This window comes from Kitasatospora sp. NPDC057223 (assembly GCF_042669755.1).
In the GTDB taxonomy this organism is placed as follows: Bacteria; Actinomycetota; Actinomycetes; order Streptomycetales; family Streptomycetaceae; genus Kitasatospora.
Window position 1 is genome coordinate 1 of record NZ_JBHUWW010000067.1, and the last position, 45,985, is coordinate 45,985.

At 74.0% G+C, this 45,985-nt stretch carries 33 protein-coding genes and 1 rRNA gene; 24 read left to right on the plus strand and 10 right to left on the minus strand.

Going from position 1 to position 45,985, the window contains the following annotated elements; translation table 11 throughout:
- Positions 1–87, plus strand: a 5S ribosomal RNA gene (gene rrf / locus ACFUK0_RS22940); the annotation flags it as partial.
- 152 nt (positions 88–239) lie between these two features.
- Positions 240–815 carry a transposase gene (locus tag ACFUK0_RS22945; RefSeq protein ID WP_380253071.1) on the plus strand — a complete coding sequence of 192 codons (576 nt, stop codon included), beginning with the start codon at positions 240–242 and terminating at the stop codon, positions 813–815.
- A gap of 54 nt (positions 816–869) precedes the next feature.
- Here ACFUK0_RS22945 and ACFUK0_RS22950 read toward each other — a convergent pair whose 3' ends face one another.
- The 5 genes from ACFUK0_RS22950 to ACFUK0_RS22970 form a co-directional block, all read right to left on the minus strand.
- Entirely contained in the window at positions 870–2,180 is a 1,311-nt protein-coding gene (locus ACFUK0_RS22950; protein ID WP_380253073.1) for a DUF58 domain-containing protein, read from the minus strand.
- Positions 2,181–2,238: 58 nt separating this feature from the next.
- A complete protein-coding gene (locus ACFUK0_RS22955) occupies positions 2,239–3,159 on the minus strand; it encodes an AAA family ATPase (protein ID WP_380253133.1) in 921 nt (306 codons plus the stop codon).
- A 74-nt stretch (positions 3,160–3,233) separates the two neighbouring features.
- Positions 3,234–4,520: a DUF4350 domain-containing protein gene (locus tag ACFUK0_RS22960; protein ID WP_380253075.1), complete on the minus strand. Its 1,287-nt coding sequence runs from the start codon at positions 4,518–4,520 to the stop codon at positions 3,234–3,236.
- A complete protein-coding gene (locus ACFUK0_RS22965) occupies positions 4,517–5,185 on the minus strand; it encodes a DUF4129 domain-containing protein (protein WP_380253077.1) in 669 nt (222 codons plus the stop codon). Before ACFUK0_RS22965 ends, ACFUK0_RS22960 begins: the two co-directional genes overlap by 4 nt.
- Before the next feature lie 4 nt (positions 5,186–5,189).
- Positions 5,190–6,428, minus strand: coding sequence for a glycerophosphoryl diester phosphodiesterase membrane domain-containing protein (locus ACFUK0_RS22970; protein ID WP_380253079.1), 1,239 nt, complete (start codon positions 6,426–6,428; stop codon positions 5,190–5,192).
- Between the two features lie 236 nt (positions 6,429–6,664).
- On the opposite strand from ACFUK0_RS22970, the gene mtrA reads away from it, so the two are divergent.
- Genes mtrA through ACFUK0_RS22985 form a run of 3 tightly spaced genes read left to right on the plus strand, consistent with a single transcriptional unit; the run spans position 6,665 to position 11,310 of the window.
- Positions 6,665–7,342, plus strand: a complete 678-nt coding sequence (mtrA, locus tag ACFUK0_RS22975) for an MtrAB system response regulator MtrA (RefSeq protein WP_073922994.1) — start codon at positions 6,665–6,667, stop codon at positions 7,340–7,342.
- Between the two features lies 1 nt (position 7,343).
- The gene (mtrB, locus tag ACFUK0_RS22980; protein ID WP_380253082.1) at positions 7,344–9,512 is read left to right on the plus strand and encodes an MtrAB system histidine kinase MtrB; all 2,169 of its coding nucleotides are present in this window, start codon (positions 7,344–7,346) and stop codon (positions 9,510–9,512) included.
- Positions 9,513–9,528: 16 nt separating this feature from the next.
- The gene (locus ACFUK0_RS22985) at positions 9,529–11,310 is read left to right on the plus strand and encodes an LpqB family beta-propeller domain-containing protein (protein ID WP_380253084.1); all 1,782 of its coding nucleotides are present in this window, start codon (positions 9,529–9,531) and stop codon (positions 11,308–11,310) included.
- On the opposite strand, the gene ACFUK0_RS22990 is transcribed toward ACFUK0_RS22985, so the two are convergent.
- On the minus strand, positions 11,298–12,140 hold the full coding sequence (locus ACFUK0_RS22990) for a ComF family protein (protein ID WP_380253086.1): 843 nt from the start codon (positions 12,138–12,140) through the stop codon (positions 11,298–11,300). The genes ACFUK0_RS22985 and ACFUK0_RS22990 overlap by 13 nt on opposite strands.
- Positions 12,141–12,516: 376 nt before the next feature.
- On the opposite strand from ACFUK0_RS22990, the gene hpf reads away from it, so the two are divergent.
- Positions 12,517–13,215, plus strand: coding sequence for a ribosome hibernation-promoting factor, HPF/YfiA family (gene hpf, locus ACFUK0_RS22995; RefSeq protein WP_380253088.1), 699 nt, complete (start codon positions 12,517–12,519; stop codon positions 13,213–13,215).
- Between the two features lie 175 nt (positions 13,216–13,390).
- The gene (locus ACFUK0_RS23000; protein WP_380253091.1) at positions 13,391–14,155 is read left to right on the plus strand and encodes a response regulator; all 765 of its coding nucleotides are present in this window, start codon (positions 13,391–13,393) and stop codon (positions 14,153–14,155) included.
- 4 nt (positions 14,156–14,159) lie between these two features.
- On the opposite strand, the gene ACFUK0_RS23005 is transcribed toward ACFUK0_RS23000, so the two are convergent.
- Complete coding sequence (locus tag ACFUK0_RS23005; RefSeq protein ID WP_380253093.1) at positions 14,160–15,329, minus strand: winged helix-turn-helix domain-containing protein; 1,170 nt, start codon at positions 15,327–15,329, stop codon at positions 14,160–14,162.
- A 220-nt stretch (positions 15,330–15,549) separates the two neighbouring features.
- Between ACFUK0_RS23005 and secA the strand changes: the two genes are divergently transcribed.
- Positions 15,550–18,309, plus strand: a complete 2,760-nt coding sequence (gene secA / locus ACFUK0_RS23010) for a preprotein translocase subunit SecA (protein ID WP_380253095.1) — start codon at positions 15,550–15,552, stop codon at positions 18,307–18,309.
- Positions 18,310–18,398: 89 nt separating this feature from the next.
- On the opposite strand, the gene ACFUK0_RS23015 is transcribed toward secA, so the two are convergent.
- Positions 18,399–18,983 (minus strand): Rv3235 family protein, encoded by a 585-nt coding sequence (locus ACFUK0_RS23015; RefSeq protein ID WP_380253097.1) that lies wholly within the window; start codon positions 18,981–18,983, stop codon positions 18,399–18,401.
- 334 nt (positions 18,984–19,317) lie between these two features.
- On the opposite strand from ACFUK0_RS23015, the gene ACFUK0_RS23020 reads away from it, so the two are divergent.
- The 4 genes from ACFUK0_RS23020 to pruA all read left to right on the plus strand — a co-directional run bounded on the left by ACFUK0_RS23020 (position 19,318) and on the right by pruA (position 23,528).
- A complete protein-coding gene (locus tag ACFUK0_RS23020; RefSeq protein WP_380253099.1) occupies positions 19,318–20,400 on the plus strand; it encodes a patatin-like phospholipase family protein in 1,083 nt (360 codons plus the stop codon).
- A gap of 142 nt (positions 20,401–20,542) precedes the next feature.
- Positions 20,543–21,052 (plus strand): DUF6912 family protein, encoded by a 510-nt coding sequence (locus ACFUK0_RS23025; RefSeq protein WP_380253101.1) that lies wholly within the window; start codon positions 20,543–20,545, stop codon positions 21,050–21,052.
- 51 nt (positions 21,053–21,103) lie between these two features.
- Entirely contained in the window at positions 21,104–21,760 is a 657-nt protein-coding gene (locus ACFUK0_RS23030; protein ID WP_380253103.1) for an HAD family hydrolase, read from the plus strand.
- 142 nt (positions 21,761–21,902) lie between these two features.
- Positions 21,903–23,528, plus strand: a complete 1,626-nt coding sequence (gene pruA, locus ACFUK0_RS23035; RefSeq protein ID WP_380253134.1) for an L-glutamate gamma-semialdehyde dehydrogenase — start codon at positions 21,903–21,905, stop codon at positions 23,526–23,528.
- Between the two features lie 28 nt (positions 23,529–23,556).
- On the opposite strand, the gene ACFUK0_RS23040 is transcribed toward pruA, so the two are convergent.
- The gene (locus tag ACFUK0_RS23040; protein WP_380253105.1) at positions 23,557–24,432 is read right to left on the minus strand and encodes a LysR family transcriptional regulator; all 876 of its coding nucleotides are present in this window, start codon (positions 24,430–24,432) and stop codon (positions 23,557–23,559) included.
- 103 nt (positions 24,433–24,535) lie between these two features.
- Between ACFUK0_RS23040 and ACFUK0_RS23045 the strand changes: the two genes are divergently transcribed.
- The 9 genes from ACFUK0_RS23045 to ACFUK0_RS23085 all read left to right on the plus strand — a co-directional run bounded on the left by ACFUK0_RS23045 (position 24,536) and on the right by ACFUK0_RS23085 (position 37,968).
- On the plus strand, positions 24,536–24,694 hold the full coding sequence (locus tag ACFUK0_RS23045) for a hypothetical protein (RefSeq protein WP_380253107.1): 159 nt from the start codon (positions 24,536–24,538) through the stop codon (positions 24,692–24,694).
- Positions 24,695–24,917: 223 nt separating this feature from the next.
- Positions 24,918–25,694 carry an SDR family NAD(P)-dependent oxidoreductase gene (locus ACFUK0_RS23050; RefSeq protein ID WP_380253109.1) on the plus strand — a complete coding sequence of 259 codons (777 nt, stop codon included), beginning with the start codon at positions 24,918–24,920 and terminating at the stop codon, positions 25,692–25,694.
- On the plus strand, positions 25,691–26,620 hold the full coding sequence (locus ACFUK0_RS23055) for an ABC transporter permease (protein ID WP_380253111.1): 930 nt from the start codon (positions 25,691–25,693) through the stop codon (positions 26,618–26,620). The genes ACFUK0_RS23050 and ACFUK0_RS23055 overlap by 4 nt, the downstream gene beginning before the upstream one ends.
- Entirely contained in the window at positions 26,620–27,465 is an 846-nt protein-coding gene (locus ACFUK0_RS23060) for an ABC transporter permease (RefSeq protein WP_380253113.1), read from the plus strand. The genes ACFUK0_RS23055 and ACFUK0_RS23060 overlap by 1 nt, the downstream gene beginning before the upstream one ends.
- 3 nt (positions 27,466–27,468) lie before the next feature.
- The gene (locus ACFUK0_RS23065) at positions 27,469–29,208 is read left to right on the plus strand and encodes a dipeptide ABC transporter ATP-binding protein (protein ID WP_380253115.1); all 1,740 of its coding nucleotides are present in this window, start codon (positions 27,469–27,471) and stop codon (positions 29,206–29,208) included.
- A gap of 34 nt (positions 29,209–29,242) precedes the next feature.
- A complete protein-coding gene (locus ACFUK0_RS23070) occupies positions 29,243–30,877 on the plus strand; it encodes an ABC transporter substrate-binding protein (RefSeq protein WP_380253117.1) in 1,635 nt (544 codons plus the stop codon).
- Between the two features lie 330 nt (positions 30,878–31,207).
- Complete coding sequence (locus tag ACFUK0_RS23075; RefSeq protein ID WP_380253119.1) at positions 31,208–36,157, plus strand: NAD-glutamate dehydrogenase; 4,950 nt, start codon at positions 31,208–31,210, stop codon at positions 36,155–36,157.
- Positions 36,158–36,277: 120 nt separating this feature from the next.
- A complete protein-coding gene (locus tag ACFUK0_RS23080) occupies positions 36,278–36,907 on the plus strand; it encodes an RNA polymerase sigma factor (RefSeq protein WP_380253121.1) in 630 nt (209 codons plus the stop codon).
- Positions 36,904–37,968, plus strand: coding sequence for a CU044_5270 family protein (locus ACFUK0_RS23085; RefSeq protein ID WP_380253123.1), 1,065 nt, complete (start codon positions 36,904–36,906; stop codon positions 37,966–37,968). The genes ACFUK0_RS23080 and ACFUK0_RS23085 overlap by 4 nt, the downstream gene beginning before the upstream one ends.
- 69 nt (positions 37,969–38,037) lie before the next feature.
- Here the strand turns inward: ACFUK0_RS23085 and ACFUK0_RS23090 are convergent, their stop codons facing one another.
- Positions 38,038–40,905 (minus strand): FtsK/SpoIIIE domain-containing protein, encoded by a 2,868-nt coding sequence (locus tag ACFUK0_RS23090; RefSeq protein WP_380253125.1) that lies wholly within the window; start codon positions 40,903–40,905, stop codon positions 38,038–38,040.
- 445 nt (positions 40,906–41,350) lie between these two features.
- Between ACFUK0_RS23090 and ACFUK0_RS23095 the strand changes: the two genes are divergently transcribed.
- The 3 genes from ACFUK0_RS23095 (at position 41,351) to prfB (ending at position 45,935) form a co-directional block, all read left to right on the plus strand.
- Positions 41,351–43,285, plus strand: coding sequence for a protein kinase (locus tag ACFUK0_RS23095; protein WP_380253127.1), 1,935 nt, complete (start codon positions 41,351–41,353; stop codon positions 43,283–43,285).
- Between the two features lie 210 nt (positions 43,286–43,495).
- Entirely contained in the window at positions 43,496–44,803 is a 1,308-nt protein-coding gene (locus ACFUK0_RS23100; RefSeq protein WP_380253129.1) for a serine/threonine-protein kinase, read from the plus strand.
- Positions 44,804–44,819: 16 nt separating this feature from the next.
- Positions 44,820–45,935, plus strand: a complete 1,116-nt coding sequence (gene prfB, locus ACFUK0_RS23105) for a peptide chain release factor 2 (RefSeq protein ID WP_380253131.1) — start codon at positions 44,820–44,822, stop codon at positions 45,933–45,935.
- The last annotated feature ends 50 nt before the right edge of the window (positions 45,936–45,985 follow it).

Consider the following 45,985-nt stretch of genomic DNA (forward strand, 5'->3'; position numbering starts at 1 on the left):
GGTTACATTCCGAACCCGGAAGCTAAGCCTCAAAGCGCCGATGGTACTGCAGGGGGGACCCTGTGGGAGAGTAGGACGCCGCCGAACAATTTTTCCGAAGAACCCCCACCCGATTCCGGGTGGGGGTTCTTTGCGTTTGTGCAAGATACGATCGCGGTATGGCACGACCTGGCCCCAAGGCCCACCCCGAACCCCAGCCGCGTACCGAGCCCTTCAGCTTGTCTACCGATCCCTTTTCGATGGAGACCTCGCACGAGGTGGCAGGCCTCTACCTGGCCCCGCCGGAGCGCGTCCTTGCTCTGCACGTGGATGCGGAGACTCTGCTGCGGCCGAAGCTCCGGACGGCGCTGGAGACCCTCAAGGACGAGCCGCTCCCCGCACCGGTGACCGCCCTGCTCTCCTCGCTGGACAGCACGACCGACAAGGTCTCCGGGACGCTGCACCGCCGGCGTCGCGGTGTCGCGTTCCGCCAGTACCTCGCCCGGTTGGACAAGGAGCTGCCCGAGGGCGGCGAGGTCCATCTGATCTGCGACAACTACTTCACGCACAAGTCGCCGACGGTGATCAACTGGCTGCGGGTCCACCCGCGCTTCACCATGCACTTCGCGCCCGACGAGGCGGCCTGGCTCGCGCACGTCGAGCGGTGGTTCGCCTACCAGGCGGCGCGTGAGGGCTTCCACGGGGACAAGTCCTCGGCCGTCGCGCAGTCCGAGGGTGTGGCCGGCTGGCTGAACGGCGAAACAGCTGCCCAGGGCGCCGACGGCGACGAGGAGAGCGGTGCGGGCGTGTACGTGTGGGTGAAGCCCCGCTACTGAGTCGCCCCGGTCTGAGCCGGCCGGGCCTGAGGCTGCCAGGGCCGGGGCCGGGCCCTACAGCCGCCCGGCTGCCTTCATGGCCAGATAGGCGTCGGCGAGAGCCGGGGCCAGCGCGGTCGGCGGGGCGTCGAGCACGGTGACGCCGTGCCTGGTGAGCCGTTCGGCGGTGTGGCGGCGTTCGGCCCGGGTCTGTTCGGCCGCTGCCGCGCCGTAGACGGCGTCGAGGGTGCCGCGCGCGGCTGCCAGCTCGTCCAGGTGGGGGTCGGAGACCGAGGCCAGGACGATCTCGTGGCGTCTGGTGAGCTGGGGCAGCAGCGGGAGCAGGCCGTCCTCCACGGGGGCCGCGTCGAGGCCCGTGAGCACCACGATCAGTGACCGGTGGGGCGCCATCCGCAGGGCGGTGGAGACCAGCGAGCGCATGTCGGTCTCGAAGAGGGCGGGCTCCAGCAGAGCCATCGCGTTCGTGAAGGCCGGCAGGATCTCGGACGGGGACCGGCCGGCCACGGACGCCCGCCCCCGGACGTCGTGGGCGAGCAGGTCGACCCGGTCGCCGGCCTTGGTGGCCAGGGCGGTCAGGAGCAGCGCGGCGTCCAGCGCGGCGTCCAGGCGGGGGGCGTCACCGACCCGCCCGGCCGAGGTGCGGCCGGTGTCGAGCACGATCAGGATGTGCCGGTCGCGTTCGGGGCGCCAGGTGCGGACGGCGACGGTGTTCCGCCGGGCGCTGGCCCGCCAGTCGATGGAGCGGACGTCGTCGCCCGGCAGGTACTCGCGCAGTGAGTCGAACTCGGTGCCCTGGCCGCGGGTCAGGACCGAGGTGCGGCCGTCCAGTTCGCGCAGCCGGGCCAGCCGCGACGGCAGGTGCTTGCGGCTGTTGAACGGCGGGAGGGCGCGCAGCGTCCACGGCACCCGGTGGGAGCCCTGACGCGCGGCCAGGCCGAGCGGCCCGAGCGAGCGGATCGTCACCCGGTGCGCGTGGTGGTCACCCCGTCGGGTGGGGGCGAGCACGGTGGTGACGCGCCGGCGCTCGTGGGCGGGGACCAGGACGGTGTGCCGGGAGGCGGTGGTGGCGGTGCCCGGCCGCCAGGCGGACGGCGGCCAGGCGTCCCGCAGACGCGCCCGGAGCGGTCGGCCGGACGGGTTGGTGACGGTCAGTTCGACGGTGGCGGGCTCGCCGAGGCGTACCGAGGTGTCGCCGCTGCGGACGATCCGCAGCCGGCGCACGGGTGCCGCGAGCAGTACGTCCGCCAGGACGGCGAGGAGCAGTGCCCCGGTGACCGCCCCGACCCCGGCGAAGGACGGCACGAGCAGGCCCACGACGAGCGCGCCGAGGGCGGCGAGCAGGGCGGTTCGCCCGGTGAGGGCCATGCGGATGCTCCCTAGCAGCTGTCGGGCGGGGTGGTGGGGCGGCGGTCGCGGCGCCGGGTCAGCGCGGCGCGGGCGTCTGGGCGAGCACGGCCTGGATCACCGAGTCGGCGGTGACGCCCTCCATCTCCGCCTCGGCCCGCAGCTGCACGCGGTGGCGCAGGGCCGGCAGGGCGAGCGCCTTGACGTCGTCGGGGGTGACGAAGTCGCGTCCGGCCAGCCAGGCCCAGGCCCGGGAGGCGCCGAGCAGGGCGGTCGCGCCGCGCGGGGAGACGCCGATCGACAGGGACGGCGACTGCCGGGTGGCCCGGCAGAGGTCGACGATGTAGGCCAGCACCTCGGGGGCGACGGTGAGCTTGGCGATCTCGGCCTGCGCGGCCAGCAGGTCGGCGGGGCCGGCCACCGGGCGTACGCCGGCTGCGGCGAGGTCGCGCGGGTCGAAGCCGGCGGCGTGCCGGGACAGGACCTGGAACTCCTGGTCGCGGGAGGGCAGCGGCAGGATCAGCTTGAGCAGGAAGCGGTCGAGCTGGGCCTCGGGGAGCGGGTAGGTGCCCTCGTACTCCACCGGGTTCTGGGTGGCGGCGACGAGGAAGGGCACCGGCAGCCGGCGGGGCGCGCCGTCGACGGTGACCTGGTGCTCCTCCATGGCCTCCAGCAGGGCGGCCTGGGTCTTGGGCGGCGTGCGGTTGATCTCGTCCGCGAGCAGCAGGTTGGTGAAGACCGGGCCGGGCTGGAAGGAGAACTCGGCGGTGCGGGCGTCGTAGACCAGGGAGCCGGTGACGTCGCCCGGCATCAGGTCCGGCGTGAACTGGATCCGCTTGGTCTCCAGGCTCAGCGCGGTGGAGAGGGTGCGGACGAGGAGGGTCTTGGCGACGCCGGGCACGCCCTCCAGCAGGACGTGGCCGCCGCAGAGCAGGGCGACGACGAGACCGGTGACGGCGGCGTCGTTCCCGACCACGGCCTTGGCGATCTCGGCGCGCAGCGCGGTGAGGGCCTGCCGGGGGTCGTTGCCCGCCGGGTCGGCGGTGCTGGGGGTGGCGGCGGTGGCCTGCTCGGTCACGGCTGTCGTACCTGCCTTTCGAGGGCGTCCAGATCGTCGGCGAGCCGCAGCAGCGCGGTGTCGTCGGTGGGGGGCGGGCCGTACAGCAGGAACTGGACGGCGGCGGCGGTGCGGTCGCCCGCCAGGCGGTCGGCGGCGGCCGCGCAGAACGCGACGGGGTCGGGGGCGCCGTGGACGAGCGGGACACCGAGCACGGGGGCCAGCCGGTGCAGGGCGGCGAGGCGCAGGGCCTCGGCGGCCCGGCCGCGGGCCTTCGCGCGGCGGTAGAGGCGAGCCCGGCCCTCGGTGGTCTCGGCGGCGCGGACGACCACGGGGAGGTTCTCGCTGACCACCGGGCCCAGCCGGCGGGCCCGCCAGGCGGCGGCGAGGAGGGCGGCGACGGCGAGCTGCAACCCGGCCCAGTACCAGCCGGCCGGGATGAAGTCGGCGATGCTCTTCTGCTGCGACTCGGGCACGGTGGTGCTGTAGTCCGGCAGGTACCAGGTGAGCCGGGGCTGCGAGCCGAGCAGGCCGAGGGCGAGCGAGGCGTTGCCGTCCTCGTCGATCCTGTCGTTGGTGAGGAAGGTGCCGCCGCCGAGCACGATGATGTCGGCGCCCGTACCGGCGGGCTCCCGGACGAGGGCGTACGCGCTGTGCCGCGGGTAGCAGCCCGTGCCGTGCGGGCCCGGCAGGTAGAGCAGCTCGCCGAGGCCGGCGGTGCCGGCCCGGACGGCGTCCGGCAGTGCGCAGCCGGCCGGGGTGCTGCGGGGTGCCGCGTAGTCCGTGCTGTCGCCCTGGGCCGCCTGGCGGACGGCCGGGGCCAGGGCGGCGAGGGTCTCGCCGCTGGGGGAGAACAGCACCAGGCGGGAGTGGTGGGCCGCCGCGAGGGCGCGCAGTTGGCCGGCGGAGAGGCGGTCCGGATCGGGGACGACGAAGGTGTCGGGGCCGGCCGGGCGGGCGGTGGCGTCGGTGGTGGTGCCGACGGTGAGGCCCTGCCGTTCCAGCAGGCGGACCACGGCGTGGGTGCCGTCGGGGTCGGTGGAGCGGGGGTCCAGCGCGGGGTAGCGGCTGTTGTTCTGGAGGCCGGCGAGCAGCAGGCCGGCCAGCAGCAGCAGAACGGTGGCGAGCAGGTACCAGCGGGCGCGCCGCCAGAGCCCGCGGCCGGTGGGCGCCAGGCTGGTGCGGGCGGCCTCGGGGGCGGGTACCTCTCCCGGCGCGGTCGGCGGCGCGTCGGGTCGGTCCGGTGCGCCCGGTGCGGGTGGTGCGTCGGGTATCGCCGGGGCGGGGGTGCCGGTGCCGGTCATACCGCGCCTTCCGGGGTCGGGGCGAGCACCGGGCGGGTGCGTTCGAGGGCCTGGTCCAGGTCGCCGAGCAGTCGGTAGGCGGCCTGGTCGGCGGCGCGGTCGCCGTACGCGACGGCGTCGAAGGTCCGGGCGGCCTCGGCGAGGGCGGCGGCGTGGGCGGGCAGGGCGCGGGCGGCCTCGGCGGCGGCCTCGTCCGTGGTGCGCCCGGGGCGGGGGTCGAGCAGTGTGCGCTCCTCCAGCGCCCGGACGAGGGCGCGCATCTGCTCGCGCACCGCGTCGTTCCAGGCACCGGCCGCGGCCAGCCGGCGGGCCTCGGCGCGGTGCTGGTCGGCGGTCCGGGCGTGCTCGCCGGCGAAGAGGGCGGTGCTGGTGCGGGCGGCGCGTCCGGGGGCGCCCAGGCGCCACCAGACGGCGGCGCCGACGACCAGGGCGACCGCGGCGAACAGGACCAGGCCGGTGCCGCCGGTGGTGGCGCTTCCGACCCCCTCCAGGGCCTTGCTGAACTGGTCCCAGAACCAGCTGGTGGCCCGCTCCAGGAGGCTCGGGTCGTGCCGGTGGTAGGCGGGGTTCAGCAGCTCGTCGCGGGCGGCGTCGCGGGCCGGGTCGCGCGGGATCGTGACCGGGGCGCCACCGGCCGGCAGCGCCACCTCCCCCCAGGTCGGCATCCGGTCAGAGCCTCGGTGCGGCCGGGTCGCCGGCGCCGTTCCAGCTCGTGCCGCCGTACTCGGGCAGGCCTGCGGCGCGGGCCAGCTCGATGTCCAGGGCCTCGCGGCGGATCCGCTGGTCGACGTAGACCAGCACGTTGATCGCGGCGCCCGCCGGGATGGTGATCGTGCCGGCGATCAGGCCGCCGATCGCGACGGCGATCAGCGCGGCGGGCGGGAGCGCGACGTCGAGACCGGCGGTGAAGCCGGAGTCGGCGCTGCCGAGCAGTTCGTCGCCGCTCAGGATCACGGCGGCGATCGAGAACGGGATGGCGATGATTCCGGCGGTGAGGGCCAGCAGGAGCCGGCTGAGCAGGTTGATGCCGACGATCCGCCACCGGGAGCCCCGGACCAGGCGCAGGGAGCGGGAGAGCGCCGTCCGGATGCCCTGCTTCTCCAGCATCAGCGCGGGCGCCGCCAGGCTCAGCTGGATCGAGACCCAGTAGGCCAGCAGGGCGCCCAGGACGGCGAGCAGCACCAGCGGTGCCGTCGCGCCCGCGCTGAGCTCCCCGGCGATGGCGTAGCCGATCAGCGGCGCCGCGAAGAGGGCCAGGATGCCGAGGCAGATCACGCCGATGAGCAGGGTCAGGCCGACCTGCGGGAGCAGCCGGGGCCGGGCGTCGCGCCAGACCTCGCCCAGGGTGACCGGCCGGCCGAGGACGGCCCGGCTGACCAGCATGGTGAGCATGGCGGTGGCGACGACCGTGATGAGCAGGCTCACCGGCACCTTCGCCACGGTGGCCACGGTGGGCAGGATGCTGTCCGGCTGGTCGTAGGACCACCAGAGCAGGGCCGTGCTGATCGTCTGCTCGACCGCGGAGAGGCCGAGCGAGACGCCGAGGGCCGTGCGCCAGTGCTTGCGGACGGTGGAGACCGCGCCGTCGAGGATCTCTCCGACGCCCAGCGGGCGCAGCGGGATGATGCCGGGCTTCGGGCTCAGCGGTGCGCCGCCCCAGGGCTGCGGGCCCCACTGCTGCTGTCCGCCGCCCCACTGCGGGGGGCCGGGCTGCTGCGGGACGCCCCACTGCTGCGGGGGCTGCTGCGGGGGCCGGGGGCTGCCGTAGCTGCCGCCCCAGGCCGGTGGTGTGGTCTGATGCGGTGATGACTGCCCGGGTAGGGGGGCAGGTGCGTCGGCCGACGGCCGGCCTTCCTGATGGGGAGGCTCGGACGAGCTGGGCGGGGCCCAGCCCGGGGTGTCGGTCATCACTGCTCCTGGGAGGGGGCGTCGGGGTCGCAGGACGGATCGGCGCCCTGTGCGGCCCATCGTGCCATGGTGGGTGCGGACGCCCCAGGGGTATCCGGTTGCTGATCGACAACAGCCCTTCCGGGACGGACGGGCTGTCGCCATTCGTCCGGTTTGGGCGAATTACGGTGAAGGGTTGCACGAGGAATGACACGGCTGTGCCGCAGGTCACAATCCGGTAATGAGAAGATGGAAGCATGAAGGGACGCGTCCTCGTCGTAGATGACGACTCCGCACTGGCCGAGATGCTCGGCATTGTGTTGCGTGGTGAGGGTTTTGAGCCGTTTTTCGTTGCCGATGGGGACAAGGCGCTGGCCGCGTTCCGGGAGACCAAGCCCGACCTGGTCCTGCTCGACCTGATGTTGCCCGGCCGTGACGGCATCGACGTCGCCCGGCAGATCAGGGCCGAGTCCGGGGTCCCGATCGTGATGCTCACCGCGAAGACGGACACGGTGGACATCGTGGTGGGCCTTGAGTCCGGTGCCGACGACTACGTCGTCAAGCCGTTCAAGCCCAAGGAGCTGGTGGCCCGGGTGCGGGCCCGGCTGCGGCGGGCCGAGGAGCCGACGCCCGAGCAGCTCACCATCGGTGACCTGGTGATCGACGTGGCCGGCCACTCGGTCAAGCGGGACGGCCGGGGCATCCCGCTGACCCCGCTGGAGTTCGACCTGCTGGTCGCGCTGGCCCGCAAGCCCTGGCAGGTGTTCACCCGCGAGGTGCTGCTGGAGCAGGTCTGGGGCTACCGGCACGCGGCGGACACCCGGCTGGTGAACGTCCACGTCCAGCGGCTCCGCTCCAAGATCGAGAAGGACCCCGAGCGGCCCGAGATCGTGGTGACCGTCCGGGGCGTCGGCTACAAGGCCGGGCCCAGCTGACGTGAGGTACGAGGCTGACGACTCCCCGCCGGGCACCGACGCCGACGGGGAGGCCGCCGTGCGCGGGGACGTGCTGAGTTCGACCACCCGGGGCCGCGCGCCCCGGCGTGGTCCGGCTGCCCTGCTCGCACTGGTCGCGCGTCAGCTGCGCCGCCCGTGGCTGCGGGTGAGCGCGCTGTACCGGCGGTCCATCCAGCTCCGGGTGGTGGCGGCGACGCTGCTGCTCTCGGTGACGGTGGTGATGGTCCTGGGCGTGGTGGTGGTGGCGCAGCTCCGGGCCGTGCTGGTGGACAGCAAGAAGATCTCGGCCCGCTACCAGGCCGGCGGCGGGTTCCAGAGCGAACAGAAGAAGATCGACGACGCCACCGCGCTGCGGGTCAAGGTCGGCAGCACCGGCGACCCGACCACCGACGAGATCGGCACCTGGCTGCTCAAGCAGGTCTCCGACCTGGCCAGCAGCGGACAGGGCCTCTACTCGGTGATCGCCATGGTGCCCTCGACCGGGCAGCAGGCGTTCGCCAAGAGCTCCGACATGCTCGGCCCCCGCTACTCCGGCGACATCCTGCCGAGCAGCATCCCGCAGTCGCTGAAGGACCAGGTCGCCGGCGAGGTCGGCGTCACCTTCGAACAGCCCACCGTGATCGACCGCTCGCCCGACAGCAGCGCGGCGCACCGCCACGAGCCCGGGCTGGCGATCGGGCAGCAGTTCATCGGGCCCGCCGACACTCCGTACCAGCTGTACTACGTCTTCTCGTTCGAGCAGGAGACCAAGACCCTCGGGCTGGTCATCGGCACGCTCGCGACCGCCGGCGTGTTCGTGGTGATCCTGCTCGTCGGGATCGCCTGGCTGGTGGTACGCCAGGTGGTCACGCCCGTCCGGATGGCCGCCGGGATCTCCGAGCGGCTCGCCGCCGGGCACCTGGAGGAGCGGATGAAGGTCACCGGCACCGACGACATCGCCCGCCTCGGCGACTCGTTCAACCGGATGGCCAACGGCCTGCAGGCGCAGATCCGCCAGCTGGAGGAGCTGTCCCGGGTGCAGCGCCGCTTCGTCTCGGACGTCTCGCACGAGCTGCGCACCCCGCTGACCACCGTCCGGATGGCCGCCGATCTGATCTACGACAGCCGCGAGGACCTGGACCCGATGGCGGCGCGCTCCGCCGAGCTGCTCCAGGGCCAGCTGGACCGGTTCGAGTCGCTGCTCGCCGATCTGCTGGAGATCAGCCGCTTCGACGCCGGCGCCGCGATCCTGGACGCCGAGCCCGTCGACCTGCGGGACGTCGTCACCCGGGTCGTCGAGGCGGCGGACCCGCTGGCGCAGGCCAAGGGCAGTGCGGTGATCATCCGCGGCGACGGCGAGCCGGTGGTGGCCGAGGTCGACTCCCGGCGGATCGAGCGGATCCTGCGCAACCTGGTCGTCAACGCACTGGAGCACGGCGAGGGCCGCGATGTGGTGATCCGCCTCGGTTCGGCCGAGGGCGCGGTCGCGGTCGGTGTCCGCGACTACGGCATCGGGCTCAAGCCCGGCGAGGCCTCCCGGGTCTTCCACCGCTTCTGGCGGGCCGACCCGTCCCGGGTGCGGACCACCGGCGGTACCGGCCTGGGCCTGTCCATCGCGGTCGAGGACGCGCACCTGCACGGCGGCTGGCTGCAGGCCTGGGGCGAGCCCGGTGGCGGCTCGCACTTCCGGCTGACCCTGCCGCGCACCCGCGGCGCCGAGATCAACCGGGCGCCGTTCCGGCTGGAGCCGGAGGACTCCCGCAACAACCGCGGTCTGGGCTCCTCCATCACCCCGTACCGGCGCGGCCGGCCCGCGGGTGCCACCGCGCTCACCGCGGCCGGCGAGCCCACCGTCGTCCCCGAGACGCCGGAGGGCGGGCAGAACGGCTTCGGCAGCGGTCTGGGCGGGGTCCTGAGCATCGGCCCCGGCCTCGGCGGGCGACGGCCCGCAGCGCCCCGCTCCGACCCCTCGGACGTCCGTACGGCGGGGGCCGGGTACGGTGCCACGGGGGCCCAGGTCGTCGTCGACCGGACGGCCGCGCGGCCCTCCGTGACGCAGCGGACGGCCGAGGGCCAGGAGACCGGGGGCGACCCGCACGGCAGGAACGGCACGGGCGGTACGGACACGGAGGGGTCGCAGCGTGCGAAGGACCAGCAGCAGGGGGACTGACCTCCCCAGGGCGGCCGTGGCCGTCGTCGTACCGGCCGCGCTGCTGCTGGGCGGCTGCGCGGCGATGCCCGACGCCGGCCCGGTCAGCCGGGTGGAGATCTCCCAGGGGGCGGCGGACAAGAACCTCCAGGTGCGGGTGTTCCCGGTGGCCCCCAACAAGGGCGAGACCCCGCGGGGCATGCTCGCGGGATTCCTGGACGCCTCGATCGCCGACGAGGAGAACTACGACACCGCCCGCAAGTACCTCAGCAAGGGCGCCCGCGCCCGCTGGAACCCCGCGGCCGGCATCGTCGTGCTCGCCGGCGACCCGGCGATCTCGGGGGACCGCGGCATCGGGGAGGGCGAGACCGCCGCCGAGCTGACCGCCTCCGCCACCCAGGTCGCCCGGATCGACGACAACCACTCGTACCGCGACTCCGACGGTGAGATGAGGGCGAGCTACATCTTCGTCAAGGAGGACGGGGAGTGGCGGATCGACCAGCTGCCGGACGGGCTGGTCGTCAACCAGACCAACTTCCGCAACAGCTACCGGCAGGTCTCGCGCTTCTTCTACTCCGCCGCCGACCCCTCGGCGCCGACCGCGCACGAGGTGCTGGTCGCGGACCCGATCTACCTGCGCCGCCGAATAGACCCGCTCACCGCCGCCGCCAAGGCCCTGGCCACCGGTCCCTCGCAGTGGCTGGCGCCGGTGGTCAGCACGGCGCTCGACGGCGTCACCGTGCAGCACGTGGTCGTGGACGACAGCAAGGTCGCCCGGGTGGAGATCGCCGGGGCCGAACTCGCCGGGCGTCTGCAGTTCTGCCAGCGGATGGCCGCGCAGTTCTTCTACACCCTCTCCGACCAGGGCAAGAGCCAGATCGACCGGTTGGAGCTCAAGAGCGCCGGCGGCGGCTGCACGACCACCCGGACGCTGTCCGACCAGGTCGCGCCCGGCAGCCTGGCCGGCGGTTCGACCGCCACCCGGCAGTACTACCAGCGCGCGGACACCGGCCAGCTGATGATGGCCGCCGACCAGGGCGAGGGCACCCCGGTGCCCGGCGAGCTCGGCAAGGCCCCGGCCGGCGGCCGGCCCGAACTCGGCACGGTCGCCGTCCGGCGGGACGGCCAGCGGGCCGCGGTGGTCAGCGCGGACGGCCACGACCTGTACACGGTGGGCACCTCCACGGGCGACACCCTCGGCAAGCCCGTGCTCAGCACCACCGGCAGGCTGGCCTCGCTCAGCTGGGACGGCCGTGGCGAACTGTGGGTGGTGGACCGCGACCAGGCCCCGAAGGTGCAGCTGCTCCGGGACCGGGGCGCGGTCACCGTGCCGGTCGACGACCTCGGCGGCAGGACCGTCCAGAGCCTGAAGGTCTCCTCGGACGGTGTCCGGGTCGCCCTGGTGCTCAAGGACGCCGCCGGCGTCCGGACCCTCGCGCTGGCCGTCGTCACGCACAACGGGACGCCGGACCGGCCGGTGGTGCGGATCAGCGGACTGCACACCGTGGCGCCCCTGCTCACCGACGTGGCCTCGGTCTCCTGGGCGGACACCGAGCAGCTGGTCGTGCTCGGCACGGAGAAGGACCGGCTGCAGCAGCTGTACTACATCGGCACCGACGGCTCGCAGAGCGGCGACGCCTCGCTCCAGAGCGCCGTGGGAATGGTCTCGGCCGCCGCCTCGGAGGGCCGGGACAACGCGAGCATTCCGTTGGTCCTCGCGGTGGACGGCAACTCGCTGAAGATCTACCGGCTGACCGGCAACCAGTGGCGCGAGGTCGTCCTGCCGTACAAGGCGAACTCCTTCTTCTACCCCGGCTGACGGGCAGCCGGGGCCGGCGCCCGGCGCAGCACGGCCGCCGCCACCGTGGCGGCGGCCGCCGGCGGGGCGCCGGCCACGGCCAGCGCGCGGGCGGCCTCGGCGAGACTGGCGCCGGTGGTGACCAGGTCGTCGACCAGCACCAGCCGCCAGGGCGCCGCCTGACGCGGCAGCGCCTGACCCGGCGCCGCCTGACGGGGTAGGGCCTGATCCGGTGATGTCTGACCCGGTGATGTCTGATCCGGTGACGCCTGATCCGGTGAAGGCCGAGCCAGCCGGCGGCCGAGCCGCGGCGGGACGGCCAGCGCGCCGGACAGATTGCGCCGCCGGGCCTCGGCGGTCAGGCCCGACTGGTCGGCCACCCGGCGGGTGTGCCGCAGCACCGGCGCGACCGAGGCGGGCAGCCCCGACCGGCGCAGTGAGCGGGCGGCGGCCCGGGCCAGGCGCAGGGTCGGGTCGTGGCCGCGGGCCCGGACCGAGGCCCGGGTCGAGGGCACCGGGACGAGCAGCAGCGGCGCGCCGGGCCCGCCCGGCCCCAGCGCCGAGCGGACGGCGCCGGCCAGCGCCGCTCCCAGCGGCCCGGCGAGGTGCAGCGCCCCGCGCTCCTTGTGCGCGAGCAGCAGCCTGCGGACGGGATCGGCGTACGGGGCCGCGGCGTGCACTCCCGCGACGGCGGTGGGGCCGGGCCGGGCCCCGGCCAGGGCGGCCCGGCAGGAGGGGCAGAGCCGGCCGCGGCCCGTCGGGCAGCCCGCGCAGGGGGCGGGCAGCAGCAGGCCCAGCAGTTCGCCCGGGAGTTCGGTCCACAGTTCGTGAAGCGGCGAGGGAAGCGGCACGGTCTCCTCCTGAACGGCGGCCAGGCACGCAGAGTGACGCTCAGGTTGGTCCGTACGGGCGGAGTTGTCCAGATATTTACCGGTCTTTCACTCCGGGGAGGGTAGACAGAGTGCAACAGCTTTACAGCCAGCCCCCGCCGTACCCGCTTCGGACCTTCCGGCCCGCCGGGGAGGCGAAATCCCCCCGCCGGGTGTTCCATGAGGCTCCAGGGGGTTTCAAGCGTCCCTGGTGGGGAGGAAGTGAGGTGAGGGCCAGTTGCGTCCGCCGCCCGCGGCGGCGCGGAGGGCCGGCAGAGGAAAGGCTGGTCCGGCTGGGTCTCAGCCCGATTCGGTGGTCACGCCGGATCGGCGTCAGCACGAGGGATCGGAGTTCTGCGTGGACATCGTCGTCAAGGGCCGCAAGACCGAGGTGCCCAAGAGGTTCCGCGAGCACGTGGCCGAGAAGCTGGAGAAGGTCCAGAAGTTCGACGGCAAGGTGATCAGCCTCGACGTCGAGGTGTCCAAGGAGCACAACCCGCGTCAGGCCGAACGGTCCGAGCGGGTCGAGATCACTGTCCGTACCCGTGGCCCCGTGATCCGGGCGGAGGCCAACGCGGCGGACCCGTACGCGGCGCTCGACCTGGCCTCGGCGAAGCTCGACGCACAGCTGCGCAAGGCCGCCGACCGGCGGCGCGTGACCAAGGGCGGCAACGGCCGCACCCCCCTGAGCGTCGCTGAGGCGACCGCGGCGCTCAAGGCCCTCCCCGGCGTCACCGAGGTCGAGGACAACACGGACGGAGCCGTCCGCAAGACCAGGATGGGGTCGCTGGAGGTGGAGGGCGACGGCCCGCTCGTCGTCCGCGAGAAGACGCACCCCGCCGCGCCGATGGCGCTGGACCAGGCGCTCTACGAGATGGAGCTGGTCGGCCACGACTTCTACCTGTTCGTGGAGAAGGACAGCGGCCTGCCGAGCGTGGTCTACCGCCGGCACGGTTACCACTACGGTGTGATCCACCTGAAGGCCGACGGCACCGCCGTGGCCGACGGGGCCGGTGGCGCCGGAGGTGCGATCGGCGGACCGGACGACGAGGACTGAACGCCGGGCCGGTGACCCCGGCCGGTGGTGAAGGGGTGACCCCGGTGGCAGCTGCCACCGGGGTCACCCGGGTTTTGGTGACCGAACCGCGACCGTCCCACGGCGGAGGGTGATCGCAACTGCTTCGGGCGTGGAATGATTGGCGCGACGAGGACCGGCTACGGGGGAGGAGCGGATGGGGGATCACTTCGGGTTGGGGCCCGCCGGCAGGCAGGTCCCGGGGGTGCCCGCAGGCACGCGGGAGGCTCTGGAGCCCGAGTACGCCCCGCATCGCGGGGAGCCCATCCGGGTGCTGGTGGTCGACGACCACGCGCTGTTCCGCCGCGGCCTGGAGATCGTGCTGGCCGAGGAGGAGGACATCAAGGTCATCGGCGAGGCGGGGGACGGTGCCGAGGCCGTGCTCAAGGCGGCCGACCTGCTGCCGGACATCATCCTGATGGACGTCCGGATGCCGCGCCGCAGCGGGATCGAGGCCTGCACCGCGATCAAGGACGTGGTGCCCAGCGCCAAGATCATCATGCTGACGATAAGCGACGAGGAAGCCGACCTCTACGAGGCGATCAAGGCCGGCGCGACCGGCTACCTGCTCAAGGAGATCTCCACCGACGAGGTCGCCACCGCGATCCGCGCCGTCGCCGACGGGCAGTCGCAGATCAGCCCCTCGATGGCCTCCAAGCTGCTCACCGAGTTCAAGTCGATGATCCAGCGGCGCTCCGACGACCGGGATCTCGTACCGGCCCCGCGGCTGACCGACCGTGAGCTGGAGGTGCTCAAGCTGGTGGCCACCGGGATGAACAACCGGGAGATCGCCAAGGAGTTGTTCATCAGCGAGAACACCGTGAAGAACCACGTCCGCAACATCCTGGAGAAGCTCCAGCTGCACTCCCGGATGGAGGCCGTGGTCTACGCGATGCGGGAGAAGATCCTCGAAATAGGGTGACGGGTCAGCCGGCCAGCAGTGCCTCCAGGGCCGGCCGCAGCGACTCGTCGTGCAGCGCCTCGACCCGGACGCCCTCGCAGCCCACCCAGCCGGCCGCCTCGCGCAGCGCCCGGGCCAGCGGCTCGACGTACTTCGGTGCTTCCAGGGAGATCTGACGGGCCACCAGGGTGCGGCCCTCGCGGGCCGGGTCGACCCGGCCGACCAGGCGGCCGCCGGTCAGCAGCGGCATCGCGAAGTACCCGTGCACCCGCTTCGGCCTGGGCGTGTAGGCCTCCAGCCGGTGCGCCATGCCGAAGATCCGCTCGGTGCGGGCGCGGTCCCAGATCAGGGAGTCGAACGGGGAGAGCAGCGTCGTGCGGTGCCTCCCGCGGGGCTCGGCGGCCAGCGCCGCCGGGTCGGCCCAGGCCGCGCCGGGCGCCCCCTGCGGGCCCCAGCCCGCCACCTCGACCGGGACGAGACCGGAGTCGGCCAGCACCGCGTCCACCTGGTCGGCCTTGAGCCGGTGGTAGTCCATGAGGTCGGCCCTGGTGGCCACCCCCAGCGCGGCGCCGGACTGCGCGACCAGGGTGCGCAGGCACTCGTGATCGCTCGGCTCGCGCCCGAACAGCCCGGCCGGGACGGCCCGTTCGGCCAGGTCGTAGACGCGCTTCCAGCTCCGGCGCTCGGTGCAGACCACGTCGCCGAAGGCGAGCGCCCGCTCCACCGCGATCTTGGTGTCGGACCAGTCCCACCACTCGGCGGTCTTCTTCGCGCCGCCCAGCCCGGTGGAGGTGAGCGGGCCCTCGGCGCGCAGCTTGTCCAGCACGTGCCGGTACGTCTGCGGCGTCACCTGGTGGCCCCAGAGGTTGCCGCGGCCGCGGTACTGGCGGCGGCGGAACGCGAACAGCGGCCACTCCTCGACCGGCAGCACGCAGGCCGCGTGCGACCAGTACTCGAAACTCGTCCCGCCGCCCCAGTACGCCGCCTCGACGTCGGGCCGCCCGACCGCGCCGAGCCGGGCGTACGGGATCAGCTCGTGCGAGCGGGCCAGCACCGAGATCGTGTCCAGCTGGACGGCGCCGAGGTGGCGCAGGACCCCGCGGACCCCGGCCCGGCGGTCCGGCGCCCCCAGCAGCCCCTGGGCGCGAAGGGCGATCCGGCGGGCCTCGTCGGCGGAGAGAGTCGTGACGGTCATGCCTGGCAGCGTAGGCCGGGGCACCGACAACGGACCGCGCGGGTGACCGGTTTGGCCCGGTAGGCGGGGCTATCGGGCGAAGTGCTCCCAGGGGTGACACGTGAATAGCGTGCTGACGCACCTCCCGGGGCATTGGACTCCTCGCATACGATGGCCCGTGCGGTGGGGTGGACCCCCCGTGCAGTCGTCCAGTGCCAATACAGGCAAGGAGCCCGCTCAAGTGTCCGTCTTCGACAAGATCCTGCGCGCCGGCGAAGGCAAGATCCTTCGCAAGCTGCAGCGGATTGCTGCCCAGGTCAACTCCATCGAAGAGGACTTCACCAACCTCACGGACGCCGAGCTGCGCGCGTTGACCGATGAGTACAAGCAGCGGCATGCCGACGGCGAGAGCCTGGACGACCTCCTGCCCGAGGCGTTCGCCACCGTCCGCGAGGCGGCGAAGCGTGTACTGGGGCAGCGCCACTACGACGTCCAGATCATGGGCGGTGCGGCCCTGCACTACGGCTACGTCGCCGAGATGCGGACCGGCGAGGGCAAGACCCTGGTCGGCACGCTGCCGACGTACCTGAACGCGCTGGGTGGCAAGGGTGTCCACCTGATCACCACCAACGACTACCTCGCCGAGCGCGACTCGGAGTGGATGGGCCGGGTGCACCGCTTCCTCGGCCTGGAGGTCGGTGTGGTGCTGGGCAACATGACGCCGGCCGAGCGCAAGCGCCAGTACGGGATGGACATCACGTACGGCACGAACAACGAGTTCGGGTTCGACTACCTGCGCGACAACATGGCCTGGTCGAAGGACGAGCTCGTCCAGCGCGGCCACAACTTCGCGGTCGTCGACGAGGTCGACTCGATCCTGATCGACGAGGCCCGTACGCCGCTGATCATCTCCGGTCCGGCCGACCAGGCGACCAAGTGGTACGCCGACTTCGCCAAGCTGGTGCAGCGCCTCAAGCTCGACCGCGACTACGAGGTCGACGAGAAGAAGCGCACCGTCGGCGTGCTGGAGGAGGGCGTCTCGCGGGTCGAGGACTACCTCGGCATCGACAACCTCTACGAGTCGGTCAACACGCCGCTGGTCGGGTTCCTGAACAACGCCATCAAGGCCAAGGAGCTCTACAAGGCGGACAAGGACTACGTCGTCATGAACGGCGAGGTCATGATCGTCGACGAGCACACCGGCCGCATCCTGGCCGGCCGCCGCTACAACGAGGGCATGCACCAGGCGATCGAGGCCAAGGAGGGGGTGGAGGTCCAGAACGAGAACCAGACGCTGGCCACCATCACCCTGCAGAACTTCTTCCGCCTGTACGACAAGCTCTCCGGCATGACCGGTACGGGTACCACCGAGGCCGCCGAGTTCCACCAGATCTACAAGCTCGGCGTGGTGCCGATCCCGACCAACAAGGACCCGCGCCGCATCGACCAGCCCGACCTGATCTACAAGTCGGAGCCGGCCAAGTTCGCCGCCGTGGTCGAGGACATCGCCGAGAAGCACGAGAAGGGCCAGCCCGTCCTGGTCGGCACCGTCTCGGTCGAGAAGTCCGAGTACCTGTCGCAGGAGCTGCGCAAGCGCGGCATCCCGCACGAGGTGCTGAACGCCAAGCACCACGAGCGCGAGGCGCAGATCGTCGCGCAGGCGGGCCGCAAGGGCGCCGTCACCGTCGCCACCAACATGGCCGGCCGCGGCACCGACATCATGCTCGGCGGCAACCCCGACCACCTCGCGGCGGCCGAGCTGGCCCAGCGCGGCCTCGCCCCGACCGACACCCCGGACGAGTACGAGGCGGCCTTCCCGGAGGCGCTGGAGAAGGCCAAGGCCTCGGTCAAGGCCGAGCAGGACGAGGTCCGCGAGGCCGGCGGCCTGTACGTGCTGGGCACCGAGCGGCACGAGTCCCGCCGCATCGACAACCAGCTGCGCGGCCGCTCCGGCCGTCAGGGCGACCCGGGCGAGTCCCGGTTCTACCTGTCGCTGGGCGACGACCTGATGCGCCTGTTCAAGGCCGGCATGGTCGAGCGCGTACTGTCGATGGCGAACGTCCCGGAGGACGTGCCGATCGAGTCGAAGATGGTCACCCGGGCGATCGCCTCCGCGCAGACCCAGGTCGAGCAGCAGAACTTCGAGATCCGCAAGAACGTCCTGAAGTACGACGAGGTGCTGAACCGCCAGCGCGAGGTCATCTACGGCGAGCGCCGCCGTGTCCTGGAGGGCGAGGACCTCCAGGAGCAGATCGGCCACTTCATGGACGACACCGTGGAGGCCTACGTCAAGGCCGCCACCGGCGAGGGCTTCGAGGACGACTGGGACCTCGACAAGCTGTGGACGGCGCTCAAGCAGCTCTACCCGCTCACCCTCGACCTGGAGGAGCTGGAGGAGGAGGCGGGCGGCCCGGCCGGCCTGACGTCCGAGTTCCTCGTGCGGGCCGTCCAGGAGGACATCCAGGCCCAGTACGGCGCCCGTGAGGACCAGCTCGGCGAGGAGATCATGCGCGAGCTGGAGCGCCGCGTGGTGCTCTCCGTGCTGGACCGCCGCTGGCGCGAGCACCTCTACGAGATGGACTACCTCCAGGAGGGCATCGGCCTGCGGGCGATGGCCCAGCGCGACCCGCTGGTCGAGTACCAGCGCGAGGGCTTCGACATGTTCACCGCCATGATGGAGGGCATCAAGGAGGAGTCCATCGGCTACCTGTTCAACCTGGAGGTCCAGGTCGAGCAGCAGGTCGAGGAGGTGCCGGTGGCCGACGGCGAGGGCACCACCTCGCTGGAGAAGGAGAGCCGGCCCGAGATCAAGGCCAAGGGCCTGGAGGCGCCGAAGCCGCAGCGCCTGCACTACACCGCTCCGACGGTGGACGGCGACGACACCGTCATCGAGGGCGACTTCGAGGACACCCTGGTGGACGAGGACGGCGACGGCCTCACCCGGGCCGAGCGCCGCAAGGCCGCGAAGTCCGCCAAGGGCGGCCGGCGCCGCAAGGCCTGACCCCCGCCGCAGCACGCGCAGGGCGCCGCTCCCCGGTTCGGGGGGCGGCGCCCTGCGGCGTTGCCGGGGCGCGGCTGCGGGGGCGCGGCTCAGCGGGCCTCGACGACGGCGCACTGCCAGGCGCCGGTGCGGCGCTGGCGCTCCAGGCGGAACGCCACCATGTGGTGCCGGGAGCCGGACCCGACCAGGACGCAGGCCTCCACCACCCCGGCCGCGGGCGCGCTGTCGTGCACCCGGCCGAGCCGGGGCCGGGCGGCGGCGCCGCGCGGGCGCAGGGGGCCGGAGCGCACCAGCGCGGTGAGCCGGCCGTAGCCGTCCAGGGTGGTGTGCCGCTGGAGCTGGCCGGCCGGGCGGACGCCGGTGAGCACCTCCACCAGGCGGTGGGCGAAGCGGGCGGCCAGTTCGGCGCGCTCGGCGCGGGCCCGGGCGGCCGCTGCGGCTTCGGGCGGTGCGGCGCAGGCCCCGCGCGGGTGGCGGACCGGGCGGGCCGGCGCCCGGTGCGGGGCCGGCCCCCCGGCGGCGGGCAGGCGGGTGTGCGGCACAGCGTCGGCGGTCTCCGCCGGGGCGGGGGCCGCGGGCCGGGCGAGCGGCCGGATCCGCGGGGTGCGGACGGCGGGCGGGAGCGGGCGGGCGTGCCGGACGGCGCTGCGCGGGGCGGCTGAGGACTCGGTCATACGCGGTACCCCCGGATCGGTGCGGAAGGGCGGGCTGCCCTGGTTATCGGCGCCCCCGGCGTGCGGACGAGGCCCCCGGCGCGGGCCGGGGCCGCGCGCCGCCCTGTCACCTATCCGGGTGAGACGGCTTGGCGCCCAAGGGGCCGGTGGCGGCCGGGCAGCGCCGCGGTTGACGCGGGGAGCGTGCCGGGAGGGCCCGAAGGGGGACGTTCCGGCGATGTGAATTCTGTGGTGCAGACCGAGCGTTGCGAGAACGCTACCGAAAGGTAGCGCGGAGGATCGGGACAGAGCCCCGCAGCGAGGAGGCTCGGCGAGACGACGGGTGGCAGGCAGCATGGTGACGCAGGCTTCGGCGAGCGGTGACACGACGGCTCCGCCCCGCCCGGACACGGTCCGGCGCGGGCTGGTCCTGGGCGGCGGGGGGATGCTCGGGGCGGCCTGGACGATCGGCGCGCTCTGCGCCGTCGAGGAGTCGGTGGGCTGGCGGCCCGGCGGCGCCGAGGTGATCCTCGGGACGTCGGCCGGCTCGATCCTCGGCGCGATGCTGGCGAGCGGCGTGCACGGCTGGCAGCTGCGCGACCACCAGCGCGGCCTGCCGATCACCAGCGGTCCGCTGGCCGGGGTGGACTTCGACTACGACACGGCGGTCGGCGGCGCGCTGCCGCCGCGCCCCCGGCCCGGCATCGGCTCGCCCGGCCTGCTGCGGGACGCCGTCCGGCACCCGCGCGAGTACCCGCTGCTGACCATGGTCTCGGCGGTCGTCCCGACCGGGCGGGGCTCCGTCGCGCCCGTGGGTGACCTGGTCCGCAGCCTGGCCGGCGCCGACGGGCGGTTCGGCGGCCCCGACGGGCAGCCCGGCGGCTCGCCGCTGCGGGTGGTCGCCGTCGACTACCGCACCGGGCACCGGGTCACCTTCGGCGACGAGGACGCCCCGCCCGCCGAGGTCGCCGAGGCGGTGATGGCCTCCTGCGCCATCCCCGGCTGGTTCGCCCCGGTGGAGCTGGCGGGCGGCCCGTACGTGGACGGCGGCTGCTGGTCGGCGACCAACGCCGACCTGATGCTCGGGCGCGGCCTGGACGAGGTGTACGTGCTCGCGCCGATGGCCCTGCGGCTGCACCCGCAGGGCCGCACCGAGCCCGGCCGCGGCACGCTGGCGGCGCTGCGGGAGTGGCGCGAGCGGGACCGGCCCCGGGGCGTCCTGGCGCAGCTGGTCAGCCGCTACCGGCGCTCGGTGACCCGGCAGATGCTGCGGGAGGCCCGGCTGCTGCGGGCGGCCGGCATCCGGGTGCAGCTGCTCGCACCGACCCTGGAGGACCTGGCCGTGATGGGCCCCAACATGATGGACCCGGCCCGCCGGGGCGAGGTGCTGGAGTGCGCGCTGCGGACCAGCCGGGCCGCGCTCGCCGGAGTGCGCTGACCGGGTGCCGGCCCGGCCCGACGGGAAGGGGCGGGCGGCTGATCACCCGCGCCGTATTCTTGTCCCGCCGCCCCGCGTCGCGACGCCGGGGCGGCGCTGCCCGACGCCGTGCCGTCCACTGCTGATGCGGAGAGTGCCCCCGATGCGCGTATACGTGCCCACCACCCTGAACGGCCTGGCGGCGGCGCACCCGGGCGGCGCGCTGGAGCAGTCCGCGGCGTACGCCGTGACGCCCGCGCTGCGCGAGTGGTACGTCAGCGACGACCTGGAGGAGCTGGAGTACGCGGCGCTCAACCGGGCCGCGCAGTCCTCCCTGCGGCTGCTCGCCGCCGACGCGGACGCCCCGCGGCGGCGCGTCGTGCTGGCGCTGGACGTCCCGGACGCGTCGGTGCGGCCGTTCGCGGGGGACGAGTACCAGGACCAGGCCTCGCTGGGCCGGGTCGTGCTGTCCGGGCCGGTGCCGCTGGCGAAGGCGGCCGCCGTCCACGCGGACCCGGCGGACGGCGAGGTGGTCGAGGACGTCGCGGCGGCGGTGGCCGCGATCACGGCCGCCGACGCGGGGGACCAGGACGCCCAGTTCACCGTGGACGGCGCCGAGGACCACGACCTGCTCTGGTTCGCGACGCAGGAGATCACCACCCTGCTGGGCTGAGGCAGCCCGCCGGGGTTCCGGCCGGCCGGGCGCGCCGGTTACCGTTCCGAGGTGCGTAATCACATCATCTGGGACTGGAACGGCACGCTCTTCCACGACATGGAGGCGGTGCTCGGCGCGAGCAACGCCGCCTTCGCCACGATCGGCATCGCCCCGCTGACCCTGCAGGAGTACCGGGAGCAGTACGAGATCCCGATCCCGCGCTTCTACGAGCGGCTGCTCGGCCGGCAGCCGACCGAGGCCGAGTGGCTGCTGCTGGACGACGCCTTCCACGACCGGTACCACGAGCTCAGCCCGGCCTGCGGGCTGACCGAGGGCGCACTCGGCCTGCTCAGCGGCTGGGGCGCGGCCGGCCACAGCCAGTCGCTGCTGTCGATGTACGAGCACGAGCGGCTGCTGCCGGTCGTCGAGCGGTTCGGGCTGACCGGGCACTTCCTCCGGGTGGACGGCCGCAGCGGCCCCTCCGGCGGCCAGAAGGCCGCGCACCTGACCCGGCACCTGGCCGCCCTGGGCGACGGCGTGGCACCCGCCCGGACGGTCCTGATCGGCGACGCCGCGGACGACGCGCTGGCCGCGCTGAGCGTCGGGGCGCACGCCGTGCTGTACACCGGCGGCTCGCACACCCGGGAGAAGCTGGAGCCGGTCGGGGTGCCCGTGGTGGACAGCCTGGCCGAGGCCGTGGAGCTGGCGGCCCGGCTGGCGGGGTGAGCCGGCGGGTGCCCGCCGGGTGACGGCGTGGTGCGGGCCACGCGCCCGAGGGCGTGTCAGACCGGCACGAACCAGGCGGAACTGGTCAGGCTGGACCGACGCCACCTCGGCGTACGCCAGAGCGAGCGGAGCCGCGATGCCCATCGACGCAGTGACCCGAGTCCCGACCCCCGTCAACGAACCCGTGCACGGCTACGCCCCGGGCAGCCCCGAGCGGGCCCGCCTGGAGCAGAAGCTGGACGAACTCGCCGCCGAGGCCGTCCCCCTGCCGATGACGATCGCGGGCGAGCAGCGGTTCGGCGGCGGTGAGCGGATCGACGTCGTCCAGCCGCACCACCACGCCGCGAAGCTGGGCGTGCTCGGCAACGCCACCCGTGAGGACGCCAGGCTCGCCGTGGACGCGGCGCTCGCGGCCGGCCCCGCCTGGCGCGGGCTGTCCTTCGACGACCGGGCGGCGGTCTTCCTGCGCGCGGCCGACCTGCTGGCCGGGCCCTGGCGCGAGACGCTGGCCGCCGCCACCATGCTCGGCCAGTCCAAGACCGCGCAGCAGGCCGAGATCGACGCGCCCTGCGAGCTGGTCGACTTCTGGCGGTTCAACGTGCACTTCGCCCGGCAGATCCTGGCCGAGCAGCCGGTCTCCTCGCCCGGCGTGTGGAACCGCACCGACCACCGCCCGCTGGAGGGCTTCGTCTACGCGATCACCCCGTTCAACTTCACCGCCATCGCCGGCAACCTGCCGACCGCCCCGGCGCTGATGGGCAACACGGTGGTCTGGAAGCCCGCCCCCTCCCAGACGCTGTCGGCCTTCCACCTGATGCGGCTGCTGGAGGAGGCCGGGCTGCCGCCGGGCGTGATCAACATGGTCACCGGTGACGGCACGCAGCTCTCCCAGGTCGCGCTCGCCGACCCGGCCCTGGCCGGACTGCACTTCACCGGCTCCACCGGGACGTTCCAAGCCCTGTGGAAGACCATCGGCGCCAACATCGGCGGCTACCGGAGCTACCCGCGGATCGTCGGCGAGACCGGCGGCAAGGACTTCCTGCTCGCCCACCGCTCCGCCGACCCGCAGAGCCTGCGGACGGCGCTGATCCGGGGCGCCTTCGACTACCAGGGCCAGAAGTGCTCCGCGCTCTCCCGCGCCTACCTGCCGCGCAGTCTCTGGCAGCGGATCAAGGACGAGTTCCTGGCCGAGGTGGACGCCCTGACGGTCGGTGACGTCGGCGACTTCAGCAACTTCATGGGCGCCCTGATCGACGAGCGGGCGTTCCGCAGGAACCGGGCGGCGATCGACCGCGCCGTGCAGGACCCGACCGTGGAGCTGGCCGCCGGCGGCCAGTACGACGACGCCATCGGCTGGTTCGTCCGCCCGACCGTGCTGGTCTGCGGCGACCACCGCAACGAGATCTTCCGGACCGAGTACTTCGGGCCGATCCTCGCCGTGCACGTCTACGAGGACGGCCGCTGGGACGACGTGCTGCGCCGGGTGGACTCCGGTGCGCCGTACGGGCTCACCGGCGCGGTGATGGCGCAGGACAGGTACGCGATCGCCCAGGCCGTCGAGGAACTGCGCTTCGCGGCGGGCAACTTCTACATCAACGACAAGCCGACCGGCGCCGTCGTCGGCCAGCAGCCGTTCGGCGGCGGCCGGGCCTCCGGGACGAACGACAAGGCCGGCGCGCCCCAGAACCTGCTGCGCTGGACTTCGGCGCGCTCGATCAAGGAGACCTTCGTACCGCCGACCTCGTACGGCTACCCGCACATGGGCTGACCTCGCGGCCCCGGCCCGGCCGGCCCGGTCAGGCGGCGGCCCGCCTGGTGGCGCCCGCCGGGTCCAGCAGCTCCCGGACGGCGCGGACGGCCGCCGCCGTCAGCCGCGGGTCGGTGCCGGCGGCGCTGCGGGTGGCCAGCCGGGCCGGCGGGACGGGCGGCAGGGCGGGCAGCTCGACCAGGCCCTCCGGGCAGGTGCCGCCGGTGCCCAGCAGGGCCACGCCCAGGCCGGCCCGGGTCGCGTCCAGGACGCCGGCCAGGTAGGCGGCGTCGCAGACCACCTCGGCGGCGATGCCCTGCTCGGCGAGCACCCGCAGGGCCCGGTGGCGGATGGTGCACGGCTCCTCCACCGCGACCAGCGGCAGCGGCGCGCCGCCCGGCGGCCGGCGCCAGCCCGGCGCCGCGTACCAGCCGAGCGAGAGCGCGGCCGTGCCCACGCCCTGGCCGGGGCCGCCGTCGGTGAGGAACACGGCGAGGTCCACGGCGCCCTGGTCGAGCGCCTCGCGGAGCCGTGAGGAGCGGTCCACCCGGTAGCGGACCCGGGCGCCCGGCTGCACGCAGCGGACGGCGGCGGCCAGCGCCGGGAGGATCTGGTCCGCGCAGTGCTCGGTCGAGCCGACCACCACGACGGGCGCGTCCTCGGCGGCGAGCCGCCGCAACGCGGCGTCGTGGACGTCGACGATCTGCCGGGCCTGCGCCAGCAGCAGCCGGCCCTCGGCGGTGAACCGCGTCCGCCGGCCGTCCGGCTCCACCGCGGGGGAGCCCAGCACCTTCTCCAGCCGCCGCACGTGCAGGCTGACCGTCGACTGGCTGACCAGCAGCGCCCGTGCGGCCCGGTGGAACCCGCCGTGGTCGGCGACCGCGATCAGGCTGCGCAGTGCGACGATGTCGAGTACCTGTGCCATGTCCGTACGCTAGCACCGGCGTTCGGACCGATCGGGATCCCTCATCGGTACCGATGCGCAATCGTCGTTGGACGCGCACCGGCCGCCCGGCCATCCTGGTGCCATGGTGCGAACAGCCGCTCGGACGGCCGGAGGGCCGACCGCCGCGTGCCGCACGCGAGCCGGGTCGGGCGGGCAGGGGCGGACAGCCGCCGCCGTCCTCCTCGCCACCACCAAGCGCCGCCACGTCGACTACCGCAGGGCCACCTCCACCGCCTGTTGACCGGCGCGGAGCCGCCACGCGGCTCGCCGCCCGACCGCCGTCGGGCCTTCTCCCCCTCTCCGTCCGGACCATGACGCTGCGTCAGCCGAGTCCGGCGACCGGCCGCGCCGTCGCGCCCCTGCGCGCGCGCCGCCGGTCACCCACCGCCCCGGGTCACCAGTGCCGTGACCGGGCTTCCCGTCCGGCCGGTCGCACCGGCCGGCTGAACACGAGGGTTTCTTCCATGGTGGACAAGGTAGTTGTGGTCACGGGTGGCGCCGCCGGGATCGGCCGGGCCGCCGTCGAGCTGTTCGCCGAACGCGGCTTCGGCGTGGTCGTGCTCGACGTGTCCGAGGCCGGCCTCGCCGACGTCGCCCGGATCGACAACGTGGTGCCGCTGCTCGGCGACGCCGCCGACGAGCAGGCCAACCGGTCGCTGGTCGCCCTGGCCCTGGAGCACTTCGGACGGCTGGACGTCGCCCTGCTCAACGCCGGGATCGGCGGCGCCCCGGCGATCGAGCAGCAGGGTTCCGTCGAGCGCTTCGAACGCCTGCTGGCGGTCAACGCGACCGGCGTGGCCCGGGGCATCAGGGCCGCCGTGCCGGCCCTGCGGGCCTCCGGCGGCGGCTCGATCGTGGTGACCTCCTCGGTGTCCGCGCTGGCCGCGGACCCGAGCACCTGGGCGTACAACGCCTCGAAGGCGGCGGCCGTCAACCTCGTCCGGGCCGCCGCGCTGGACTACGCGGCGCAGGGCATCCGGGTCAACGCCGTCGCCGCGGGCCTGACCGACACCTCGCGCACCGCCGGCCACCAGGACGACACCGAGTTCTACGCCGAACTCCTGCGCCGCATCCCGGTGCACCGCCCGGCCCTCCCGCGCGAGCAGGCCGAGGCGATCTGGTTCCTCGCCTCGCCCGCCGCCTCCTACATCACCGGCAGCGTGCTCTCGGTGGACGGCGGCCTGGGCGCGAGCACCGGCCTGCTCCCGCCGCCGCCGCTGCCGGGCGGGCCGCAGGCGTGAGGCGGACCGCCCGCACCGTCGCCCGCCGCCTGCTGCTCGGTGTCCTGGTGGTGTGGGGAGCGGCGACGACCGGCTTCGTCGCCCTGCACCTGTTGCCGGGCGACCCCGTCCGGCTGATCCTCGGCACCGAGACCGAGGTCGCGCCGGAGGTGACCGCGCAGCTGAAGCACGCCTACGGGCTGGACCGCACGACGGCCGAGCAGTACCTGTCGTTCCTCGGCGGGCTGCTGCGCGGCGACCTCGGCACGTCCTACCAGCTGCGCCGGCCCGTCACCGAGGTGCTGTCGGCGGAGCTGGGCCAGACCCTGCTGCTCGCCGCGACCGCGCTGGCCACCGCCTTCGCGCTGGCCGTCCTGGTCGCGACGCTGACCGCCGGGCGGCGCGGCGCCGGCCGGGCCCTGGCCTCGGCGGTCGAACTGGTGCTGATCTCCACCCCGGTGTTCTGGCTGGGCGTGCTGCTGCTGACCGCCTTCTCGTTCACCTGGCAGCTCTTCCCGGTCGCCGGCAACGACAGCGCGAGCTCGCTCGTCCTGCCCACCCTGGCGCTCGCGCTGCCGCTCGGCGCCCTGCTGACCCAGGTGCTGCGCGACGGGCTGGAGGAGGCCCTGGAGCAGCCCTTCGCCGTCACCGCCCGCACCCGCGGCCTGAGCGGGACGCGGGTGCGCTGGTCGCACGCGCTGCGGCACGGCCTGCTGCCCACCGTGACGATGGCCGGCTGGCTGCTGGGCGGTCTGCTCGGCGGCGCGGTGGTCACCGAGTCGGTGTTCTCCCGGCAGGGGCTCGGCCGGATCACGCTGCAGGCGGTGAACAGCAAGGACATGCCGGTGGTGGTCGGCGTGCTGGTGCTGTCGGCGACCGTCTTCGTGCTGGTCAACCTGGCCGTCGACCTGCTCTGCACCGTCATCGACCCGAGGCTGAGGACCTGATGAGCACCACGACCCTGTCACTGCCCCGGCTGCGGCACCGGTCGCTGCCGGGCCCGTCCGTGCTGCTGGCCGGCGCCGGGCTGGCGGTGCTGCTGGCCGCCGCCCTGTGGCCCGGCCTGCTGACCTCCGCCGACCCGGGCGCCGGCCAGCTGCTCCAGGCGTACCAGGGCCCCGGCGGCGCGCACTGGTTGGGCACCGACCAGCTCGGCCGGGACGTGTACGCCCGGATCGTGCACGGGGCCGCGCAGTCGCTGTTCATCGGCGTCGGCGCGACCGCGCTGGGCGCGGCCGGCGGTCTGGTGATCGGCCTGCTCGCCGCCGTCGGCGGCCGGTTCGCCGACGAGGCGCTGATGCGGGTGCTGGACATCCTGCTGGCGCTGCCCGGGCTGCTGCTCGCCCTGCTGGTGATCACCGTGGTCGGGCCCGGCAACCTCAACACCGCACTGGCCATCGGCATCGCCGAGATCGCCGCCTACTCCCGGCTGGTGCGCAGCAAGGCACTGACCGTCCGGGCGGCCGGCTACGTGGAGGCGGCCCGGGTGGCCGGCCACGGCCGGGCCCGGGTGGTGCTGCGGCACATCCTGCCCAACTCGGCGGGCCCGCTGCTCGCCCTCGCCGTGGTCGGGGTGGGCCGGGCGATGATCGAGGGCTCCGCACTGAGCTTCCTCGGCCTGGGCGCGCAGCCGCCCACCCCGGAGTGGGGATCGATGCTCGCCGACGGGCGCAACGCGCTCGGCATCGCCTGGTGGACGGCGGCCGCGCCGGGCGTCGCCGTGACGCTGGCCGTGGTCGTGATCACCGTCGTGGGGCGCCGGCTCCAGGCCCGGTTCGAGGGGAGGGGCTGAGCGATGACGCTGACCGAGAGCACAGCCGGCGAGGAGCTGGTGCGGGGCGGCGACCTGCTCACCGTGCAGGACCTGACGGTGGCCTTCGGCTCCGGCCGGGTCCGGCGGCCGGTGGTGCAGGGCGTCTCCTTCACCCTGCGGGCCGGCGAATCGCTGGCGCTGGTGGGGGAGTCGGGGTCGGGCAAGAGCGTGATCGCCCGCAGCCTGGTCGGGCTGGCCGGCCCCGGCTCCACCGTCCGGGCGGGCCGGCTGGACTACCGGGGCCGTCCCCTGCAGCCGCTGACCGAGCGGGAGTGGCGGCGGCTGCGCGGACGCGGCATCGGGTTCGTCCTGCAGGACGCGCTGGTCTCGCTCGACCCGCTGCGCCGGGTGGCCCGCGAGATCGCCGAACCCCTGCTGCTGCACCGGTCGGTGGAGCGCGGCGAGGCGGCGGCGAAGGTGCTGGACCTGCTCCGCGAGGTCGGCGTGCCCGAGCCGGAGCTGCGCGCGCAGCAGTACCCGCACCAGTTGTCCGGCGGTCTGCGGCAGCGGGCGCTGATCGCCTCGGCGATCGCCTGCGCGCCGCCGCTGCTGATCGCGGACGAGCCGACCACGGCGCTGGACGCACTCGTCCAGCGGCAGATCCTGGACCTGCTGGCGGAGCGCCGCTCGCGGGGCACCGGGTTGCTGCTGATCTCGCACGACCTGTCCGTGGTGGCCCGGCTGGCGGACCGCACGGCCGTCGTCCACGGCGGCCGCATCGTCGAGTACGGGCCGACCGCGGCGGTACTGGCCGGCCCCCGGCACCCGTACACCAGGGCGCTGCTGGCGGCGGTGCCCGGGACGCGGGGCCGCGGCGAGCGGCTGTTCACGGCCGGGGCCGACTGGGAGCCGGGGGAGACGGTCGTCCACCCGGACGGCCCGGGCACCCCGGCCGCGGTGCCCGCGCGGGTACGGGAGCGGGTGGTGCTGAAGCCGCTGCCGTGGCCCGCGCCCGCCGGGGTGCCGGTGCTCGAAGCCGTCGGCCTGGTGAAGGAGTTCGCGGGCCCCGGCGGCACCCGGCGGCGGGCCGTGGACGACGTCGGGTTCGCGCTGCACCCGGGGCGGACGGTCGGCCTGGTCGGCGAGTCCGGCTCCGGCAAGAGCACGGTGGCCCGGCTCGTCCTCGGCCTGGAGAGCCCGGACTCCGGCCGGGTGCTGCTCGACGGCGGGCCGTGGAGCGCGCGGCCCGAACGTGAGCGCCGTCCGCACCGGTCCCGGATCCAGGCGGTCTTCCAGGACCCGCTGGGCTCCTTCGACCCCCGGCACACCGTCCGCCGGATCCTGGCCGACTCGCTGCGGCCGCGCGGCCTGCGCGGCGCCGCACTGGAGGCCGAGGCGGCCGGGCTGCTCGGCCAGGTCGGCCTCGACGCCGACCTGCTGGAGCGCCGCCCGCTGCGGCTGTCCGGCGGGCAGCGCCAGCGGGTCGCCATCGCCCGCGCGCTGGCCACCCGCCCGGAGGTGATCGTCTGCGACGAGCCGGTCTCCGCGCTGGACGTCTCCGTGCAGGCGCAGGTGCTCGACCTGCTGGTCGACCTCCAGCGGGAGCTGGGCGTGGCCTACCTGTTCATCTCGCACGACCTCGGCGTGATCCGGCATCTCAGCGACCACGTGCTGGTGATGAAGGACGGCCGGATCGTCGAGTCGGGCGACGCCGGGCAGGTCCTGGACCGCCCGGCGCACCCGTACACCCGAGAACTGCTCGACGCCGTCACAACCCTCTGACGACGCAACGGACATGCCGAAAGGAACCCCTGCCGTGGGATCGACCGCAAGACGCCGTGCCCTCGCCCTCGCCGCCCTGCTCACCGCCGCCACCGCCTGCTCCTCCACGGCGGCTCCCGGTGCGGCCTCCGGCGACGCCGCCGCGCCGGTGAAGGGCGGCACGCTGACCTTCGCGCTGCACGGCGACACGGACTGCCTCGACCCGCACCTGACCGGGAGCAGCGTCTCGTCCTGGATCGGGCGCAACAACCTGGACTCGCTGGTCGGCCAGGCCCTCGACAACAAGATCACGCCCTGGCTGGCGAAGTCCTGGGAGGTCTCCGCCGACGGCCGCAGCTACACCTTCCACCTGCGGGAGGGCGTCACCTTCACCGACGGCACCCCGCTGGACGCCGCCGCCGTCAAGGCCAACCTCGACCTGGTCGCCGACCCGGCCACCAAGTCCTCGTACGCCCGCTCGCTGATCGGCCCGTACACCGGCAGCCAGGCGGTGGACGCGACCACCCTCAAGGTGGACCTGAGCGCCCCCTTCACCTCGTTCCTGCAGGGCCTCAGCACGCCGTACCTGGGCATCGCCTCGCCCGCCTTCCTCAAGGCCCACCCGGCCGACACCTGCAGCACGGGGCTGGTCGGCAGCGGCCCGTTCAAGCTCGACTCCTACACCAAGGGCCAGGGCGCGGTGTTCTCCCGCAACCCGGCGTACGACTGGGGGCCCGGCCACGCCGCGCACACCGGCGCCGCGTACCTGGACAAGCTGGAGCTGAAGGTCGTCACCGAGAGCTCGGTGCGCGACGGCGGCCTGTTCTCCGGGCAGTTCGACGGCGTCGCGAACGTCGCGCCCAGCGACCTCACCAAGGTCTCGAAGGACCCGAACCTCAACCTGCTCAAGCACGAGAACCCGGGCGTCAACCACGTCCTGCTGCTGAACACCGCGCGGGCGCCGTTCGACGACCTGCTGGTCCGCCAGGCGTTCCAGTCCTCGATCGACGTGAAGACCACCGTCCAGTCCGTCTTCTTCGGCCAGACCTCCGCCGCCGACGGCCTGTTCGGCAAGGCCACCCAGTACTACGACGCCTCGGTGCAGAGCCTCTGGGGCTTCGACAAGGCCAAGGCCGGCAAGCTCCTGGACGAGGCCGGCTGGACGGCGCGCGACGGCGAGGGCTACCGCACCAAGGACGGCAAGCGGCTCACCACCGACCTCGTCTACAGCGACATCTCGGCGACCGCCGAGGAGCAGACGATCTTCCAGGCGGCGGCCCAGCAGGCCAAGGAGAGCGGCTTCGAGGTCAAGCTCGACAAGGTCGCCGTCGCCGCCGAGAGCGACCGCCAGGGCAAGGGCGACTACGACATCGGCGCCCTCTACTTCGTCCGCGCCGAGCCGGACATCGCGCGGACGGTCTTCGCGGCCAGGTTCATCCCGCCGGCCGGCGCCAACGCGGCCCGGGTGAACGACCCCGTCCTGGAGGAGCTGCTCGCGAAGGGCCTCACCCTGCCCGAGGGCCCCGAGCGGGCCAAGGTCTACGCCGACGTGCAGCAGCGCATCATCGGGCAGGCCTACGCCGTGCCGACCTATGTGCCGTTCGGCCGGCTCGGCGCCCGCAAGGCCGTCCACGGACTGGCCTTCGCCACCAACTCGGCGCCGCTGTTCTACGACGTCTGGAAGAGCTGACCCGCCGCCGTCGGAGCGGCGGCCCGCCGTCACGGGCCGCCGCTCCGGCACGGCAGCGCATTGGACAAGCTGTCCAGGACGGACCGATCTTCCTGCGGGATTGTGCCTCCCTGTCCCCTGACACCTTCGTTTCGTCCCGTTAGGCTGGCTGACGTCGTCGGGTTGGCTCCGCAGGCCGAAACAGCGTCTCTTACCCGGCCGAAAGGCGTTTCATGCGTGCCATGAACGGCTTTCAGCCGGTAGGTGGGGCAGGATTGCGGAAGACCCGGCGGTGCACACCCACACACACCACCGAGTCACGCAACGGCGCGCGACAGGAGCCAAACAGCCATGCAGACCAAGCTGGACGCAGCCAAGGCCGAACTGCTCACCAAGGCAGCAGCAGCCGCTGAGAACAGCCAGGTGGGGGGAGCGGCGCCGGGGGAGGGTCTGAGCAACGGAGCTCTGACCGCGTACCTGCACCACTACTACCTCCACACCGCCCCCGAGGACCTGGTCCACCGCGACCCGGTGGACGTGTACGGGGCGGCCGCCTCGCACTACCGCCTCGGGCTCAAGCGGCCCCAGGGCACCGCCGAGGTCCGGGTGCACACCCCGAGCGTCGAGGAGAACGGCTGGTCGTCCGGCCACACGGTGGTCGAGGTCGTCACCGACGACATGTCCTTCCTGGTCGACTCCGTCACCAACGAGCTGTCCCGCCAGGACCGCGCGATCCACCTGGTGATCCACCCCCAGCTGCTGGTCCGCCGTGACATCACCGGCAAGCTCCTGGAGATCCTCGACATCGACGCCTGCTCGCGCAGCCAGGCGGCCGGGGCCGAATGGCCCGCCGACGCCATCGTCGAGTCCTGGATGCACATCGAGATCGACCGTGAGACGGACCGCGAGGACCTCCGCTCGATCGAGGCCGACCTGCGGCGCGTCCTGGGCGACGTCCGCGAGGTCGTCGAGGACTGGACGAAGATGCGCGAGTCCGCGCTCCGCCTGGCCGACGAACTCGCCGAGCAGCCGCCCGCCCACCTGCCCGAGCAGGAGGTCGGCGAGGCCTGGGAGCTGATGCGCTGGCTGGCCGACGACCACTTCACCTTCCTCGGCTACCGCGAGTACGACCTCGTCGAGCACGAGGGCGAGGAGGTGCTGCGCGCCGTCGCCGGCACCGGCCTCGGCATCCTGCGCGCCGACCCGCTCAGCCACGACACCGACCACCACCCGGTCAGCGAGGCGTTCGGCCGGCTCTCCGCGCCGGTCCGCGCCAAGGCGCACGAGAAGAAGCTGCTCGTCCTCACCAAGGCGAACAGCCGGGCCACCGTGCACCGCCCGGCCTACCTCGACTACGTCGGCGTGAAGAAGTTCGACGCCAACGGCGAGGTGATCGGCGAGCGCCGCTTCCTCGGCCTGTTCTCCGCCGCCGCGTACACCGAGTCGGTCTCCCGCATCCCCGTCGTCCGCCGCAAGGTCCAGGACGTGCTGGCCGCGTCCGGCTTCTCCGGCGAGAGCCACGACGGCCGCGACCTGCTCCAGATCCTGGAGACCTTCCCCCGCGACGAGATCTTCCAGACCGCCGCCGAGGAACTCCTGCAGATCGCCACCAGCGTCCTCTACCTCCAGGAACGCCGCCGGCTGCGGCTCTTCCTGCGTCAGGACGAGTACGGGCGCTACTTCTCCGCCCTGGTCTACCTGCCGCGCGACCGCTACACCACCCGCATCCGGCTGCGCCTGATGGACATCCTGATGCAGGAGCTGAACGGCGCCGCCATCGACTACACGGTGTACGCGACCGAGTCGGTGCTGACCCGGCTGCACTTCGTCGTCCGGGTCACCCCCGGCAGCGAACTGCCGCACCTCACCGACGCCGAGGTCGAGCGGATCGAGGGCAAGCTCGCCGAGGCCGCCCGGTTCTGGATGGACGGCTTCAACGACCAGCTGCACATCGAGCTGGGCGAGGAGCGGGCCGCCGAGCTGTCCCGCCGGTACGCCAACGCCTTCCCCGACGGCTACCGCGCCGACTTCACCGCCCGCACCGCCGTCTCCGACCTCAAGCAGATCGAGTCGCTGGCCGGCGCGGGCGACTTCCGCCTCAACCTGTACCAGCCGGTCGGCGCGGGCGACGACGAGCGCCGCTTCAAGATCTACCGGGTGGGCGGCCCGATCTCGCTCACCGAGGTCCTGCCCGTCCTCCAGCGCCTGGGCGTCGAGGTGCTCGACGAGCACCCCTACGCGCTCACCCGCTCGGACCACAGCACCGCCTGGGTCTACGACTTCGGCCTGCGGCTGCGCGAGGGCACCGAGCTGACCGACGAGGCCCGCGACCGCGTCGAGGAGGCCTTCGCGGCCACCTGGACCGGCCAGGCCGAGAACGACGGCTTCAACGGCCTCGTCCTCACCGCCGGACTGACCTGGCGCCAGGCCATGATGCTGCGCGCCTACGCCAAGTACCTCCGCCAGGCCGGGAGCACCTTCTCCCAGGACTACATGGAGGACGCGCTCCGCAACAACGCCCACACCACCCGCCTGCTGGTCAACCTCTTCGAGGCCCGCCTCAGCCCCAGCCACCAGCTGGGCGCGCTGGAGCTGACCGAGGGCATCGTGGAGGAGCTGTCCGGCGCCCTCGACGAGGTCGTCTCGCTGGACGAGGACCGCATCCTGCGCTCCTTCCTGCACCTCATCCAGGCCACCCTGCGGACCAACTTCTTCCAGCACTCCGCCGAGACCGGCGGATGGCACCGCTACGTCTCGATGAAGTTCGACCCCCAGGTCATCCCCGACCTGCCCGCCCCGCGCCCCGCCTTCGAGATCTGGGTCTACTCGCCGCAGGTCGAGGGCGTGCACCTGCGCTTCGGCAAGGTCGCCCGCGGCGGCCTGCGCTGGTCCGACCGGCGCGAGGACTTCCGCACCGAGATCCTCGGACTGGTCAAGGCCCAGATGGTGAAGAACACCGTCATCGTCCCGGTCGGCGCCAAGGGCGGCTTCGTCGCCAAGCAGCTCCCCGACCCGGCGGCCGACCGCGACGCCTGGCTGGCCGAGGGCATCGCCTCGTACAAGACCTTCATCTCGGCGCTGCTCGACATCACCGACAACCTCAAGGCCGGCGACGTCGTCCACCCGCAGGACGTCGTGCGCCACGACGAGGACGACACCTACCTCGTCGTGGCCGCCGACAAGGGCACCGCGACCTTCTCGGACATCGCCAACGGCGTGGCCGAGTCCTACGGCTTCTGGCTGGGCGACGCGTTCGCCTCCGGCGGCTCCGCCGGCTACGACCACAAGGGCATGGGCATCACCGCCCGCGGCGCCTGGGAGTCCGTCAAGCGCAACTTCCGCGAACTGGGCCACGACACCCAGAGCGAGGACTTCACCGTCGTCGGCATCGGCGACATGTCCGGGGACGTCTTCGGCAACGGCATGCTGCTCAGCGAGCACATCCGCCTGGTCGCCGCCTTCGACCACCGGCACATCTTCCTCGACCCGAACCCGGACGCCGCCGTCTCCTACGCCGAGCGCCGCCGGCTCTTCGACCTCCCGCGCAGCTCCTGGGACGACTACGACAAGTCGCTGATCTCCACCGGCGGCGGCGTCTTCCCGCGCAGCGCGAAGTCGATCCAGCTCACCTCCCCCGTGCGGGCCGTGCTCGGCATCGAGCAGACCCGGCTCACCCCGGCCGAACTGATGAAGGCCATCCTGCAGGCGCCCGTCGACCTGTTCTGGAACGGCGGCATCGGCACCTACGTCAAGGCCTCCGCCGAGACCAACGCCGAGGTCGGCGACAAGGCCAACGACGCCATCCGGGTCGACGGCGGCCAGCTCCGCGCCCGCGTCGTCGGCGAGGGCGGCAACCTCGGCTGCACCCAGCTCGGCCGGATCGAGTACGCCGCGAGCGGCGGCCCCGAAGGCACCGGCGGCTGGATCAACACCGACGCCATCGACAACTCGGCCGGCGTCGACACCTCGGACCACGAGGTCAACATCAAGATCCTGCTCAACCAGGTCGTCGCCGACGGCGACATGACGGTCAAGCAGCGCAACAAGCTGCTCGCCGAGATGACCGACGAGGTCGGCCACCTCGTGCTGCGCAACAACTACGCGCAGAACGTCGTGCTCGCCAACGCCGTCGCCCAGGCCGTCAGCATGGTCAACGTCCACTCCCGGATGATCAACCGGCTGGAGTCGGTCGGCCAGCTCGACCGGGCCCTGGAGTTCCTGCCCACCGAGCGTCAGATCCGCGAACGCCAGCAGAACGGCCGCGGGCTCTCCCAGCCCGAACTCTCCGTCCTGCTCGCCTACACGAAGATCACCCTCGCGGACGAGCTGCTCGCCACCGACCTGCCCGACGACCCGTACTTCCGCACCGCCTTGCACGACTACTTCCCGAGCGCCCTGCGGGCCCGCTTCGGCGAGGCGATCGACGCCCACGCCCTGCGCCGGGAGATCGTCACCACCCTGATCGTCAACGACACGATCAACCGCGGCGGCTGCACCTTCGCGTTCCGCCTCCGCGAGGAGACCGGCGCGACGTACGAGGAGATCGCCCGCACCCACACCGCGGCCCGCGCCGTCTTCGGCCTCCAGGACATCTGGGCCGAGATCGAGGGCCTCGACACCGTCGTCCCCGCCCGCACCCAGACCCGGATGCGCCTGCACTCGCGCCGGCTCGTCGAGCGCGCCACCCGCTGGATGCTCAACAACCGGCGCCAGCCGCTCGACATCGCCGGCACCATCGAGTTCTTCCACGACCGGGTCCACGAGGTCTGGGGCTCGCTGCCCAAGCCGCTGCGCGGCGAGGACCTCGCCTGGTACGAGTCCGTCTACAACGAGCTGGCCGGCGCGGGCGTCCCGGACCACCTGGCCGCCCGGATCGCCGGCCTGTCCTCGACCTTCCCCACCCTCGACATCACCGAGGTCGCGGACCGCTCCGGCAAGGACGTCGCCGAGGTCGCCGACCTCTACTACGACCTCGCCGACCGCCTCCAGATCACCCACCTGCTCGACCGCATCATCGAACTCCCGCGGGTCGACCGCTGGTCCTCGATGGCCCGCGCCGCGATCCGCGAGGACCTCTTCGCGGCGCACGCCGCCCTCACCGCCGACATCCTCGCCTGCGGCCCGGAGGGCGCCACCCCCGAGGAGCGCTACACCGCCTGGGCGGAGCTCAACTCCACCCTGCTCAACCGGGCCAAGAGCACCCTCGACGACATAAGGGGTTCGGACAACTACGAGCTGTCCAGCCTCTCCGTCGCCATGCGGGTGATCCGGACGCTGCTGCGCACCGGCTCGATGCGCTGACGCGGCCGGGGCAGCACGTGGGGCGGGACCGTCACGGACGGTCCCGCCCCGCTCGGCGTTCCGGCCCGGATGTGGCCGGGGTCACACGGAACCCGCAGGCTCCGGCGGACAGGTAGAGGCGTGGAACTGTCACTGCGGGCCCGGCTGCGAGCCGGGGACCAGAGCGCCTTGGGGGAACTGTTCGACAGCCAGGCGCAGGACCTGTACCGGTACGCGGTGCGGGCGTCGGGGGACTGGGCGACGGCCGAGGACGTCGTCTCCCTGACCTTCCTGGAGGCCTGGCGACTGCGCGGGAAACTGCGCGAGGAGGGGGAGAGCGTACGGCCGTGGCTGTTCGGCATCGCGGCGAACGTGCTGCGCAACACGGCGCGGGCGGCCCGGCGGCACCAGGCGGCGCTGGCCCGGATGCCGGCCCGGGAGGTGGTGCCGGACTTCGCCGACGAGCTGGTCGGCCGGCTCGACGACAGCACCGAACTGGCCGCGGCACACCGGGCGCTGGCCCGGCTGCGGCGGGCGGACCGGGAGGTCTTCACGCTCTGCGTCTGGGCGGGCCTCGACTACGTGAGCGCGGCGCAGGCGCTGGGCGTGCCGGTGGGGACGGTGCGGTCGAGACTGTCGCGGGCCCGGACCAGGCTGCGCGGGCTCGCGGACGAGGAACTGCGAACCCGTACGGAACCCGGCAGGGGCGGCGGACAGGTACAGGGTGGCCGCACGGAAGCGGCCCGGTCGATGCGGGAGAAGAGCCGATGAACGCCAAGCGCGACGACGCCGACGAGTGCACGGAGCTGGGCCGTCTGCTGCCCGCCCCGGCGCTGCCGGAACTCTCCACCGACCGCCGCCGGCTGTTGAGGGGACATCTGATGAGCGAGATCAATGAGGCACCGCAGCCCGTACGCAGTCGCGGCCGGCGGTACGGCTGGGTGGCGCTGCCCGCCCTGGCGGGCGGCCTGGCGCTGGCCGTGGTGCTGAGCGGCGGGGGCGGCGGCACTCCGGCGGCGCCGCCGCTGGCGCAGGCGCCGCAGGAGTCGCAGCTGCACGCGGCGCCGGTCGCGGCGGTGCTGCTGGACCAGGCGGCGCAGGCGGCGGAGAAGAAGCCGGACGCCAAGCCGGGCAAGGGGCAGTTCGTCTACGTCAAGAGCCTGGAGGCGTTCGGGAGCTCGAACGAGGCGACGGGCGAGACCAGCCTCGGCACCCCGCACCAGCGGGAGATCTGGCTGTCGGTGGACGGAACGCAGTGGGGACTGCTGATCGACGGGAGCAGGCCGCCTGCGACGGGAAAGAAGAAGGAGGCGAACGAGGCCCGGCCCGGGATACCGGCGCCGCGGACGGACGGCGGGTTGTGGCTGGAGCCGAACCGGTCCCCCGGACTGAACGGCCCCACCTACGAGTACCTCGCGGGGCTCCCGACGGACCCGGCCGCCCTGCTGGAGAAGATCTACACGGAGACGAAGGGGCAGGGAAGTTCGCCCGACCAGGAGGCCTTCGTCACCATCGGAGACCTGCTGCGCGGGCAGATCGCCCCGCCGGCCGTGAGCGCCGCGCTCTACCGGGCGGCGGCGAGGATCCCGGGTGTCACCACGATCGACGGCGTCCCGGCCGGCTCGGGCCGGACCGGGGTGGCCGTCGCCCATGTGGACGGCGACGTCCGGACGGAGTGGATCTTCGACCGGAGCAGCTACGAGTTCCTGGGCGAGCGGGAGGTCGTGGCGGCCGAGGGCAGCCGCTGGGGCAAGCCCGGTACGGTCACCGGTCAGAGCACGGCCCTCAGCCGGGCCGTGGTCGACGCGGCCGGTGACCGCCCGGAGCAGTAGGGAGCAGAACCGCCCGACGTGAGTGCGGGGCCCGTGCGGGAGACGGGCCCCGCACCGGCGTCTGCGGCGCTACTGCCCGGCCGCGCGCTGCAGGGCGCTGGCGAGCAGGGCGAGGTCGGTCGGGCCGTTGCCGAGTTCGCGGACGGGGCGGCGGGCCGGCGGGGCGCCGAGCTGGGCCGGGTCTATCGCGACGACGGTCGGCCGCAGGGTGGCGGTACGGGGGATGCGGCCGCTGATCCTGGCGGTCTGGAAGGCGGCCACGCCGCCGTCCGGCAGGCGCAGGTAGCCCCGGCCGGGGGTGGCCTCGTCGAGGGCGGCGGCGTCGCCGAGGTGGATCAGCAGGTCGGAGTCGGACGGGTACTCGGTGCGCAGCGCGATCCGCAGCAGAGCCGCCTCGTCGACCTCGGAACCGGCCGTCTCCTCGGGCTGTCCGGTGGTGACGGCGAGGTGGATGCCGAGCGGGCCGCCGCGCTGGGCGACGGCGGCCAGCGCGCGGGCGAGCGGCCGGCCGGCGGCGGAGGTGGGGGCGAGCAGTGCCTCGTAGTCGTCGACGACGACGACCAGCCGGGGCGGGACGGGGGCTGCGGGCGGCCCGGCGGGAGCCGGCGGGCGGGAGCCGCCGGTGCGCGGCTGGACGAGCTTGATGCCGGCCTCGGTCCGCAGGCCGCCGGAGGCGCCGCTCAGCACCGGCTCGCCGGCCGGCACGGTCACGGCGGCCGGGAGCGGCGCGGCTTCGTCCAGCAGCCGGGCGGCGTGCCAGGAGGCGAAGTCGAGACTGTCGAAGAGCTTCTCGCGCAGGCTCAGTTCGTCGAGCAGGGCGTCGGCGGTCAGCAGGGCCTGCCGGGGGTCGGCCGCCGCGTTCACGTGGGCGGTGACGTGCGGCAGCTCCGTACAGGCGCGCAGGCCGGACTGGCCGTCGCCGTCGGCCGGGCCCCGGCCCTCGATCACCATGACGGCGAGCCGGTCGGGGCGCTCGGAGACCGCGAGCGAGGCGATCAGGCTGCGCAGCAGTTCGGTCTTGCCCGCGCCCTTGGCGCCGCCGGCCAGCAGGTGCGGGCCGCCCGGGTCGGGCGAGGGGAGGGTCAGTTCGGGGTCGGCGAGGTCGATGCTGCAGAGCTCGTCGCGGGTGGTGCCGATCAGGGCCGTCGCGGTGGCGACGGCGGTGGGCCCGGCCTGCCAGCGGGCCGACAGCTTGGCGGGGGTGACGCTGTCGAGCTGGAGCAGGTCGAGCAGCCGCAGCGCGTCGGGCAGCGGGCCCCGGGCGGCGGGGGTGGCCTCCCGCAGCGGGGCGAGGTGGCGGGCCAGGCGCTCGGCCCAGGCGTCGGAGACGGCGTCCAGCGAGACGTCCTCGACGCTCTCGCGGCCGCCGGCGACCGGTCGCTCCACGGTCAGGTGGGTGCCCACCTCGCCGGTGATCACGGCGGTCGCGCCGATCCCGGCGGGCAGCAGTTCGGGCCGCTCGGCGAGGCAGACGGGGAAGACGCCGACGGCCGGGCCCTGGCGCAGCAGCAGGTCGAGGGCGCGGCGGCCGGACTCGGTGCCGGGGGCGCCGTCGACCAGGAGGACGGTGGTGGGCAGGCCGGTGGCACTGTCGGGGGAGGTGAGGCGGGCGGTCAGCTCGGTGAGCCGGGCGGTGGCCTGCTCGTCGTCCAGGCCGAGCAGCAGCCGGCAGTCCTGGCCGTGCTGGGGGCGCAGGTGGGGCAGCCAGAGGGACCAGGCCCAGGTGTCGGCGCGCTCCTGCGGCGTGCGCCCGGCGTCGGCGTCGACGACGACCAGGCTGAGGCCGGTCGGCGGGTGCAGGGCGGCGAGCTGGGCGACGACGGCGCGGGTCAGCGAGTCGAGCCGGGCGCGCGGGCCGGCCAGGCCGAGGCTGCCGGCGGTCTGCAGGTCGAGGGTGACCGGGACGGCGGGCAGCATCGTGCCGGGCGCGGTGCCGGGGCCGCCGGGGAGGTCCGCGGTGCCCAGGCGCAGGGTCAGCGCGTCGGGGTGGGTGGGTCCGCGCTCCCAGAGCCGGGGGCCGGGGCCGAGCGCGTTGAGCAGCAGGGTGGCGAGGTCGGGCCAGCGTTCGCGCTGGTTGGCGGCCTGCCGGGTGCGGGCGGCGGAGTGCTGCTGGGCGGAGCTGTCGCGGCCGGGGTCGGCGGGGGCGGTGCTGCGGCCGAGGCGCCGGGAGAGCAGGGCGCGGGCCCGGCCCGAGGCGGGGGTCTCGGCCGTGGCGGGCGGCTCGGGGGCGCTCTGCACGGGCCTGGCGGCTGCGGGGGCGGCGAGCTGGAGGTGGCCGAGGCCGTCGGGGAGCGCCGCGCGGGCGGGTGTCCCTGAGGTGTCCCCGGGGCCGGTGGTGGGGGTGGTGACCTGGAGGGTGGACTCGCCGAGCCGCAGCAGGCCGGGCTCGCCGAGCGGGACGGCCTCCTCGGGGCTGACGAAGCGTCCGTCCAGGGTGGTGCCGTTGGTGGAGCCGAGGTCGCGGACCGTCACCTGGCCGTCGGCGGCGAGGTGCAGGGCGAGGTGCAGCCGGGAGACGTCCGGGTCGTCGAGCGGGACGTCGGCCTCGCTGGAGCGGCCGACGCTGATCTCCCGGCCGTGCAGGCGGTGCACGCCGCCGGCGTCCGGGCCGCCGATGACGCGGAGTTCGGCGGCGGCCGGGTCGGGCGTGTCCTCGTCGGCGGTCGGGTCGGCCTCGCCGAGGCTCAGGACGGCGCCGTCGAGCAGCGGGGGGTGGCCGAGGAGGGCGTGTTCGTCGACCCTGCGCGCCCCGGCGTACAGGTGCACATGGGTGGCGGCACGCGGACCCCGCACGCCCACGGCGCCCGCGAGTGCGCCCGCGACGGCGCCGAGCGCCGTGCCGACGGGAGCGGTGACCAGCACGTCCACGTAGGGAATGGCGGACCCGGCGACTGCCGGGCCGCTGCGCGGTCGGAGGACGGTCAGCCTGATCTGCATCTCGCCCGCGGTCCCTTCTGCTGGTACTGAAACACTGCTGGTACTGGACGCCCTGGTGCCGTACGGGTGCTGCCGCGCGTGTGGCGCCGCCGCCGAGGGGCACGGACGGCCACGACGACCTTGGGCCACAGGAGTGGTCAGCATCATCCTGCCACCCATCGCCGACAGTCCGCGCACGGTACCGGATTTGACGATCTTGCGATCATCGCCATGGTGGAGGCGACGGGCAGTCAGGTCAACCGTCCCGGGAGCCGCCCCGGCGCGCTCGTCCCGGCGTCCCGGGCAGGACCCCCGGGGGACGACGCCGGGACCCCGCGCGACGGGCGGTCCGGGCACCTCGGAAACACGATCGGACACCGTTAGAGTGGCCGGAACACGGGCCCGGCAGGCTCACCGCACCGGCGGGGAGCGCCCCGCGGCAGCGGCACGGCGAGGAGTGCGACAGGTGCGGCCAGTCGGCAGCAAGTATCTGCTTGAGGAGACCCTCGGACGGGGGGCCACCGGCACCGTGTGGCGTGCCCGGGTGCGCGAGGACGCCGTCGTGCCGGGCAGCGAGCCCGGCCAGCTGGTCGCGATCAAGGTGCTCCGCGAGGAGCTGGCGGCCGACCCGGACGTCGTGATGCGCTTCCTGCGGGAGCGCTCCGTCCTGGTGCGGCTCAGTCACCCGAACATCGTCCGGGTCCGCGACCTGGTGGTCGAGGGCGAGCTGCTGGCCCTGGTGATGGACCTGGTCGAGGGCCCGGACCTGTTCCACTACCTGCGCGGCAACGGCCCCTTCAGCCCGATCGCCGGCGCCCTGCTGATGGCCCAGGTCGCCGACGCGCTGGCCGCCAGCCACGCCGACGGCGTCGTGCACCGCGACCTGAAGCCGGCGAACGTCCTGCTCGCCACCGTCCGGGCGGACGGCACCGAGCAGATGCACCCGATGCTCACCGACTTCGGCATCGCCCGGCTCGCCGACTCCCCGGGCATCACCCGCACCCACGAGTTCGTCGGCACCCCCGCGTACGTGGCGCCGGAGTCCGCGAGCGGCCGCCCGCAGACCTCGGCGGTCGACGTCTACGGCGCCGGGATCATGCTGTTCGAGCTGGTCACCGGCCGTCCGCCGTTCCAGGGCGACGGCCCGCTGGCGATCCTGCAGGCCCACCTTGCCCAGGAGCCGCAGCGGCCCTCGACCATGCCCGAGCCGCTCTGGACGGTCATCGAGCGCTGCCTGCGCAAGGATCCGGCCCAGCGGCCGAGCGCCACCTCGCTGGCCCGCGCACTGCGGGTGGTCGCGGCGGGCGTCGGCGTGCACGCCTCGCCGGCGGCCGTGGACACCGCCCTCGCGGTCGGCGCCCTGCTGCTGCCGGACCCGCAGCCGGCGCCGGTGACCAGCACCGACCCGACCGTTCCCACCGGCCTGTCGGCGGCGGGCGCGGCGGCGCCGTACGGTTCGGCGGACGCCACCCAGGTGCTGCCCGCCGGGGGCCGGTTCGACGCGGCCGCCGCCACCCAGCTGCTGCCGCCCGCCGGGCCGCCCGCGGCGGTGCCCGCAGGGCCGTACGGCGCCGAGGACCGCACCCGGATGATGCCCCCGGTGGGCCCGCCCGGACAGGGGCCGGGTCAGGCCGCCCCGGCGCAGCCGGAGGCGCCGCACCCGTGGCAGACCCAGCTGCGCGCCGCCCGTGACCGCAACCAGCAGACCGAGATCGGCTTCCTCGACCCGGAGGAGCTGCGCGCCCCCCAGGTCGCGCCGCAGCCGTACCAGGCCGGACGGCCGCCCCAGCAGCCGCCCCAGCAGGGCCAGCAAGGCCAGGGCCAGGGCCAGCCGCCGGGCTACGGTCGGCCGGGCGGCTACGCCCAGCGGCCGCCGGTCGCGCCCGCTCCCTACCAGCCGTACCAGCCCGGTCAGCCCTATCAGGGGCACGGCCAGGGCGAGGGCGGCCGTCCGCCGCAGCCCCAGGGCTACGGCCGGCAGCCGCAGTCCGCCCAGCAACAGCAACAGCAGCAGTACCAACAGCAGCAACAGCAGCAGAACCAGCCGCAGGGCCGCTACCAGGCGCCGCCGCAGGCGGGCGGGCGGCCCGCGCCGCCCGTCGTGCCCCGCCGGGCCGAACCGCCGGCCCCGCAGCAGCGCGAGCCGCAGCAGCCCGACCGCCGCGAGCCGCCCGCCCGCGAGCCCAGGGGCCGGGAGCCGCGGCCCCGCAGCCGGAACAAGATGTACATCCCGGGGCTCGGCTGCCTGAAGGGGTGCCTGATGGTGCTGGTGGTGCTGGCGCTGGGGGCGGCCGCGCTGTGGAACTTCACCCCGCTGCCGGAGTACTGGGCGAACGTGCAGACCTGGTTCGGCGACGCGAGCGACTGGGTCAGCACGACCTGGAGCTCGCTCTCCGGCTGAGACCGGCCGGGACCGGCTCCCGGCTCCCGTCCCGGAGCCGGGATAGCCGACTTGTCGACACTTCACGAGATTTCCCGCCAAGTCCCGCCCGCCGGAACGCCCGCAGCGTCCCCCGGCGGGCGCCGGTACGCGTAGGTTGGTCGCTGACGCACCGACCTACCCGAGCGCACAGCGTCCCCTCCGTGCGCTCCCGCCGCCCACGGAGCAGCATTGGCACGCAAGATCGGCAGCCGCTACACCGTCCACCAGGTGATCGGCCGGGGCTCGGCAGGGACCGTGTGGCTCGGCGAGGGCCCGGACGGCCCGGTGGCCGTCAAGCTGCTGCGCGAGGACCTCGCCACCGACCAGGTGCTCGTCGGCCGCTTCGTCCAGGAGCGGGCCACCCTCACCAACCTCGACCACCCGCGGGTGGTCGGCGTGCGCGACATGGTGGTCGACGGCGACGACCTGGCCCTGGTGATGGAACTCGTCCAGGGCACCGACCTGCGCTCGCGCCTGGAGCGGGACGGCGTGCTGCCCCCGCAGGCCGCCGTGTCGGTGATCGCGGACGTCGCGGACGGCCTCGCCGCCGCCCACGCGGCCGGGATCGTCCACCGCGACGTCAAGCCGGAGAACGTCCTGCTCGACCTCGCCGCCCCGCCCGGCCCCGGCGGCGCCCCGCGCGCCAAGCTGACCGACTTCGGCATCGCCCGGCTGGTCGACGCCCCCCGTCGCACCCGGGCCACCCGGATCATCGGAACCCCGGACTACCTCGCCCCGGAGATCATCGAGGGCCTGGAGCCGCGCGCCGCCGTCGACATCTACGCCCTGGCCACCGTGCTGTACGAGCTGCTGGCCGGCTTCACGCCGTTCGGCGGCGGCCACACCGGGGCCGTGCTGCGCCGGCACGTCACGGAGAGCGTGCCGCCGGTGCCCGGTCTGCCGGACGGCCTGTGGCGGATCATCGCCGAGTGCCTGGCGAAGGCCCCGGCCTCCCGGCTGCGGGCCGCCGAGCTGGCCGAGCGGCTGCGCGAGCAGCTGCCCGCGCTGGCCGGCCTGCCGGGCATCGTCGTCCCCGCGCAGGGCCGGGCGCCCGCCGAGGAGGCGCTGACGCCCGCCGAGGCGGTCTACGCCGAGGTGGACGCGGGCCCCGGCACCCACAAGCGGCGGCGCGGTCCGGCCGTCCCGCTGGTGCCCGGTTCGGCCCCGGACTCCACCCGGGACACCCACACCAGTCTGCGCCGCCCGTCCGCCCAGGAGCTGGCCTCGTACGCCGCCGAGTCGCGGGCCCAGCGGACGGCCGCGAACCCCGCCGGGCACCGCCGGGGCGGCCGCAGCGCCCTGGTGCGCCGCCGCCGGCTGATGGCGGTGGTGCTCGCCGTGGTGCTGCTGCTGGCGGGCGCCGCGGCGGCCTGGACGGCGTTCGCCGCCGAGCCCGGCCCGGGCGCCAGCGGCGGTGCGGGCACCGGCTCCGGCACGCACGCGGCGGCCCCGCCCGGTGCCGCCCGGCCCCCGGTGTCGTCGATCGCCCTCCGCTAAGCATTAGGCTGGTGGCGTGGCAGCCGTCGATCCTTCCGAAGAGCTCAAGTCCCTCGAGTCGACCATGGGGTCGATCGAGGCCGTCCTCGACCTGGACAAGATCCGGGCCGACATCGCCCGTCTGGAGGAGGAGGCAGCCGCCCCCAACCTGTGGGACGACCTCGCGAACGCGCAGAAGGTCACCAGCCGGCTCTCCTTCCTCCAGGGCGAGCTGCGCCGGGTCCAGACCCTGCACGGCCGGGTCGACGATCTGGCGGTGCTGTTCGAGCTGGCCGAGGCCGAGAACGACGCGGACACCCGCGCCGAGGCCGAGGCCGAGCTGGCGTCCGTCAAGGAGGCCGTCGAGGCGCTGGAGGTCCGCACGCTGCTCTCCGGCGAGTACGACGCCCGCGAGGCGCTGATCAACATCCGGGCCGAGGCCGGCGGCGTGGACGCCGCGGACTTCGCCGAGCAGCTGATGCGGATGTACCTGCGCTGGGCCGAGCGGCACAACTACCCGACCGAGGTCTACGACACCTCGTACGCGGAGGAGGCCGGCATCAAGTCCGCGACCTTCACCGTGAAGGTGCCGTACGCCTACGGCACGCTCTCCGTCGAGCAGGGCACGCACCGGCTGGTGCGGATCTCGCCGTTCGACAACCAGGGCCGCCGCCAGACGTCCTTCGCCGGCGTCGAGGTGCTCCCGGTCGTCGAGCAGAGCGACCACGTGGAGATCGACGAGGGCGAGCTGCGCATCGACGTGTACCGCGCGTCGGGCCCCGGCGGCCAGGGCGTCAACACCACCGACTCGGCCGTGCGCATCACGCACCTCCCGACCGGCACCGTGGTGTCCTGCCAGAACGAGCGCTCGCAGATCCAAAACAAGGCCTCGGCGATGAACGTCCTCCAGGCCAAGCTGCTGGAGCTGCGCCGCAAGGAGGAGCGGGCCGCGATGGACGCCCTCAAGGACAGCGGCAGCTCCTGGGGCAACCAGATGCGCTCGTACGTCCTGCACCCGTACCAGATGGTCAAGGACGTCCGCACCGAGTACGAGGTCGGCAACCCGCAGGCCGTCCTGGACGGCGACATCGACGGCTTCATCGAGGCCGGCATCCGCTGGCGCAAGCAGCGCGAGACCGCCCCGGAGCAGTAGTCCCGGGTGACACGACGGAGCGGGCCCCGCCGGTAGGTACCGGCAGGGCC

Bases quoted from the DNA above. Each gene is read 5' to 3' on its own strand.
- mtrA (WP_073922994.1), top strand. From the start codon at position 6,665: ATGAAGGGACGCGTCCTCGTCGTAGATGACGACTCCGCACTGGCCGAG.
- ACFUK0_RS23065 (WP_380253115.1), top strand. From the start codon at position 27,469: ATGACGCTGACCGAGAGCACAGCCGGCGAGGAGCTGGTGCGGGGCGGC.
- ACFUK0_RS22970 (WP_380253079.1), bottom strand. From the start codon at position 6,428: ATGACCGACACCCCGGGCTGGGCCCCGCCCAGCTCGTCCGAGCCTCCC.
- ACFUK0_RS23015 (WP_380253097.1), bottom strand. From the start codon at position 18,983: ATGACCGAGTCCTCAGCCGCCCCGCGCAGCGCCGTCCGGCACGCCCGC.
- ACFUK0_RS23060 (WP_380253113.1), top strand. From the start codon at position 26,620: ATGAGCACCACGACCCTGTCACTGCCCCGGCTGCGGCACCGGTCGCTG.
- ACFUK0_RS23045 (WP_380253107.1), top strand. From the start codon at position 24,536: ATGGTGCGAACAGCCGCTCGGACGGCCGGAGGGCCGACCGCCGCGTGC.
- ACFUK0_RS23085 (WP_380253123.1), top strand. From the start codon at position 36,904: ATGAACGCCAAGCGCGACGACGCCGACGAGTGCACGGAGCTGGGCCGT.
- ACFUK0_RS23020 (WP_380253099.1), top strand. From the start codon at position 19,318: ATGGTGACGCAGGCTTCGGCGAGCGGTGACACGACGGCTCCGCCCCGC.
- ACFUK0_RS22950 (WP_380253073.1), bottom strand. From the start codon at position 2,180: ATGGCCCTCACCGGGCGAACCGCCCTGCTCGCCGCCCTCGGCGCGCTC.
- ACFUK0_RS23075 (WP_380253119.1), top strand. From the start codon at position 31,208: ATGCAGACCAAGCTGGACGCAGCCAAGGCCGAACTGCTCACCAAGGCA.
- ACFUK0_RS23000 (WP_380253091.1), top strand. From the start codon at position 13,391: ATGGGGGATCACTTCGGGTTGGGGCCCGCCGGCAGGCAGGTCCCGGGG.
- ACFUK0_RS23050 (WP_380253109.1), top strand. From the start codon at position 24,918: ATGGTGGACAAGGTAGTTGTGGTCACGGGTGGCGCCGCCGGGATCGGC.
- ACFUK0_RS23090 (WP_380253125.1), bottom strand. From the start codon at position 40,905: ATGCAGATCAGGCTGACCGTCCTCCGACCGCGCAGCGGCCCGGCAGTC.
- ACFUK0_RS23005 (WP_380253093.1), bottom strand. From the start codon at position 15,329: ATGACCGTCACGACTCTCTCCGCCGACGAGGCCCGCCGGATCGCCCTT.
- ACFUK0_RS22960 (WP_380253075.1), bottom strand. From the start codon at position 4,520: ATGACCGGCACCGGCACCCCCGCCCCGGCGATACCCGACGCACCACCC.
- ACFUK0_RS22965 (WP_380253077.1), bottom strand. From the start codon at position 5,185: ATGCCGACCTGGGGGGAGGTGGCGCTGCCGGCCGGTGGCGCCCCGGTC.
- ACFUK0_RS23025 (WP_380253101.1), top strand. From the start codon at position 20,543: ATGCGCGTATACGTGCCCACCACCCTGAACGGCCTGGCGGCGGCGCAC.
- ACFUK0_RS22945 (WP_380253071.1), top strand. From the start codon at position 240: ATGGAGACCTCGCACGAGGTGGCAGGCCTCTACCTGGCCCCGCCGGAG.
- ACFUK0_RS23040 (WP_380253105.1), bottom strand. From the start codon at position 24,432: ATGGCACAGGTACTCGACATCGTCGCACTGCGCAGCCTGATCGCGGTC.